We start from the raw sequence: 57,342 nt of genomic DNA on the forward strand, positions 1-57,342 counted from the left end.
TAAGATAGATGAAGCCGAGTCCGAAAAGCCGACGACTACCTCTCTCAAACCGCACCCGCCGACCCGGTCAGGCGGGCTGACCGTTAGCTTGCGCCGTTTGTTCAGCTATACCCACCGAGAGACCCTGGAGCTACGTCGCGACCCGATACGCGCCACGCTGGCGCTGCTGGGTAGTCTGATCCTAATGTTTATCATGGGATATGGCATCAATATGGATGTCGAACATTTGACCTATGCCGTGCTCGACCGTGACCAGACCACGACCAGCCAAGCGTATACTCTCAATCTAACGGGATCGCGTTATTTCACCGAAAAGCCTCCTCTGACCGACTACAGCGATGTACAGCAGCGTCTACGCAGCGGCGACATCAGCCTGGCGGTGGAAATTCCGCCAGGGTTTGGCCGTGATCTCAAGCGTGGCAATGTGCCCAAAGTTGCTTACTGGGTCGATGGTTCCATGCCGGTCAGGGCCGATACTATCAAGGGGTATGTCGAGGGGATTCATGCGGACACCTTGGCTCGCTTGAGCGAAGGGGCTGGAGCTTTTTCTCCTCCCGTCGAGATTGCCATTCGCTACCGCTACAATCCCGACGTTAGAAGTCTGCCAGCCATGGCCCCGGCGATGATCCCACTGCTGCTCATGTTGATACCTGCGATGCTGACTGCCTTGGGAGTCGTACGTGAGAAGGAGCTCGGCTCTATTATCAATCTCTACGTTACGCCGGTTTCTCGGTTGGAATTTCTGCTCGGCAAACAGTTGCCCTACATCATGCTGGCGATGATCAATTTCGTCACCCTGGTGGCGTTCGCCGTGTTGGCCTTTGGTGTGCCGGTGAAGGGTAGCCTGCTGACATTGAGCCTAGGCGCGCTGCTCTATGTCATCTGTTCCACGGGGATGGGATTGTTGATGTCATCGGTTCTGCATAGTCAGATTGCCGCTATCTTCGGTACCGCCATCGCTACACTGGTGCCTGCGATCCAGTTTTCGGGGCTACTCTCTCCAGTTTCCGCGCTGCAAGGGGGTGCGGCTGTCATTGGACATATCTATCCCACCAGCCATTTTTTGATTATCAGCCGAGGCGTGTTTTCCAAAGCGCTCAGTCTGGGAGATCTGACACCGTATTTTCTGGCCCTGCTGATCACCATCCCCGTACTGACGTTATTGAGTGTTTTGGGTCTCAGGAAACAGGAGCGCTGAGATGGCCAGGCTTGCCAATATTCTGCAACTGGGTATCAAAGAAATACGCAGCCTGTATCGCGACCCGGCTCTGATGTTACTGATCATTTACTCGTTCACTTTGGGGATCTACCTGAGTGCCACTGGCGAGCCGGAGGCGCCATTCCGAGCTAGCGTGGCCATTGTCGACGAGGATCGGTCTCAGGCATCCTTACGTATTGTTAATGCCTTTCAGCTTCCCTATTTTTTGCCGCCTGAATTTATCGATATTGGCCAGATGGATCGTGGCATGGATGCGGGGCGTTATACCTTTACACTTAATATTCCTCCTAACTTTCAGCGTGATCTGCTGGCCGCTCGACAGCCGACCATTCAGTTGAATGTCGACGCTACCCAGATCAGTCAGGCATTTACGGGAGCTGGGCATATTCAGCGGATTATCAGTGATGAGGTGGCCGATTTCATCGGAGCATACCAGCACCCATCGCCGGGCCGCATTGAGGCAGTAGTTCGTGCTGAATTCAACGCTAATCTCAACCGAAGTTGGTTCGGCGCCATTAATGAAGCTATCAATCAAATCACCATGTTGTCGATTATCCTGACAGGAGCAGCATTGATCCGTGAACGAGAGCACGGCACCATTGAGCATTTGTTGGTCATGCCGGTCACCTCGTTCGAGATCATGTTGGCCAAGGTCTGGTCGATGGGGTTGATCGTGCTGTTGGCTTCGGTCTTCGCACTACGCATCATCGTCGAGGGTTGGCTGCAAGTACCTCTTCGCGGCTCGCAGACGCTCTATCTTTTCGGCGCCACGCTACTGCTATTTGCGACCACATCAATGGGGATTTTTCTCGGCACGTTGGCGCGCTCAATGCCGCAACTGGGCCTGTTAATCATTCTGGTACTGATTCCCCTGCAGATTCTGTCGGGTGGGATGACCCCGCGTGAAAGCATGCCTGAGCTTGTGCAGCGCATCATGTTTGTCGCCCCGACCACTCACTTTGTCGAACTTGCTCAGGCCATTCTCTTTCGTGGCGCCGGATTGGGAATTGTCTGGCCGCATTTGTTGGCGCTGGTCATCATTGGCAGCGCGTTTTTTTTGGCCGCCCTGTTAAGGCTCAGAAAAGCACAAGAATGATCCAGCTTATATGCGATCCGTCGCTGGCCTGTCAGCTATCTCTACTACTTCCCCGATGGGAGGAAAATCTTGGGCGGTTAGCGTCTCGCGCTCCAGCAGCATGGCGGCACCGGTCTCCAGTACCTTACGGCGCCTAGTCAGTATCTGGGTGGCTTTATCAAAAGCGTCGTCGACCAGCCTGCGTATGGCAGTATCGATTTCACGAGCAGTTTCCTCAGAGTAGGTCTTGGGCTTTGCAAGCCCAAATTTGTCGCCTAGAAAAGCTTGTCGGTCTTCCTCGTAAATGACTTGACCGCCTTCCTCACTCATTCCGAACCGGGTGACCATGCTACGGGCAATATCGGTCACCTTGGCCAAGTCATCAGCCGCTCCAGTTGAGATTTCATTGAAAATCATGCGTTCGGCGGCTCGGCCGCCCATCAGCACTGCCATGCGACTCTTTAGGTCGGCAACCGTTTGCAGGAAACGCTCCTCTGTTGGGCGCTGGATTGTATAGCCCAAGGCGCCCACCCCACGTGGAATGATAGAGATTTTGTGTACAGGGTCCATTCCAGGCAACGAAGCGGCGACGAGCGCATGGCCCATTTCGTGATGCGCTACTACGCGTCGCTCATGTTCATTAAGCACACGGCTTTTCTTCTCCAGTCCAGCAACGATGCGCTCCACGGCGAGTGTAAAATCGCTTAATGTCACCGCATCGGCATCACGGCGCGTGGCTAGCAGAGCCGCTTCATTGACCAAGTTGGCTAGATCAGCACCGGTAAACCCTGGGGTCAAGGCGGCTATCTGCTCGGCATCGACATCAGACGCCAGCTTGTTAAGGTGTTTTAGATGTACATTGAGAATGGCAATACGTCCCCGACGCTCGGGGCGATCAACCAAAACCTGACGGTCGAAGCGTCCTGCACGCAGCAGGGCGGGATCAAGGATTTCGGGTCGGTTAGTCGCGGCCAGAAGTACAATCCCGGATGATGTATCAAAGCCATCTAGCTCAGTTAGTAGCTGGTTGAGGGTCTGTTCCTTTTCGTCATGACCGCCACCGAGCATACCAAGCCCTCGGGCGCCGCCGAGTGCATCCAGTTCATCAATAAAAATGATACATGGCGTGGCTTTTGCAGCTTGCTCAAAGAGGTCTCGAACTCGGGCTGCCCCCACGCCGACGAACATCTCTACGAACTCGGACCCTGAAATCGAAAAGAAGGGAACGCCAGCTTCGCCAGCCACGGCACGGGCCAGCAGCGTCTTGCCAGTGCCAGGAGGGCCGACCAGCAGAATGCCCTTTGGCACGTGGGCGCCTAGTCGTCCGTAACGCTGTGGGTCACGCAAAAAGGCCACTACTTCCTTGAGTTCATCCTTGGCTTCGTCAATGCCAGCCACGTCGGCGAAGGTCACCTTGGTTTCGGTTTCAACATAAACACGGGCTTTCGATTTGCCCAGTGTCATCATGCTGCCGAGGCCTCCCTGACTTGATACCATACGGCGCAGGAAAAATCCCCAGATAGCGAATACGAGCAGGAACGGCAAGAGCCAAGAAAGCAGAGAGGTCAGCCATGACTCACTAGGCGCACCATTGAAAGTGACATCGTATTGGGCTAGGTCATTGGCCAAGGTCGGGTCGATGCGATAGGTGGTGAAGCCAGTAGTACCGTCGGAGAGTGGCGTATTGTAGGTGCCTTTGATCCGCTCTGAACTAACATCAAGCGTGTTGATGATGCCTTGCTCAAGATGATGACGAAACTCGGAATAGGGAATCGGTTCATAGGAACGCCCCTCCGCAATGAAATCCTGAGCCAATAGGACAAAAATATAGCCGAAAATAAAAAAGAGGATATATGCTTGGTAACGTTTGTCCATGCTAACCTCAATGCGGCTTCCTAGAAGGCCTTATTGGAGGAGGATTCGCCCTCGTTACTGGTCGCGCAGTTTTTGCAGCGGGTTGTGTAGGGCAATGCCTTGAGACGATCTGGTGCGATGGGCTTGCCGCATTCCTCGCAGAAGTCTCCGACCTGGGCAGCGATGCGTGCCAAGGCGCGTTCGGCCTGGGCCAGTTCTAGCCTGGCTTCTTCCTCCAGCCGCGCGACAACTTCGTCGTTTTGAACCTCTAGCGCCTGATCATCAAGATCTTTATTCAGAGCGCCACTGCTTCGATGCTGGTGTTCTTCATAGTGATGGATGCGGGCTTTGAGCTCTAACCGTAGGTTGTCTAGCCAGGCCTTTCTATCTTGAGTAGACATGATGTACCCGTTAATGTTGGTTAGTACGTGGCTCTATTGAGCGGTATATGGCATCTAATACACTTGGTACAGCTCGCGTTATGCTCAAACCTGTTTTAATCGGGCCGACGGTGGCGTTACACCATCACGGCTTTCTGAGTAAGGTCCAACAGCATGAGCGCTAGAACTTGTAGCTGTGACTAAAGATCTTCCAGCTTTTCCGCGTCTCGTATCATGCGCATGATTTCGTGTTGTTCTAAAGCGAGGAGGCCATTCAATAATTCCTCGGTGGACGAGACTTCAGCCCGTGTCGATAAATAGCGATAGAGATCAATAATACGATCATGTACTGCTAGCAAAGAGCGCAGGACATCGTCAGTGCTCATGTTGGCAAAGTCTAAATTACCCAGTGTTTCAAGCTTGAAAGGGTACTTGTCAAAGTATTCTGCACACCACGTTTGGAGCGTGGCTTTCTCTGCATCTTCCTCGCTCAATGCTATGACCCTGCTAAGTTCTTGTTCATGTTGGGAAAGATAGTCAAGTAACATGCGCAGCTTTTCTTGCCGGGCATCCATGGCGGCGCGCTTCAGTGTATCGGCCAGATTGGCATGCAATTTCCGGGTCAGCTCCAATATGTCTTTAATGGTTTCAACCGTCATGCCCTTGTCCTATCTCAGGTTGGCTCTTGTTGGAAGTGATGCGTTACTGAGCAGAATCTTTAGATCTCACACCAAATGCGCTCTCTTAGGTCATCGCTGAGCTTTGATACCTTACGCGCGCGTTTTAACGTCGCTTCTGTCATATCACCAGTGATTTCATGATAGCAGGACACCATAGACGAAGGTGTTAGCAGACCCTCAAGGCCCAACATGCAGCTTGTCAGCTTGTTGCAGGAACTCGTCACGGTTGAAAAGAAGTCTAGTTCGTGACGCGTTGCGTCATTCAGTGTCTCTAGCCAAATTCGCTGCAACTTGATCGCTGTATTAGTGGATTCCATCCACGGTTGAGACCACAAAACGAGCAAGTTTTCTGTGAGAGGTGCTTTCAAAGGCTGTTTTGTAAGATCTGACGTTACCATTTTATTGTCCTCTTTGAAGGTAAGGCCGTATAGATGGCTTTAATGTTGTTGTAATATTTTATGTTTTTACCAGCCAGCCGACACTGACGTTTTATGGTGTCTATACAAAAAGTTAGCTAGAACTCCAATAATAACTTTCAAATAGTATAGACGACATGGGTGCACAAAAATTTGACCGTTGTCAGCTTTATGGCTTGAAATTTTTTATGGATAGTATGCTTGATTTCAAGGAGAGAGCTGCTGCTAAGGATGGGGTGCCTTGTTGTTTTGAAAATGATAACCTAAATGATTAGATTTTTAGTTATCATGATAGTGATAAAGTATTAATAGTTGATTAGTTAAAAAACAGGTAAGATTTTAATGAGTGTTAATTTTTTAATGTTGATATAGAAAATTGACCGGTATCATAGAAAACGAGCTTTACCTCACACTAGGATGCCCTTTGAAAAGCTGCCCATTGTTGGGCTTTTTTTGATGATTAGAGGGCTTTAATGATGGATAACTTGACAGCACTTACTTATCTACCGCAAGACCAGTTGAGCTTAGCTTATTTGCACGAGGTACGTGAGCTGAATCGCTACCGGGGCTTGGCACTGAGTTTTCTGCCCTTTGATCCACCTATTAGTCGCCTGATGGATGCGATTGGTATGGAGTGTGTGCACAGACTCTGCAGTTTGCAGGAAGTGGCTAGTCAGATGGAGCTTGGCGCTTGCGCAAATGCTAACCAGCAAAAGGAGCCTCCTTTTTTTAATAAAGTTAATAAGCACCTCTTCGTTGTTGATGAAAATATGGGGAAATACCTACTAGCAAATGCCGAAAAATCCGCTGAAGCGACGTGTACGTTCTTTGGTTGGCTGCTGGAAACAAATGCGACGCCTGAGCTACATCAGCCATTATTCGACTTTGTGACACAGAAAACGAAAGAGTGCCATGTGCTTCGGGAGTGTCGTGAGCAGTGGGGAGTAGGCTCTTCTAAGTTAAGTCTTGCGATGTGATTAAAGCGCCGCTTTGTACACAACATATGTCAGCGGAGGAGCATATTTCTACTGACGCAGAGTGAGCCACGTTGAGAGGTTTTTTTTTGCGCTAGATCAATACTGTTATGAGTAAGTGCTTTTATTTGCTTGGAGAGCTTCTCTTCAAGAGAGCTTACACTATAACTATTCATACTCTACTAATAGTCGCTGTGGTCGAGGCATGGGTTTGTGCAAAAAATAGCGCACAAAAGCTAGGTAAGGGACGTTAGTTAAATTGTAGTTTACGTGCTTAGGGAAGTCGCATGAAGGTCATGGTGCTTGAGAAACAGGGTGGGCCTTTGCAGTGTCATGAAAGGGTAATTCCTACGCCGGGGCCGGGGCAGGTACTGCTTAAAGTAGAGGCGTGCGCCGTGTGTCGTACTGACTTGCACCTACTCGATGGAGAATTGCCAGACATCCATTATCCGATTATTCCTGGCCACGAAATTATTGGTCATGTTGTCGAGTGTGGCCCTGGTGTGTCGCTGGAGAAGGGAGTACGACTGGGTATTCCCTGGCTAGGGTATAGCTGCGGTGAATGCCGTTACTGTTTACATGGGCAGGAGAACCTTTGTGATCAGGCGCGCTTTACTGGCTACCAGATTGATGGTGGCTTTGCTGAATACACGCTGGCGGACCATCGCTTCTGCTTTTCAATCGGCCCCGACTATAGCGCTGTAGAAGCAGCTCCACTGATGTGTGCTGGTCTGATCGGCTATCGTTCTCTAGTCATGTGTGGCGATGACCTGCAGCGTCTCGGTATTTATGGCTTTGGCGCGGCGGCGCATATCGTGGCGCAGGTCGCAAAACGGCAGGGCGTGGAAGTGTACGCCTTTACTCGCCCGGGCGATAAAGCGTCTCAACGATTTGCGCAACACTTGGGCGCGATGTGGGTAGGTAGCTCTGAACAGTTGCCGGAGGTACCCCTGGATGCCGCTATCATTTTTGCACCCGTGGGGAAGCTGGTACCCCTTGCACTTCGTGCCGTGCGCAAAGGGGGAGTCGTTGTCTGTGGCGGTATACACATGACTGACATTCCCTCTTTCCCTTATGCGCTACTCTGGGGAGAGCGCCAATTACGCTCGGTAGCTAACCTGACCCGCCAGGACGGTAAGGCGTTTTTATCGCTGGCCTCCCAAGCGGCCCTTCAAACCAGTACAACCTGCTATCCGCTCCACGCTGCTAATGAAGCGCTTAAGGATCTCAGGGAAGGCAAAGTAACCGGCGCTGCAGTATTGGTGATGGAGACATCACCAGCATCTGAGATGTTCGATGTCGATTCGTAAGTTGGGTACTTTGTTTTCCCACACCACGATCACTTTGCTTGCTGCCATGACCGTGATGAAGTCGATACCGTGACGGTGGTGATCTGTGACAGTGATTGCTTATTCCTCTTGGATACGTCTGCCAGGGAGTCAGGATGGAAACGCCTACTGCCGATACCAGTTTGTTATTAGATAACTCGTCTTTGGGGGTTCATGCTAGGCATATTGATGAGGTCCTTGCGGACTTGAAGACTTCATCGTCGGGTCTGACAGCAGGCGAAGCGACCAGGCGCTTGGCTAAGTACGGACGCAACCAGTTACCGGTAGTGGCTGGCCGCCACCCACTGTTTCGTTTTCTTGCGCATTTTCATAATGCATTAATCTATTTTCTGTTAGCGGCAGCGCTTGCTGCATCACTGCTAGGGCATTTTGTCGATGCATCGGTCATTGCTGCGGTGGTCTTAGTCAACGCCGTGGTCGGTTTTATTCAGGAAGGTAAGGCGGAAAAGGCGCTGAGCGCGATCCACAATCTTATCGCCCCGCACGCTTATCTGGTAAGAGAAGGAAGGCGAGTCAAGGTGCCTGTCGAAGAGATTGTACCTGGGGATATCGTGTCGCTTGAGCCAGGGGAACGGGTCCCTGCTGACCTGCGGCTTATTCGTACGAGTGCTTTACGTATCGAAGAAGCCATTCTGACTGGTGAGTCGGTAGCAGCAGAAAAGCAGGTAATACCAGCATCAAAGGAAGCTGCGCTGGGTGACCGGCACTCAATGGCCTATTCGGGTACGCTGGTGGCTGCTGGGCAAGGGCTAGGTGTCGTGGTCGCAACGGGGGGTGCTACGGAAATCGGGCGCATCAGTGCTTTGTTGCGAGAGGTGCAGCCATTGACCACACCGCTGCTGCGCCAGATTAATCATTTTGGAAAGCAGTTTACTTGGATCACCCTGGCGGTGGCGGCCGTACTCTTTGCCTTTGCGGTATTAGTACGTGGCTATGCATGGCCGGACGCACTGATAGCTGTCGTTGCTCTGGCGGTGGGGGCTATTCCTGAAGGCTTACCAGCAGTCATCACCATTACATTGGCTATTGGTGTACAGCGCATGGCGCGTCGTCATGCAGCGATCCGGCAGCTACCGGCGGTAGAAACACTCGGCGCTACGTCGGTCATCTGTTCCGATAAGACCGGCACCTTGACGCGTAACGAAATGACAGTGCGACGGCTGGAAGTCCCTCATGGGCAGTACACGGTGACAGGTTCGGGCTATGTGCCGGAAGGTCGGCTGGAAGCCGCTTCTACCGATGATGCTGCTGCGGATAAACAGCGGCTAGAGAGTAGTTGTTTAGTGCTATCGGGAGCGCTGTGCAACGATGCCCAATTGAACCAGGAAAATGGTGCTTGGCATGTGATGGGCGATCCGATGGAAGGGGCGCTGGTGGCGTTGGCGATAAAAGCTGGTTTGGAGCCGGAGCTAACCCGCCATGAATGGCCGCGACTTGATGAGATCCCCTTTGATGCCAAGCATCGTTTTATGGCCACGCTTCATCGCCATTCAGCAGGCGATGGTCGGATTTTTGTCAAGGGCGCCCCCGATGAACTGCTGACGAGATGTATCGCCCAAATAGATGGTGAAGGGACGGCGCCGTTAGACCGAGATACCTGGGGCGCCAAGGTCGCGAATGCAGCCGCCCAGGGAGAAAGAGTGCTCGGCTTTGCGGTTAAAACAGTAGCCTCCGATATTGATAAGCTGGCTTTTTCCGACCTGGATGGGCTTGTCTTCATTGGCCTGATAGGGTTTATCGACCCCCCGCGCCAAGAGGCAGTGGCCGCCATTAAAGAGTGCCACTCTGCAGGTATTGCGGTGAAAATGATTACCGGTGATCACGCTGAGACGGCTGCGGCGATTGCTCGGCAGCTAGGATTTGGAGAGGAACCATACGTCCTGACGGGGCGTGATCTTGATGACATTTCAGACACTGACCTGCCTGCTATCGTGACCGAAACCAGTGTGTTTGCTCGAACCAACCCTGAACACAAACTGCGTATCGTGCGTGCCTTGCAGTCGACGGGGGCGATCGTGGCCATGACCGGCGATGGCGTCAATGATGCACCGTCGTTGAAGCAGGCAAATGTCGGTGTTGGCATGGGGCATAAAGGGACTGATGCAGCGAAGGAGGCCTCCCAGATGGTCTTGCTGGATGATAACTTCGCCTCCATCGTCGCTGCAGTGAATGAAGGGCGAGTAGTCTATGACAATATCCGCAAAGTAACCGCGTGGACACTGCCTACTAATGGCGGCGAGGTATTGGCGGTGATTGCCGCTATCTTGTTTAACTTCTCAATGCCGATGTCTGCGGTGCAGATTTTGTGGATCAATCTTGTTACGGCGGGCACCCTTGGCCTTGCTCTAGCGTTCGAACCGGCAGAGCCCAACGTCATGCAGCGCCGCCCTAGGCCTGCCAACCAAGGGCTGCTGACACCTTTTTTGATCTGGCGGGTAGCGCTTGTGTCGTTCCTGTTTCTGGCAGCGGTGTTGGGCGTATTTTTTTACTCACTAGGGCGAGGGGATGAGCTTGCGATGGCTCGCACCTTAGTGGTCAATTTGATCGTCGTATTGGAAATTTTCTATCTATTTAACGTGCGCTATCTACACTACACTTCATTTAGCTGGCAGGGGCTAATAGGCACCCCCGCTGTGCTGTCTGCTGTCACTGTGGTGATCGTTGCTCAGGCATTGTTTACCTACTGGCCTGTTATGCATGCCCTTTTCGATACGCGTCCGTTAGCATTTTTGGATGGCGTATTAGTCATCAGCATCGGCATGGTGATGATGGCTATATTGGAAGTCGAGAAAATTGTGATGCGCCGAACAGGCTGGCTAAATCAATAAACAGAGGTAGAGGAGTGTGTCTAGGATTAAGCAAGTACGTGCTCGGCTGCTAACGCTTGATCCGTTTCCTGTATGGCTGTTTGTTGGCTTTGTGCTGTTCTGGATATGGCTGGCCATAGCACCTTATTACCGCTCAGATTGGCTGCTTGAAAATATTCTGGTGTTTGCCGCGGTGCCCGTATTGGGTTGGTTGTGGTATCAGGGTGGTGTCTCGCGTCTGGCATGGTTAAGCATTTTTCTATTTTTAATATTTCATGAAGTTGGTGCTCATTATACCTATTCTGAAGTGCCCTATGACCACTGGTTGAGAACACTGTTTGGGTTTTCTCTGGACCAACGGTTTAGCTTTGAGCGTAATCAGTACGACCGCTGGGTACATTTCCTTTATGGACTGCTACTTTTTCCACTGATGAAAGATCTTGTGAAAAGACACCTACTATATGAGGCAGTTTTATGGCGCCTACTACCGGTGGTGCTGATTTTATCCCATTCGGCGTTTTATGAGATTGCTGAGTGGCTGGCTGTTGTACTCTTCCCAGGGGAATTGGGGGAGTCATACCTAGGTGCCCAGGGAGATATTTGGGATGCGCAGAAGGATATGGCGTTAGCACTTTTAGGAGCTTTCATAGCCAGTGCGCTGAGTGTGTCAGTGCGCTATTTAGTAGCTAGAATTAGCTCGGCCGCCAATAAATAGGCAGTTTTAATAGTGGGTAGAAGCTATTCTAAAATACATCAATGCACCACTGAAAGGAGTGGTAGCATTGTGCTTTACTACTGCTAACAGTTGCATGGGGTGATAGATAAAAAATATTAACTTTAGTATTCTCTTGTTGATTTAGTCATATGAAAATCTTGCAGTTTATTAAGTTGTTTTATAGCGTTTATTTGAGGCGCTATGCAGTAAGTGTATAAGTTTTTTAGGGGTTGGATATGGGGTTTGTATGATTACGTCTTAAGACTTATTTGGTTGCTTAAGTCGCTAAAAGTTGTTGCCTATCGTTTTGCGTGTTTTATTTATTTCTCTAATCGTGGAGGGTTTATTCCACTATATATTAGTGGGCGACGCTCAGCTTCGTTAGCTAGCCAGGCTCAAAGAACACAAAATGAATAGCGTCTTCATCAAGCTAGCCATACAGAGCTATGCTTTTCTGACATAGCTGCCGGGGGCGTTTTCGAGAGGTGGGTAGTTTTGTGAACCAACGTGAGGTGCCTCGACAAGGGGGCCTGATCTTGCTGCCAACCATGATTGCCATGCACCCCACCAGGAGCCTGGCTTAATTGCTGTACGCTCCAGCCACGTGTCTGGATCAATATAGGAGTCACCTTCAAAGGCGGTGGCTATTCGATAATGCCGATGCGATTGTTCAGGGGGACTAATAATACCCGCGTTATGACCACCGCTAGTGAGCAAAAAAGTAATCTCCGGTGCATCTGCAAGAAGGTGCAATCTATAAGTGGATCGCCATGGTGCGACATGGTCCCACTCTGTGCCAACACAGAAAATAGGTATTTGTATATCGCTAAGCGCCACCGGGCGGCCTTCTACCCGCAAGCGTCCTTCGGCTAAGTCATTATTTAAAAATAGGGTACGCAAATATTCAGAATGCATACGGTAGGGCATGCGCGTTGCATCGGTGTTCCAGGCGAGAAGGTCGTTAATGGGTTGCCTTGTGCCTAACAAATACTCGTTCACGGCCCGGGACCAGATTAAATCGTTGGAGCGCAGTATCTGGAATACCCCTGACATTTGTTTCGTATCGAGAATGCCCTGAGCCCACATTAAGTCTTCAAGGAAAGCGAGCTGCTTTTCATCAATAAAAAGCATTAGTTCACCAGCTTCTCGGAAGTCCGTTTGTGCGGCGAAGAGTGTCATTGAGGCCAAGCGGTTGGCTCCATTTCTGGCCATCGCAGAAGCGGTAATGGCCAACAGGGTGCCGCCCAGGCAGTAGCCTACCGCATGTATTTTCTGACTAGGAAATAAGTTTTCGATGACATCGAGACTCGCCAGAATGCCTTGTTGCCGATAGTCATCCATTCCAATATCGCGATCTTCGGCCGTTGGGTTGCGCCAGGAAATTATAAAAACCGTATGGCCATGATCGACTAAGTACTTAACAAGCGAGTTATGGGGGGACAAATCCAGGATGTAATACTTCATGATCCATGCAGGCACAATGAGTATAGGCATCACATGTACTTCTTCTGTAGTAGGGGTGTACTGGATTAGCTCGATCAGATGATTGCGAAAGATAACCTTGCCCGGTGTAATTGCTACATTTTCACCAACGACATACATTTCAGAACCCGCTGACCTTTTGCCGAGATAGTGGTTTTGGATATCTTCACAGTAGTGCTGCAGCCCTTGTATTAAGTTGGCTCCAGCGCTCTCAACAGTTTTTTGGAGCACCGCGGGATTAGTCAGTAAAAAATTGGAGGGCGAGAACACATCAAGCCACTGGCGGGCACCGAATTCTACTGCCTGCTCGTGATGCAGGGATAAGCCGCGTAGTCCGGTGGTGGCGTTATGCCACCACTGCTGTTGAAGAAGGAAGCCCTGATAAAGCAGATTATAGGGGAAGTAACGCCAGGCAGGGTCACGAAAACGACGATCCTGGGGCAGGGGATCAATACAAGCTGTGGCATTGGGGTCGAAGGCCGAATGGCTGGCCCAAGACAGCAAGCGTAGCTGTTTCTTCATTGCTTTTTGTACTAGATGAGCTTGAGTTCCAGGAGAAGTCTGGAGGCTTGATAGCCAGTCCAAGTAAGTCAGCATGGCCGATGTAGGAGAAATGCCGAGTGTTAGCCCTGCCAGTGATGCTCGTACCAGCCTGTCCAAATGTTGGTATTGTGTCTCACGGTGATTTTCAACCCAGTTGTCCAAATGGCTGCACTTAAGCAGCCTGTTTGTTACGCTCGATTTCCTGCACTTTCCCTGGGTTAAGCGACACTGAACCAGTGACCTCCCAGTTTCGGGTGCTGCCCGACCAGCGTTTCGGATAGCGACGCTTAGCGCTTTCATAAACCGCTTTACGACGTTCAAGGCGTTTTCGATCAACGCCACGATGCCGGTCAGCTGGCGTGACATATTGGATGCCACTGTGAAGGTGCTGTTCGTTGTAAGCCCGCTCGAACACCAACATCCATTCTCGTACCGCGCTCAGCGATGCAAAGCCCTTGGTGGGCCATGCTGGGCAATATTTGACGGTACGGAACAGCGCTTCCGAGTAAGGGTTGTCGTTGCTTACTCTCGGTCGACTGTAAGACATCAACATCCCTAGTTCGGTTAACCTCGCTTTGAGCGTATAGGACGTCATCGGCGCGCCATTATCCGAGTGCAACACCGGCGGCTGATGCCAGCATTTCTCACGCAATAATGCACGCTCCATCAGCTGTTTAGCCAAGTCGCCCGATTCCGTCTCATGAACTTCCCAGGCAATGATTTTGCGGCTGTAGATATCCATGATCAGGTAGAGATACCAGTGCTGGCCTCGTACAACGGAGGCGCAATAGCTAATATCCCAGCTCCAAATCTGGTTCGGCCCCGTCGCCGTAAAACTGGTCGGCGCGGGTACTGTGCGGCGTGCTTTCGTACGGCCACGATGGTGCTGCTGGTGATGCTTTTTCAAGACCCGATAAAACGACGATTCGGAGGCCAGATAGACGCCGTTATCTGCCAGTAAGGGCACGATTTGAGACGGCGGCAAGCTCTGATACTCGGGACGATGACACGTGTTCAAAATGGTCTGCTCTTCCTCATGCGTCAGCTGATGCGGCTGTCTGCCTTGTGCCGCCTGTGGACGCTGATCCTCAACAACAGTGCCACACTCAGATCGCCAACGCTTTAGTGTGCGCTCGCTTACATCGATAATATCGGCTGCTTGATAGCGGGAAGCGCCACCCACCACCGCTTCGTCAAATAGCGCGATAAGCCTTGCACGTTCGTCGAGCGGCGTTAGTCGTCCTCGCCGCTGTCGGGATCTTCGCTGTACAAGGCGTCGAGCTTTTTTGAGAGCACCAGTAACGACGTCGTCTCTGCCACTACCTTGTCTTTGCGTCGCACTTCCGCTTTGAGTTGCTTGATGGTCTTACGGTCTTCTTTACGTTGCTTTTGCGCCGCTTTTTCCTGATCTTCTTGCCGACCAGCGCCTTCGAGGCAAGCCGCTTTCCACTGCTGAATTTGCTCGGGATAAAGGCCTTTTTCGCGACAGTAAGCGCCAAGCTCTGCCTCTGACAGGGTGGCGGTTTCGATGACCACGGCGAGCTTGGCGTCGGGCGACCATTCGCTGTCGCCTGGGGTGTAACCTGGCACAGGCACTCCTTTTACTCGACACTGTTTTAACCAACTATACAGCGTCGCGTCAGAGATGCCTTCCTCTGCCGCTACCGATGCCACACTGTGATTATGGGGTGGCAACAACTTTTTTAGGACGGCTGCTTTACGCTCTGCAGAATAACGTGGCACAAGGACTCCATGCGGCTCCCTCTGGATTAGATTTAGGCGATATCACCAACCGGACAACAAGGCTGACAGAGGGGGCTCATCATAAAGCATTGTTATTAACCCTAGAAACTGAGCGTTAATTTATCTAACAATAACACTTACTTACCTTTACTGGTTCACTTTACTCGAGTGCCAAGTGACGCTGATGCCACTGTACTTTAAGCTGTCCGTATATATAACAAAAGCAATATCGAAAAATTATTGTGATATGAGTTCTATTGATAGGTTTAATATGAGTTCAAATTAGCTGCTACACAATAATTTTACTACCATTTTATAGGTGAGTTGGCGTGAAGCTGGTTTTAATTGCTCTGGATCAAGTTTTTTGCGTATTAGTGCTTTTTGATTACATGTGTCACCTTCTAAATAAAAATGTTTGCGCTATAAATATACCATGGCTTGTAATGTAGCCATTGAGAAAAAGAAGAATAAAAATGCAATTTAGCCTTTTTCTTAAGTAAAAGAAATACATAGGAGTAGTGTCATGGAAAAAGCAATCAGCAAGCCTGTAATGGCGGAAAAAGATACGGACTCACTTTCCAGTAAGCGCTCTTTAAGCCCGCTGGAAGAGTTTGATCGTATGATAGAGGGTTTCTTCGAGCGCAGCTGGATGAAGCCCTTTTTCAAGGAAGACTTAATAAAAGAACGGCTAGGTTTTTTCGGTCAACATAACCCTAAAGTTGACATCATTGATCGAGACACAGAAATCGAAGTGCGCGCTGAGATGCCAGGGGTTGACCGGAAAGAAATAGACCTGGAAATAACCGAACACGCCGTGATGTTGAAAGGCCAGCGTTCTGGAGAAACCCAGGAAAAACAGGATGAGTATTACCATTCAGAAATTTGGCAAGGTGCCTTTTCTCGGACGATTGCCTTGCCAGTAGAAGTGGATACTAAACATGCTGAAGCTAAATTTAAAGACGGCATATTGACAATCACCATGCCAAAAGCCAAACAGGCTTTACGGCGCAAGCTTGAAATCAAGTAGGTAGAGTGAGTATTTCTACGTAATAAGAAGATTTGCTTGCAAAACTGAAGGAGTACTAAGGATGCCAAAGTCAGATAGTCAAATTCAGAAAGATGTGCTTGCCGAACTCGAGTATGAACCCACTGTTCGTGCTTCGAATATTGGGGTAGAGGTTAACGACGGCATTGTGACATTAGCAGGCCATGTAGATAGTTATGCAGAGAAGTGGCATGCAGAAATGGCAGCGCAGCGAGTTAGCGGTGTTAAAGGCGTTGCCGTTGAAATGGATGTAAAATTGCCTGGGAATAACAAGCGCACTGATGCGGATATTGCTCGTGCGGTTAAAAATACGCTGGAGTGGAATGTATACATTCCAAATGACCCATTAAAGGTAATGGTTGAAGACGGTTGGGTGACGCTAACCGGCGAAGTCCCCTGGGAGTATCAACGGCGTTTGGCTGCTAGTTCCATACGCTACTTGACAGGGGTTACGGGTGTGAGTAACCAAATCGTTCTCAAACCTAAGCCTACCGCTGCTGCTGTCAAGGCCGATATTGAGGCCTCACTTAAACGTAGAGCTATCCAGGATGCCAATGCGATCAAAGTCGAGGTGCACGATCACGACGTAATACTAAGTGGCAAGGCACACAGCATCGCGGAAAAAGACTTAATACACCATTCTGCATGGAGTTCGCCCGGCGTATGGAAGGTAATAGATGATATAAGGGTTTGAAGGCGATAAGTAATAAAATTTCAAAACGTAGAATGGTCATCGAATCGCTAGAAGGGTTCGATGACTCTATCTTCTGACTGCCGTTTTTTGTTGAATTGATGTTCTCTATCACTATATCCGCTCGTTTGAGACGCTGGGTGAACCGGTCCCAGTCTAACTGCCACCAGGCGAGACACCTCCCGCCCCCTATGTGGATTTATCCCGGAGTTATTTATCGACGAGATGGCTACGTAAGAAGGATTTTGTCGTGGCGCTTGCCGTAGCCCCACTTCATAATCGACCCAGCTATCGTATGGTAGCGTCGGTGAAGACCTAAATAATTTATTAGCTAGCAGATAGTGCCTTCAACCATAGGGCCGGGGGAATGAAGGGTGATGACCACCTTCCTATCGCCAATATCCACCGCCTCGAACTGACCTTGGGTAATGTGCCAGCTAAGACGCTGACAGGCGTGGGCTATCGTCTGCGTTGAGAGACCGTCATCAACTATAAGCTTTAAATTTATCATTATTAATTAATGAAAAATATTTACGGCTAATGCTTTTTTATTAATTAAGTTAAGCGTAATGATGTTTTTCTTGCTATTTTCATTTATAAAAAATACCTTATATAAATTATGGTTTGTAAATTTTTTTATTTATTTAATGTCCATGATGATTTTTATTTATTTAATTTACGTTAACTTTTTATTACTGGCTGAAAAGCTAACATATATCATAGTAACTGAGCTTTGTTCCGCTCTAAGATAATTTTTTTAAATCCTCCCGGCCTTGAGATGTTTTATACCCTTAGAGGGCTTTGCCAATGGTTAGCTTAGCAGTACTTAGTCCCCTGCCTCAGGATCAAATAACCTTAGCTTACTCGCAAGAGACACGTGAGTTGTATCGCTATCGTGGGTTGGCACTTTGCTTTCTGCCCTTTGATCCCCCCGTTAGCCGTTTGATGAGCGCCATTGGTATGGAGTGCGAACATAGGATTTTTAACTTGCAGGAAGTGGCAAGGCAGATGGAGTTAGTTCTTCCTTCAACTATTAGCCAGCTAAGAGAAATGTCCTTTTTAAATAAAAATAGCAGGCATTTTTTCGTGTTGGATGAAACTATGGGTAGGCAGGTTCTTCTTGACGCTGAAGAGGCGGCTGAAACGTCGCATACATTCTTTAGCAGGCTATCGGAAACCAACGCGATTCCTGAGTTACAGCAACTGTTATCTACCTTTGTAGCTCAGAAATATAGTGAGTATCACGTCGTAAAAGAGTGTCGTGAGCAATGGAAGAACGCTCTGTATGCGCTGGGTTGTGCTTCATAAGCTGTGCCTTATAAAACAGATAGCTGTTTATTTGCCACTACACTCATGGTGGGAGTGCGTGTCTATGATCATGCCAATACGGAACAACCCTGGTTTTCAAGATTATTTTGGTGATGATGCCGACTCAATGTTGAAGTTCCTTTGGGATTTTTTTCCTGCATCAATGATAATTATTCGTTTTGAAGAGCCGGGTAATTTTGTCGTCGAGGCAGTCAACCCCACTCAGCAAGCTATGTTAAGCAGCAAAAAGATATACGTGGGGGAGCATCTATCCCATATATTTCCTGAATCGTTATGTGATGAGCTCATTGCAAATTGTGGTCACTGTGTAGCAGACGGAGTGCCGGTTCGTTACGAAATGGCTGGTGGATACATTGATGGGGAATATCATCAGACCGACTGCCAGATCCTACTCAAACCTATTAGTACTCTTCAAGGAGTAATTACTCATTTGCTCTGCATCGTCAATAACCCAAACAATTACAGCCGTTCGAAGGTGGCTCATTATTCCGAACTAGAAATAGAGCGTCGGGTGATGGAGCGTACCGATGAATTGACGGCCGTTAATCAGCAATTAAGCTACTTAGCGACTCATGATTGGCTCACTGAAGCGTTTAACCGCCGTCATCTTCTTGAGTTAGCGACGACTGAGTTCAAGCGAGTTTACCGTTATGGGTTATCACTCGGCCTGTTAATGCTGGATATTGATCACTTTAAGTCAATCAACGATGAAAAGGGCCACGCCGCTGGAGATCAGGCGTTGCAAACGGTGACTCGCGCAATACGAGCGACGGTTCGTAACTGCGATTTGGTCGGGCGCTATGGCGGTGATGAGTTCATCATCGTGTTGCCCGAAACCGATCTCCATGGAGCCCGCGTAATTGCCGAGCGGTTGAGCAGTACACTGCAGGGAGCTGAGCTATTTATCAGCATTGGCCTCGCCACGCTAGAGCGTAATGACCAAACGATTGATGATGTGATCAACCGCGCGGATCATTTATTATTGAGCGCTAAGCGAAATGGTCGTAACCGAATAGAAAGCGCTTCCCTTACCCTTATATCTTGATGGCTGGCGTTTAGTGGCTACTATATTTAGCTTCCTTGATTAACGCCTACCTCATGTCTTCAATATACGCTTGCGTCCAGCTAGCTATCGCGGTACTACAGTTATCTCTTAGCTTTGGATAGCTCGATGAACAAAATGCTGCTGCGATGGCTGCTCACTCTCGTAGTGCTTTTAGCGCTGCTGCTAGTAGGGCCTGTATGGATATTGGCAAGTAATCAAGTGGTAACAGAAGGGCATTGGTCATCGTTGGATCGCACCTCTGCTGGGATCGCCCCAGACCCAGCAGCGATCTCCGAAGCCGTGGTGCAGGTCTATTCTGCCCGCGCCTATAATTGGCGTGGGGCGTTTGGCGAACATATCTGGATTGCGACGAAAGCAGAGAATGCTGATAGCTACCGGCTGCACCAAGTGTTGAGCTGGCGTCGCCCTACGGTAGTCTCTTCTATTGATACCCCTGATCGTGCCTGGTTTGGTAACCCGCCCACGCTGCTGGCTGATTACCGCGGTGGCGCGGCTGCACAATTAATACCCAAGATTGAATCCGCTGCTGCTGACTACCCTCAAGCCGACCTTTATCGCGTATGGCCCGGGCCTAACAGCAACAGTTTTATCGCTTGGGTGATTCGTGAAGTACCAGACTTTGAGGTGACGCTGCCCGTTACCGCTATCGGCAAAGATTATATTTTCAACGGTGTTTTGGCGCCTGCGCCAAGTGGCACGGGGTACCAGCTCTCATTAGGCGGGGTGGCCGGTATTATGCTGGCGCAAGAAGAGGGCATTGAAATTAATGTTCTCGGCTTGAGTTTTGGTATTGATGTGATGCGTCCTGCTTTGAAGCTGCCAGGTATAGGGCGCCTTGGGATGCCCGCACGAGTAGCGAGCGGTGAGCTTTAATTTTCTGCAACCTGCGCTTATCCCATTACAGGGGCCTTGACGTTTAAACAGATAGCTTCTTAATGAGCATTTAGCTTTTCTGCTGCTGCTCGGTAAAACGCTGCATTATATCCAGCGTTTCATCGCTCACGTGGTGCTCCATGCCTTCAGCGTCAATACGAGCAGTAGCATCTTTGACCCCCAGCGCGCGTAAAAAATGCAATACGATATCGTGTCGCGCGCGTGAGGTTTCCGCCATTTTCTGGCCTGCCTCGGTCAGAAACAGAGAGCGGTAGGGCTTGCTAGTCACCAGCTCAAGCTCATTTAGGCGCCTGATCATTTTAGATACGGTTGCCTGACTAACCGCCATGCGGTTGGCAATGTCCGCCGCACGCGCTTCGCCACGATGCGTCAGTAAATCCCCAATCAGCTCAACGTAGTCTTCAATCAGCTCGGTTTCATGGGCATTACGCACCGTTGCATACTGCTGAGCATGCTGCTCCACGGGCGGAAGGGCATCACCATGAATGCTTGGGGCGGTTAATGAAGCGTTCGGATTAGAATCAGTCATTGGCAAATTATATCGGAAGCAGTGGCAATAATCATTGGATCGTACTTGGGATAGTAGCCTATTTTTACGCAACATTGTTAGCCAAGGCTAAACTATTTGCACAGTGCTTTATTTTTGAGCTACAGTCTACTTATCAGTAATGCGAAAGGGATGAATAATGAATAAGCGCAATCTTTGTATAGCTTTGAGCCTGTCGCTGTGGTTAAACGCAGCAATGGTGAATGCTCAGGGTGAGGATGTTGCGCCATCGCCTTTGAATGTTGCCGTAACGTTTTCCGTGCTTGGCGATATTGTTACCCGCGTGGCGGGGGAGAATGCCAACGTATCAGTATTAACCCCGGTTGGTGCGGAAGTGCATGAGTGGGAACTGACCCCAAGTAATTTTGCGGCCTTAGAAACAGCAAACATCGTTTTCTATAACGGTTACCAGTTGGAGCAGTGGATGCCCCAGGTGGAAGCAACCCTTGTAGATGGCACGCCGCTAGTGGCGGTAGCTGAAGCTTCTGAGTACCCCACTCAAACCATTATTACCGGCGATATGGAAGGCGATGTCGATCCCCATCTCTGGATGGATCCGCGGGCTGTTGCTACCTACGTTCAGGTAATTGCTAACGAGCTAGAGCATGTACTTCCTCAGCGGGCTGAAGAGTTCCAGCAGCGTGCTGAGGCGTTGAAAAAAGAGCTGCATACGCTGCACGTTGAACTTCAAGAGCGCTTAGAAGCGATACCTGACGAACGGCGGGTATTGTTAAGTAGCGAAGCTGCCTTTTTATATTTCTCAGATGCTTACCATTTTGAACATGACGGCATCTGGGGCACCAACGCTGAGACCGAGGGCTCGCCCCGTCAGCTTATGCGAGTGGTGGATATGATCAATGAGCGCCAACCCGCCGCGCTGTTTTGGGAAAGCACTATTTCTGACCGCCATGTGACCAGTTTGGCGCGGGATACAGGCGTTAAAGTGGCTGGGCCTTTATATGTGGACTCATTGAGTGAGCCAAGTGGTGAAGCTGGCGACTATTTCACCATGATGCGTCACAACGTTGAGTTGTTGCGTCAGACCTTGGCAACCGAGTAAATAGCGATGGCAACTACCTCCCCTGTGGCGATTGAGATCAAAGGCCTCTACGCGGCCTACCAGCGTCAGCCGGTGCTTGAAAATATTAACCTGCGTTTTCCGGCAGGCCAATGGACCGCTATTGTAGGCCCGAACGGGGCAGGGAAATCGACACTTTTTCATGTGCTTACCGGTAGCATGAAGGCACTGCGTGGCAGTGTTCAGGCGTTTGGTGAGCCGATTTCGACGCACCGTAAAGCGGGACATATTGCTTATATGGCTCAGCGCGAAGCGATTGAATGGGATTTTCCTGTCTCGGTCTGGGAAACTGTGATGGGTGGCCGCTATGGGCATATGCGTCATGACCCCTTGTGGCGGCGTCTGTTGCCTTCACGTTGGTATGATTGCCGCCATGGCGAGGCTGTAAAGAGCGCGCTAGAAGCGGTGGATATGCTGGCGTTGGCGAAACGCCCGATTGGCGCGCTATCCGGTGGGCAGAAAAAGCGTGTTTTACTTGCCCGTACGCTTGCTCAGCAGGCCAATATTTTACTGCTTGATGAGCCACTGGCGGGTGTAGACCCACCTAGTGAGCGGTTGATTTTAGACGTGCTGGCCGGTGAGCGAGAGGCTGGACGTACGGTAATTATGGTCACTCACGATATGCCAGGGGCACGGCGCCACGTCGACCATGTGGTGTTGATCAATCGTTTTATTCGTGGGGTAGGCTCGCCTGATGAGATGCTCAGCGATGCCAAGTTGGCTGAGCTTGCAGTGAGCTCCACCGAGCAGTCGGCGAATGATGTGCAGGTCGATAAAGCATCTTCCTTAACGGCAGCGCAGGGGTAACTAACGTGGCAGAACTAATGGCAACACTTGGCCTGTTTGGCGATGCGTTGGTGAGCGGGCTCATTGCCGCCATCATGGTTATTGTCAATTTATTTCCCGCTAGCATTTCAGATGCTTTCCAGTACGCCTTTATGCAGCGCGCCTTATTAACCTCGGTGTTGGTGGGGGCTATCTGCGGTATTTTATCCTGCTACGTGGTGCTTAAGCGCTGGTCACTTCTAGGCGACGCGATCTCCCATGCGGTGCTGCCGGGGGTGGCCATTGCCTATCTGTTAGGCTGGCCCTTCTTTATTGGCGCGTTTATTACTGGCGCGCTGACCTCAGTGGGCATTGGTGCGATTGAGCGCCACACGCGAATCAAATCCGATGCGGCCATGGGATTAATGTTTACCGGTGCTTTTGCACTGGGCATTGTGATTATCAGCAAAATCGCCTCCAGCACCCACCTGATGCATATCCTGTTTGGCAATGTGCTGGGTGTTCAGCAATCGGCACTATTGCTGACCTTAGTGGCCAGCGTGATTGCCTTGCTGGTGGTGTGGCTCGCTTATCGGCCGTTGCTGCTCTACGCGTTTGACCCCCAGCAGGCTCAGGCGCTGGGTTTCAATACCAGCGTGATTCACTACGGTTTGATCTTGCTGCTGACGCTTACCATCGTGGCGAGTTTAGAAACGGTGGGCATTATTTTAGTGGTCGCGATGCTTATTACTCCAGGCGCCACGGCGCACTTACTCACGGACCGCTTTAAAACCATGATGCTGATTTCAGTGGGCGTGGGCGTTAGCTCAGCGGTCATTGGGCTGTGGCTTTCTGTGGTGTTGGACGTTGCTTCTGGCGGCACCATTGTATTGGTCGCTACCAGTTGGTTTTTTATGGCGCTGCTTTTTTCGCCCAAGCAGGGTGTATTGATGCGCCAATGGCGTCGCTGGCGCATGGGCCAGCCTTAGGGAACAGTGTCAATTACTTACAAAAAGTAGGGCGTTGCGAAACTTATGGCTGCGCCTGATCGGCCGATTCGGAAAGTGATTTAATCTGGTTTTTTACCCCTACGGCATCCTCTACATCGAGCTGAAAAGCGATACCCGTGCCAGGTGTCTCATCAAATTCGCCCACTTGGGCAATCGCCTCAAGAATATGGCGGCTGCGGTGCTCCTCCGCCAGGAACAGCAGCATATCCCGTTGTGCGGTAATCTCCATGCCAAAAATTCCGTGGGCTTTATTTAACCCTTCGCCTCGGGCGTTATTGATCACGGTGGCGCCCGTAGCACCTGCATGGCGTGCGGCTTCAATAATGGCATCGGTTAGTTCGTCTTCCACCATGGCGACAATGAGTTTAAAACGCATCGTGATCTCCTTTTCCTACTAGTTTGCTTTTTAATGGCGTTGAGGTCTTGGCTGTGCTTCGTCGTGTGGCCCGCCATTGAGCAATTTGGGCATAACCCATTACGGTAATAATAGGAAATAAACAGGCAAGAGCGATCATGCCAAAGCCGTCCATTACCGGGCTACGTCCAGGAATTTCTGTTGCAAGTCCTAATCCTAACGCGGCAATAATCGGCACCGTTATGGTAGAAGTAGTGACGCCACCTGAGTCGAATGCCAACGGAATAATGGATCGCGGCGAACGCAAAGTTTGAACAATGACCAGCAAGTAAGCGGCGAATACGAACCACTGCAACGGCCAGCCCATTACAATACGCCAAGTACCCAGCGTGATCCCAAAAGCCATACCAAGTGCAACCGCAATGCGCAGCATCAATGGGTCAATCGTGCCGCCTGAAATCTCACCTGCCTTCAACGAAACCGCAATGAGCGATGGTTCGGCAATTGTCGTACTGGCGCCAATAGCAAAGGCGAAAATATATACCCAGTAATAGTCACTCCAATGACGCTGGGCCCCTTCGGCTAAGCTTGGCAAAAATTCATGGTTAGTGAGCTGGGTGGCCATTAACTCACCCATTGGAAACAGTGCTTGCTCTAAGCCGACTAAAAAAAACGACAGCCCCACCCAAACCATAAGAAAACCGACCAAAACCTGCGGCAGGCGCTTTACAGGCTTACGAATGACCAAGAATTGGAAGCCGAAAACGATTGTAGCGATAGGCAGGATATCCAGCAGTGTTCCCCAAAAAGTGACGATAAGCGTCATGGAGCGACTCCTGGTATCAGATGGATGCCGACAATGCCAAATACCAGCACAAAAATAATCGGCATCACTGATGCCAATGCAATCAGGCCAAAACCGTCGAGCATCGGGCTGCGGCCTTTTATCGAAGACGCGAGTCCTACACCCAATGCTGTCACCAGCGGCACCGTGATGGTCGAGGTTGTCACTCCGCCTGAGTCATAAGCGATGCCAATCATCTCGGCGGGGGCAAGCAGGGTTAACAACAGTACTAGCACGTAGCCGGCAATAATCATTAAATGCAGCGGCCAGCCTTTAAAAATGCGTACCACGCCTATTACTACCGCTACGCCGACAGAAGCAGCCACTACCATACGCAGCGCAAAGGCAAAGCTGTTTTGTGCACTAATGCTGTTATCAATAATACCGCCTTGGGCAACAACTTCAGCCGCACGGGCAGCGATGGCGATCAAGGCAGGCTCGGCAACGGTAGAGCCAAGCCCCAATGCAAAAGCAAACACTAGCAGCCAAGTTATTGAGCCTTTTTTTACAAATGCTCGCGCTAGGTTCTCGCCCAGGGGAAATAGTCCCAGCTCAAGTCCTTTAATAAAGAGAGTTAGGCCTACGACAACAAACACCAGGCCTAGGGCCAGATCTATCAAAGCGAGGGAGTCGGGCAGTGGCTGACGAATAACCACGAGTTGGAAAAACGCCATCACCAACACCACCGGCGCAAGGTCGCGCAGGCTATCTTTAAGTTGGTGAGCGAGCGATACCACAAGATCCATTAAATCTTCCGCGAGTCAGGGGATAGCAGTGCTGAAGCACTATCTCATTAATGTCAGAGTGTAGAAGGAAAGAGTATTCAAAAAGTTGATCCTGCGCATGAAGATCAGCTAATAGAGCCAATGTCCAAATTTAGAGAAGTACAAAGGCGATTTTTAACTCACTATCGCATTCGTTGCGGACTTTTAGAAGCTGCCAAACAGGGTTCCTAAGGTAATCACGCTAAGCAGCGCCATGATCGGCAATGCAATGGTTACCATAGCAACGTTGCCATAAGACTGACGATGGGTCAGGCCACAAATCGCCAGCAGTGTGATAACCGCGCCTGAGTGGGGAAGCGTATCCATGCCCCCTGCAGCCAGCGTTGCTACGCGGTGCATGAGTTCAGGGCTAATACCTGCTTGTTGGGCCATGGCTAAATATTCGCTGCCTAGGGTCTCTAGAGCAATTGAGAGCCCGCCGGAAGAGGAGCCAGTGATCCCCGCCAGCACGCTCATTGCCATGGCTTCTGAAATTAAAGGGTTGCCAGGTGAAGCCGTAAGGACTGCATCGCGGATAATCGCAAAGCCTGCCAAGCTGGCAATGACGGCACCGTAGCCTACCTCTGAAGCAGTGTTAAAAATCGGTAGCAGCGAGCCCAAACAGCCTTTATTGACACTCTCTTTAAGATCCAGCCAATGCTTCCAGCGGGTAATAATCAGCCATGCAGATGCGCTGAGCAGGGCGATCAGAATAGCCCAAAGCCCGCTCTGTCCCGATGGCGATACATTTTCAAACTCCTCGCTGATAAAGCTTAAATCAAGAGCGGGAAACACACCGTAAGTGAACAGCGCATTCAAACCAATCACCATAATAATGGGTATCAGTGCCAGCCATAGCGGAAGGTGGGTGGTAGGCGCTTGTGCTTCTTCATTGGCATCTGCTTCGCGCTCAGTATGTTGGCCGTACCCTTCGCCATTAGAGGCCGCTTTTTTAACCCGTGACTGAAGATAGAAAGTCCCCAGCCCAAGCATAATCAGCCCGGCGATAATACCGAGACCAGGTGCTGCAAAGCTGTTGGTTTCATAATAAGGAATGGGAATTGCGTTCTGTATCGAAGGTGTCCCCGGCAGGGCTGTCATGGTGAAGGTGAAAGAGCCAAGCGCAATAGACGCCGGAATTAGCCGTTTGGGCACATCGGCGCTACGAAAAAGTTCACGGCTGATCGGATAAATGGCAAAAGCAACGACAAACAGCGATACGCCGCCATAGGTGAGCACCGCACAGGCCATGACGACCGTGAGCACGACATGGTGAGTGCCGAGCTTTTTGACAATCCCGTTGGCAATCGATTGGGCAGCGCCGGAATCGGCCATTAACTGCCCAAACAGGGCGCCCAACAGAAACAGTGGGAAGAACTGGATCACGTAGTTGCCCAGCGCGCTCATAAAGGTATCGGTGTAGATCGGCAATAAAAAGGCGGCATCGCCAGACAACAGCACCGCCAAACACGCCATAAGAGGAGCCAGCAGCAGCACTGAAATGCCGCGATAGGCGAGGAACATTAATAAAATCAGTGAAGTGACAATCGCAACTATGCTCATGCGAGCTCCTAAGCAAAACGTAAAGTAGCCAGCGCTAAAATTAAGCCAGAGAGCGATGGTAGGTAGCATGGTGCAATGCAGCAATGGTGTCGCGACTAAAGTAGCAATGCTTGACGCGCGAACCGTAGCCTTAGGTTTGCCTGTTTAATCTGCTAAAATCCGCTCCCTTCGCCGTTAGTGACCTTTCAATTGCTCTAGGAAACTTCATGAATGCAGTAATTCTTGCAGTGCTTGTGATGGTGGCGCTATCGCTGGCGCGTGTCTCGGTTGTATTTGCTTTAGTGGTGGGTGCTTTAGTCGGCGGTTTAGTGGGTGGGTTGTCACTAGAACAAACGCTGGACGCCTTTAATACAGGCGTTGGCGGCGGGGCCCAGGTAGCACTGGCCTACGCCACCTTGGGGGCCTTTGCGGTGGCGATCTCCCGCTCTGGCCTACCGGATATGCTGGCTAATCGGTTGATTACGTTATTGGGTAAAGAAGAGGCCAGCGTTGCGCAACAGACGCGGGTCAAAATGCTGTTGCTAACGGCAGTGCTGTTGGTGGCTATTTCTTCTCAGAACGCGATCCCGGTGCATATTGCCTTTATACCGGTGCTGATTCCACCGCTGCTAACCGTGATGAATCGCTTAAAGCTGGATCGACGCGCAGTAGCATGTGCGCTTACGTTTGGTTTAACGGCGCCGTATATGCTGCTTCCGGTAGGGTTTGGGGCGATTTTTCTAAATGATATTCTTTTGGCCAACTTAAATAGCGCTGGGGAACCGCTAGGTTTAGAGATTACCCGTGGCATGGTGCCGCTGGCCATGGCGGTGCCGGTAGGGGGCATGGCGCTGGGGCTAATCGTTGCGCTATTTTGGAGTTACCGCCGCCCGCGTGAGTATCAAGCCGAAGATATCGCTAACGCCAACGTTGCCGCAGGTCATACGCCCGCCAAACCGCATATGCTGGGGCTTGTTATGTCGGGGGTGGCGATTGTCGCAGCACTTGGCCTCCAGCTTTACAGTGGCTCAATGATACTGGGGGGCTTGGTAGGGATTGGCCTGCTTTCAATGGGCGGGATCTTTAAGTGGCGTGAAGCTGACGATCTGTTTACCAGTGGTATGCGCATGATGGCGCTGATCGGTTTTATCATGATTTCCGCGGCGGGCTTCGCCGAAGTCATGAAAACCACCGGTGAAATTGATGCGCTGGTCTCGGGAGCTTTTTCACTATTTGGCGATAACCGCGGCTTAGCGGCTCTGGTGATGCTGCTGGTAGGGCTATTTATTACGCTGGGTATCGGCTCATCGTTCTCCACGATACCGATCATTGCCGCGATTTTTGTGCCCTTGGCGGTACAGTTTGGCTTTTCCCCTATGGCCACGGTGGTGCTGGTGGGTACGGCCGCGGCGTTGGGTGATGCTGGCTCGCCTGCCTCTGACTCTACCCTGGGGCCCACTTCAGGCCTTAACGTTGATCGTCAGCACGATCATATGTGGGACAGCGTGGTGCCGACGTTTCTGCACTACAACATTCCGTTAGTGGGCTTTGGCTGGCTCGCGGCAATGATGCTCTAAAAGCCCCTATCTCCAAACTAAAAAGGGACAACTTGGTTGTCCCTTTTTAGTTGCTTAATCTCTATCACTATTTAGGCAGGTGGCTTTCAAGCGCGCTTAACAGCCCACGCAGAAGCGAAAGCTCTTTGCGGCTGGGCTGGGCGCGGGCGAAGAGGGCTTGAAGCTGCTCTTCAGTGCGGGCATGTGGCTGGGTTAAAAAGCCACTCTCCTGCATTAAGCGGCCTAGATGCGCTTGAAAGTGTAAGAACTGTTCGCGGCTGGGCGGCGTTGCCTCCAGTGGGCGCTGATAAGCAAAGCCGCTCTCCTCACCTTTACGCCAGGCGCGGTGCACTTCGTAAGCCAGTATCTGTACCGCCTGGGATAAATTCAGAATACCGTAATCATGATTGGCGGGAATGCTGACTTGGTGCGTGCAGCAGCGGATCTCATCGTTAGTCAGCCCGGAACGTTCTCGTCCAAACACCAATGCCACTGGTGCCGTTTGTGCATTCTGAATAACGGCTGCCGCCATCTCATCGGGTTCGTCAAAGTGGGGCAAGGGTAGGCTGCGTAAGCGTGCGCTGGCACCCACCACCTGAACGCAGTCGTTAACCGCTTCCTCCAGTGTTGTGACTACCCGTGCATTATCCAGAACATCAGTGGCCCCTGCGGAAAGGCGAGTGGCTTCTTCATCGGGAAACATGCGCGGATTCACCAGCACCAGCTCGGTTAAGCCCATGGTTTTCATGGCCCGTACCGCAGCGCCGATATTGCCTGGGTGGAAGGTCTGAACGAGTACGATACGAATATGCTGCAACATGCGCTGATTTCGCTCTATAGCCTTATAAAAATCGCGCTGATAGTACCACGTTAGCTGTGCGCAATGGGGCTGGAGGCAATGAGTCGAACGACCCACAAAAACGCAACAACCCCGCACAAGGCGGGGTTGTTGGTGACTACTTTAACGGCTAGTAGTCTTGAGCAGAGGGCTCAGGGGTGCATTACATCATGCCGCCCATGCCACCCATTCCGCCCATGCCACCCATATCAGGGGCAGAGTCTTTCTCTTCCGGGTCTTCAGCGATCATGCACTCGGTGGTGATCATCAGACCAGCCACAGAACCAGCAGACTGCAGTGCAGTGCGGGTTACTTTAGCCGGATCTAGAACGCCCATTTCGAACAGATCGCCAAATTCACCGGTTTGTGCGTTGTAACCGAAGTTGCCGGTTTCATCTTTCACACGGTTGATAACCACGGCGGGCTCTTCACCAGCGTTAGCCACGATTTGACGCAGCGGTGCCTGCATAGCGCGTAGCGCCATGTTGATACCGTGGTTCTGGTCTTCGTTCTCGCCAGTGAGGCCTTGTACTTTCGCCATAACGCGAACCAGTGCAGTACCGCCACCAGGTACCACGCCTTCTTCAACGGCTGCACGCGTAGAGTGCAGAGCGTCTTCAACGCGGGCTTTCTTCTCTTTCATTTCCACTTCGGTGGCAGCACCGACGCGGATAACGGCAACACCGCCTGCCAGTTTGGCAACGCGCTCTTGCAGCTTCTCTTTATCGTAGTCAGAAGAGGTGTCTTCGATTTGCGCGCGGATCTGGTTAACACGTGCTTCGATATCGCCTTCTGCACCAGCGCCATCGATGATAGTGGTGTTCTCTTTAGACATGGTCATGCGCTTAGCGGTACCCAGGTGATCCAGGTTCGCTTGCTCAAGCGTCAGGCCGACTTCTTCAGAGATAACCGTGCCATTAGTCAGGATAGCGATATCCTGCAGCATGGATTTGCGACGGTCGCCGAAGCCAGGTGCTTTGGCAGCGGCTACTTTAACGATGCCGCGCATGTTGTTAACAACCAGCGTTGCCAGTGCTTCGCCTTCGATATCTTCAGCGATGATGGCTAGCGGCTTGCCTTGCTTAGCAACAGCTTCGAGAACCGGCAGCAGCTCACGGATGTTGGAGATCTTTTTATCCACTAACAGGATGTAAGGATCTTCAAGTTCAACCGTCATGGTGTCCTGGTTGGTAACGAAGTAAGGAGACAGGTAGCCGCGATCAAACTGCATACCTTCCACGACTTCCAGCTCGTCTTCAAAGCCACGGCCTTCATCAACGGTGATGACGCCTTCTTTGCCGACCTTTTCCATCGCTTCGGCGATAATTTCACCGATGCGCTTGTCACCGTTAGCAGAGATGGTGCCAACCTGTGCAATCGACTTGGTGTCGGTGCAAGGGACAGACATCGCCTTGATTTCTTTAACGGCAGCATTAACGGCTTGGTCGATGCCGCGCTTAAGATCCATCGGGTTCATGCCGGCAGTAACGCCTTTCAAACCCTCAGCGATAATGGCCTGGGCCAGAACGGTAGCGGTGGTAGTACCGTCACCAGCGGCGTCAGAAGTCTGTGAAGCGACTTCTTTAACCATCTGCGCGCCCATGTTTTCGAACTTGTCTTTCAGTTCGATCTCTTTGGCGACAGAAACACCGTCTTTAGTAACAGTCGGGGAACCGAAAGATTTTTCCAGTACCACGTTACGGCCTTTAGGGCCGAGGGTTACTTTTACCGCGTTGGCAAGAACGTCAACACCGCGCGCCATACGCTTACGGGCATCATCTGAAAACTTAACTTGTTTAGCTGACATATCTGCTACTTCCTAAATTGAATGCAAAAACGTGAAAGTAAATAATCGAGGCGCTCATCAATCAAATGTGAGCCGCAACGACTGTTAGCCTTCAACAACCGCAAGAATATCGGCTTCGCTCATGATCAAGACTTCTTCGCCGTCGACTTTTTGTTTCTCAACGCCGTAGCCATCTTTAAAGATCACGTTATCGCCAACTTTAACGTCGAGAGGACGGACATCGCCATTTTCGAGAATGCGGCCATTACCGACAGCAAGAATTTCGCCACGCGTCGGCTTTTCTGCTGCATTGCCCGGAAGCACGATGCCGCCAGCGGTTTTCTGCTCTTCTTCAACGCGACGGACGATGACACGATCGTGCAAAGGACGGATATTCATTCACGTTCTCCTGAGTAGGGTTGAAGCCCTGATGAGGGCGGTTAGTCTAAAAGTGTTCTCGAGGGAGTAACCCGCGAGAAGTGAAGACCTGACGGTCTTCCTTGTTAATGGCAGCTACCGTCTAGATCGCTGCCGAATTTGTGTGCTGGGTGAAAAATGGGGGCTGCGGTTGGCCTTTCAAGGGGGCGAGTAAGAAAAAATTGATTTTTTAGCGATTTTCTTCCAATCCGCGCCTTAGTCGCGGCGTGGAGGCTCATCTCGGCTAATAAAGTCACCCTCGATCGGGCCCTCCTGTTGGGAGGTATTGGGGTTGTGGTGCTCATGTGCTCGGGCCGAGGAAGCGTTAGGATCTTGCTGCTGACTAGCAATCTTTTTCAGACCTAGCCAAGTAAGTGCTTTAAACATCAATTGGCGTGCGCTAGGTATCAGGCACGCAAGGCCCAGCGCATCGGATAAAAAGCCTGGCGCCATTAATAAGGCACCACCAAAAATAAGCGCGGCGCCAGTCAATAGCTCACTAGAAGGGATTTCGCCGACCTGCATACGCTGACGCGCACGAGCAAAGGTTGATATGCCTTCTTTACGAATAAGATGTAACCCGGCAAAGCCTGTGCCAAGCACTAGGAGTAGGGTAGTGAATAGCCCTATTTGGCTACCAATCGAAAAAAGCACTACAAAATCAAGTAGGGTAAACAGTGATATAAAAACAAGAATGGGCATGACTAACTCCAGAAAGCGCTAGAAATAGCGACTCGATAACCGTCGTAATTGCGTAATATGGTGACATAAATATAAATAGCAAGCAGCTAACATTGCGCACTCCAGCGGCGATGTAGCTCGATTAATGCCCGTAATTCTTCTATGCTGCAATGCACAATTAAGCTGGTTGTATTTCTCGTAAGGAGTCAATAATGGTACTTGCCGATAAAGTAATCGCCGTCACCGGTGGGGCGCGTGGGTTGGGTTATGCCATGGCATTGCGCCTGGGGAAGCAGGGCGCACGCATGGCGCTGTTGGATATGAGCGCTGAAGCGCTTGATCAAGCGGTATCAGCACTTGCTACAGAAGGTGTCGATGCTCAAGCCTTTGTGGTGAATGTTGCAGAAGAGGCTTCTGTGACTCAAGCATTTGCCGATATTGCTCAGCGTATGGGGCCGATCAGCGGTTGCGTTAATAACGCGGGGATTACTCAGGATGCACTCCTGGTAAAGGCCAAAGAGGGGCAAGTGGAAAAACGCATGTCGTTGGAGGCATGGCAAAATGTCATTAACGTCAATTTAACTGGCGTTTTTCTGTGTGGTCGCGAGGCTGCCACGCAGATGATTGAAGCAGGGCATGAAGGTGTGATTGTTAATATCTCCAGCATTTCCCGTGCAGGAAATATGGGCCAAAGCAACTATGCCGCCGCCAAAGCAGGCGTGCATGCGCTGACGGTTACCTGGAGCAAAGAGTTAGCGCGCTATGGTATTCGCACCGGCACCGTGGCCCCAGGGTTTGTGGCTACCGAAATGACCGCCTCGATGCGTCCCGATATGCTGGAACGTATCTCATCAAGCGTGCCGCTAAAACGCCTGGGTGAGCCGGATAACATTGCTCAAAGCGTTGCGTTTATCCTTGAAAACGACTACTTCACCGGGCGTATGATTGAGTGCGATGGTGGGTTGCGGCTGTAGCATTTACTTGCTGTAACCAGAATGGGCGGCCAAGCATGGCCGCCCATTAGTCGCTCTTAAAAGATCGTGATTAAAAGGTCGTACCTAAAAATAATCGCGACTAATCTCTCGCTGAAAATACATCTCCAAGCGCAGTGTCATGGCCCAGCGTGGGTCATAGCTAACATCGCGTTGAAAATGCAGTTCCGGAATCACATCGGCAAATAAAATCCCTTTATGGATGTCCCGGCGATAGCGTGTTTGCAGGTAGTAGTTAGTCATGCGAGGATTTGAAGCGCTTTCGCCGATGGCAATCGCCGAGTAGCGCAGTGCGCTGCGGCGGTTAATGCGGTGATTGATTTCGGCAATTTCACTGTATTCCAGCTTATCTTCCTCTTCACGCCACTGAACCGTAGAAATAAACCGCAAATGGCGGCGTTCGCTCAATTGGCGGCCGATATCCCAGCGCGTTCGTGCCGAATAGCCTTCATTGTTAAACCAGGAAACACGGTTGTTCGACTCAAGCTGCCAAGGCCCTTCACCAAGCTGCCATAGCCGTTCGCTGGTAAAGCGAACATAAGGATCCAGAGGGAGACGCAGACGAATACCAGCGCCAACGCGGTTGCTCCAATTTTCGCGCTTGTCACGACTTTCTAGCCAATCCAGGCCTAACGTAGAGCTACGACGGTCGCGCTGGTCATTGGCAAGACGCCCTGATCCTTGCTCTTCAAGAGTACCTTGCGACTCTTCAGGATCACTCTCAATCACCAGGCGTAAGCGTTCTTCCGAGGTAGGTAGATCGATACGGTAACGAAGTGAAGTATCGCCGCGCGTACCATCCCCCTCCATCCAATCGATTTCTTGGCCAAAACGAAGATAAGACTCGTTTTTGGTCTGCATATGGTCGTCGGTGCCAAAGAAACCATCAATTCGGCGCGATGTGTTATCTACCCAATTGCCTACGCTTTCACGAAACGGTTCAACGTGCTCTTCCGCCCAGACAGGTAGGTCACTGTCATCCTCTTCGGCATAAGCGCTAGCCGCAACCGTGGTCATTATGCCGAGCCAGCAGAAGGTTAGGATTTTATGCATCGAATGGTCTCAATCAAAAGTGCTCGCTGTTCAATATCAGCTTTGCAAAGGTAAGGGGTTAACGTGCTTTATGAGTCTCGATCTCTTTTGCCCATTCAAGTACGCGCTTACGTTGGCCACGGCTATTGAGTCGGTCTGTATCAACGCTAGCTGGAATAAGCTGACGATTGGGCGATGCGTCTAGATCAAGATTAAAAGACCTCGAGGCGCCAGTGGGCATATCTTCAGAGCCATAAATGGCAATAACACGAATTTCGAGTTGTATATTCTGCTCATGAAGCAGGCTGTCATCAATTTCCCAATATTGCTTAACCTGATTGACAATGTCGCCAAACGACTGAATATTAAGGTAATCCCCCGATGCTAACGGGCCTTGATGGGTGCGATAGCTGGCTTCCTGTTTTTCGCTGCCGTGTTGCTGGTACTCCACCACATCTAGAGAGTAACTCTTTTTTTGCGTATGCAGCACCGCTACAAGGTGTTGAACATAGATTGCTTCGCTGCTCATATTGCTGATTAAGCAAATAGCATCCACACCAATCCCCTTGCCACGGTTAATGATTACACGAGGGCGACGTTGGCGGACATAGCCGTTATAAAGCAATTGGGCATAGAAAACCCAGACGAAGAGGGTGCAAATACTGGCTATTGCCGAGATGGCTTGGGCATTATCGTTGAGCCATTCCATTATTAGAGATCCTTCTCATGGTTATTGGAGGTAGTCATTGGCGATAGTATTGGTGTCAATTACTCGCAGTAAGCCATTTCACATTGAGGCATAAACGAGTATCCAGTTAGTCGTTTTAACAGAGCCTAGCGGAAAAGTGGAGCTAAGTCAGCCTGTTAAAAGTACGTAATTCGGCAAATGCTAAGCACGAAAAAAATGGCATTGAGCCATTAATGATTTAAAGCGAGGGATAAAACGCAAAAAAAGCCTTAATATCACCTAAGCTAGGCAGGTATTAAGACATTTTGAAAGGGGGGGGTAACGTTAACTGCTTCAAAACTAACAAGTAATTGGTGCGGATGGGGAGACTCGAACTCCCACACCTTACGGCACTAGAACCTAAATCTAGCGTGTCTACCAATTCCACCACATCCGCTAAGACGAGGAGTATATTATCAACTTCGTGATAGAAGTCAACCATGAGTTTAATATTAATATCTCTATTGGGGAGAAGGCATGAATGTAAAACAATGGCTACAGCGTGGCGGCCATTGGCTAAAGCAGGCCATGCCTGGCTATTGCGCCTTTTGTTTGGCACCCGCCTTGGCGGGGCGGGGGTGGTGCACCGCCTGTTTGGTCGGGCTGCCGTGGAACCTGCATGCCTGTCGCCAGTGCGGTGACCCTGTTTACCACGGAGCGCAGCTGTGTGGTCACTGCTTAATTGACCCACCGGCATTCTCGACCACCCAAGCGGGGCTTTTGTATCAGGGGCCGATTAAAGAGCTGGTACATGATTTTAAATTTCACGCCTCTCCTCGAGCGGGCACGTTGTTAGCGGAGTTAATGGTATTAACGCCGCCGCCTACCCAAGCAGACGCACTGTTGTCGGTACCTATGCACCCAGCGCATGCTCGCACGCGAGGATTTAATCAATCGCAGTGGTTAGCCGAGAGGCTCAGCCGCCAGTTTGATGTGCCATTGGTGTCTGCCAAGCGAGTGAAGGATTCCCCCTCCCAGCGCACGTTAAACCGTCGTCAACGGGCTGCTAATTTGGTGGGCGCCTTTGTGTTTGAGACGCCGCCACCAGCGCATGTATTGATCATTGATGATGTTGTAACGACGGGCTCGACGGGGCATGCACTGGCGCGCGCGGCGCTAGAGGCGGGCGCAGAACGTGTGGATATTTGGGCGACCGCGCGGACACCCCTGGGCAAGGATTGATAGAATAGCGCTTTAGCGTATTCAAAAGCCTTTTTGCCAACCCAGGAGTGACCGATGTCACACCCGTTTAGCTCACTTTCGCCCGACCTAGTGATGTCTGCAGTAGAGTCGCTGGATGTTTGGCCCGCCGGTGAGCCCTTTGCGCTGAATAGCTATGAAAACCGTGTGCTGTTGTTTCGCGATGACGACGGCAAAAACTGGATTGTTAAATTTTATCGGCCTGATCGCTGGTCAGACGCGGCGATTCAGGAAGAGCACAATTTTTTACAGGAGCTCGCTAGTCAGCAGGTGCCGGTAGTTGCGCCTTGGCGTGATAGGGCGGGTGTCTCGTTACACTATTTTAAAGCGTATCGATTTGCACTGTTTCCCCACTGCCCAGGCCAGGCACCAGAATTAGATAATCCATCGCACTTATTTGCCATGGGGCAGGTGTTAGGGCGGTTGCATAAAGTGTCGGCCAAAAAAACGTTTCAGCACCGTCCTCGGCTAGAAATGGCGAGTGGTATTTTAGATGCTCAGCAGCGAGTGCTGGCCAGTAATTGGATGAACCGTCATCAGCGCCGGGCTTACGATAATGTAATTGAAAAGGTGCATCAGCAGCTTGTAAAACATACGGTCCCCGCCAGCAGCATGATTCGCTGCCATGGCGATTGCCATTTGGGCAATGTGCTGGGGCGTGATGAGGACTTTACGCTGGTCGATTTTGACGACTGCATCATGGCGCCTGCTATGCAGGATATTTGGATGCTACTGCCCACGGATGACCCACAGGGGTGGCGATCGTATCTAAGTGAAATTACCGAAGGGTATGAGGAAGCCTGCTCGTTTCCTACTGATCAGTTGGCGTTGATAGAACCACTGAGAAGTTATCGTTTAATTAGGCACTCAGCATGGCTGGTCTCTCGCTGGGATGATCCTGCTTTTCCCCGTGCTTTTCCCTGGCTGGCGGATAGTGGCTATTGGGATCAGCATATCCGCCAATTAGAGCAGCAGTGCCTGCAGTTAGACAATCCCCGCTGGCTGGCGTAAATAGGGACGATTTAATCTGGTACGGCCTCTTCGCGGGGTACGGGGTTAGCGACGCCTTCTCCGTCCACTTGGCGGCGTTGCTCGTTCAATTCTTCAGAGGGGTTGTCCTGCTCTTTAATCTCTAGGGACTCATTTAGCGTGAGAACGAACGTTTGCCCAGGAGAAAGCGTGCACGGAGTGCCTTCGCACGCGATGCCGTATTGACCATCTTCGGCATACGCGCTGGCGCTGAATTCACCTGTAAAAATATCACTGTCCGCATCGTGTGTTTCAATGCAGGTGGCATCTTTCGTGGTAACACGAATGCGCTCATCGACTAATTGGGCATTGCCCACGATGACACAATATTCAGGCAGCGAGTGCGAAGCTTTCTCAGCTTGAGTGGGGTGAAGCAATATGTCGTTAAGACGAGCTTGGTTTGACTCAAAGGTAAGCTCTTCAACAACCTCAACGCCAACAGTCGCTTCATTGGGCAGTGAAAGTGTCGCTTCTGCGGCGAAAGAAGGTAGCGGCGTGGAGAAATAAAAGGGGGCCGCAATGGCGGCTAACCAAAAGGACGTTGGCTTAAATGACATGGCGAACTCTCAATGGTGGTGCCTGAAATAAAGGCAATCAATAATAATGATTTATCATAGCACAGGCCCCTAGGTTGCAAAGTGAGCACCGCGGCGCTCTGCCGCAGTTAGAGAAGCCAACAGCAGGCGAGATGCGGTAAAATAATGGAATTAATTAATATTTGTTGTGCGTTTTTTATGAAAAAGTATACTTTTTGTACAACTTGGGTAGAGAAAGGCGGTGGTTAACGTCCCTCTAGTGGTAGTTTTACTTTTTTCATGCGCAAAGGGTTAGAGACCTAGGTGACCGTTTGGACGCGATTGCGCACGGTTTTGATACAGTTTTTGAAGAGGCTTAATATGTCCGATGATATCGCCGAGCACTATCGCCAGATAATTTCAGCACTTGGCGAAGACCCGAACCGTGAAGGGCTACGAGATACGCCGAAACGTGCAGCCAAGGCTATGCAGTTTTTGAATGCAGGCTACTCTCAGTCGTTGGACGAGATCGTTAATGGTGCGGTGTTTGAATCGCAAACGGATGAAATGGTGTTGGTGAAAGACATTGAACTCTACTCAATGTGTGAACACCACCTGCTGCCATTTATCGGTAAATGCCACATTGCCTATCTGCCAAACGGTAAAGTATTAGGACTGTCTAAGTTTGCCCGTATTGTCGATATGTTTGCGCGCCGTATGCAGATCCAAGAGAATTTAACCCGTGAGATTGCAGATGCCGTTCAGGAAGTGACTCAGGCAACGGGCGTTGCTGTGGTCATTGAGGCGCGTCACCTCTGTATGATGATGCGTGGCGTAGAGAAGCAAAACTCCAGCATGACATCTTCGGTAATGCTGGGTGGTTTTCGTAGCAACCAGGCGACCCGGCAAGAGTTTTTAATGCTGATTAACTGATTCAACTGTTGTTAATTAGCGAGTCAAGCACGCGGTAAACTTGGTCTAAAGGGGTGTTTCGTCTTAGCATGAAGAGGTTAATGAGCCTATAAGGCCATCATTTTGGCCAGGAGTCTGTCATGGAAGCGCTTAAAGAAACACAGCTGTATTGCCCCTTTGCTTATATAGACGGCAGTTGGGTCGCGGCGGATAGCGGCGAACAGATCACCGTATTGAACCCGGCAACCGGCGAAGCGATTGGCGATATTCCCCGCTTGGGAAAAGTTGAGACCGAGCGGGCGATAGACGCGGCGGATGCTGCACTACCGGCATGGCGTGCCCTTACCGCTCAGGAGCGAGCGGATTTGTTGTTGAAATGGCACGATCTGATGATGGAGCATCAGCAGGATCTTGCCATGCTGATGACCTACGAACAGGGTAAGCCGCTCAAAGAAGCGGCGGGTGAAATTGCCTATGCGGCCAGTTTTCTGCGCTGGTTTGCCGAAGAAGCGCGACGCGTTTACGGCGAAACCATTCCTGCCGCTAAAGCTAACCAGCGCATTGTGGTAACTAAGCAGCCCGTCGGTGTTGTGGGGGCCATTACGCCCTGGAATTTCCCTGCGGCGATGATTACTCGCAAGGCAGGGGCTGCACTGGCAGCAGGCTGCACGATCGTGGTTAAACCTGCTAGCCAGACGCCTTTTTCAGCCACTGCGCTCGCGCTATTGGCCGAGCGTGCCGGCATTCCCCGCGGTGTGTTCAATGTGGTGCCCGGCAGTGCCAGCGATATTGCCCAAGCCATGACCCAGTCGCCCAAAGTGCGCAAGATTACCTTCACTGGCTCGACCGAAGTAGGCCGCAAGCTGATGGCGCAAGCGGCGGAACACGTACAGAAAATCTCGCTAGAGTTGGGCGGTAATGCGCCGTTTATCGTGTTTGAAGATGCCGATTTAGACGCCGCTGTAGAAGGCGCCATGGCCGCTAAATTCCGTAACGCCGGGCAAACCTGTGTTTGCACTAATCGCTTCCTGGTTCAGTCCAGCGTGATTAATGCCTTTTGCGAAAAGTTAGCGGTTGCCATGAACAGCGAGCTGCATGTCGGCGATGGCACCAAGCCGAATATTAATATCGGTCCGCTCATTGATGGCAATGCGGTTAAAAAAGTCAGTGAACATGTGCAGGACGCCATCGATAATGGTGCAGAGCTGTTGTTGGGCGGGCATCCGCACCCGTTGGGCGGTAACTTCTTTACGCCGACGCTGATCAGTTTTGCGACCGACAAGATGAAAGTGGCTCATGAAGAGACCTTCGGTCCGCTCGCGGCTGTCTTCCCGTTTGACGATGAAGAGACCGCGATTGAAATGGCCAACGATACCCAGTATGGCTTGGCTTCTTACTTCTATTCGCGTGATCTCTCCCGCGTATGGCGCGTGGCCGAAGCACTTGAGTACGGTATGGTCGGGATTAATACCGGCGCCATTTCTAACGCTGCTGCGCCGTTTGGGGGTGTCAAAGCCTCAGGCTTAGGCCGTGAAGGCGGCCATCAGGGCTTGGAAGAGTACCTTGAAACCAAGTATCTATGTATTGATCTTGGCTGAGCCCTGAGCCCTAAGTGTTCTTTTTTTTAAGTAAGACTGGGTAAAAAAGCCCCCATCAGCGCGCTGCTGATGGGGGCTAGTTTTTGACGGTATCAGCTTGATGCCGAAAGTGTGGCTAAGCGTTGTGGCTACTCTTAGTGGCGGAAGTGGCGCATGCCGGTAAACACCATGGCAATGCCTGCTTCGTTGGCGGCGTCGATCACTTCCTGGTCGCGCATGGAACCCCCCGGTTGAATCACGGCGGTAATGCCTGCGGCTGCCGCGGCATCAATGCCATCGCGGAACGGGAAGAAGGCGTCAGACGCCATCACTGATCCGGGCACCGAAAGACCTTCGTCGGCGGCCTTAATGCCGGCAATTTTAGCCGAGTAAACGCGGCTCATTTGGCCCGCGCCAACGCCCACGGTTTGGCCCTCTTTGGCATACACAATGGCGTTGGATTTGACGAACTTGGCCACTCGCCAGGCAAAGGCCAGATCACGCAGCTCCTGTTCGCTAGGGGCGCGCTGGCTGACCACGGTCAGGTTGTCACGGGTGACCATTCCGTCGTCACGTTCCTGCACCAGTAACCCGCCGTTGACACGCTTAAAGTCCAGCGCAGGCTGCTGCTCGCCGGGCCAGTGAGCGCTGACGTCCAGCAAGCGTACGTTTTGCTTATTCGCCACGATGGCAGCGGCTTCATCGCTGACCCCTGGGGCAATAATTACCTCGACAAACTGGCGATCAATGATCGCCTGGGCTGTTTCGGCGTCCAGCGGTGTATTGAAAGCGATAATGCCGCCAAACGCACTGGTAGGATCGGTGGCAAAGGCTTTGTCGTAAGCGGCTAAGGCGGTTGCGCCAATGGCGACGCCGCAGGGGTTTGCGTGTTTAACAATCACGCAGGCTGTCTCGTTAAAGGCTTTTACACACTCAAACGCAGCGTCAGTATCGGCGACATTGTTATACGAAAGCGGCTTGCCTTGGAGCATTTTAGCCGTAGCGACACTGGGCTCGCTCGCCTGGGGGTCAACGTAAAAGGCTGCCTGCTGATGCGGGTTTTCGCCGTAGCGCATGTCCTGCTTTTTATCGAGCTGCAGGTTAAAAGTGCGTGGGAAGGTCTTATCGCTAGCATTCACTTGGCGACCCAGGTAGTCAGCAATCGCGCCGTCGTAGCCAGCGGTGTGTTCAAACGCTTTTACCGCTAAATCAAAACGCGTGGCGCGACTCACCTGGCCATCCTGTGCGGCCAGCTCACCAAGTACCCGCGCATAGTCACTGCTATTGACCACGATAGTGGTGTAGGCGTGGTTTTTGGCGCAGGCGCGTACCATGGTTGGGCCGCCGATATCGATATTTTCAATCGCATCTTCCAGCGTGCAATCAGGCTTGGCTACCGTCGCGGCAAATGGGTAGAGGTTGACGACCACCATGTCGATCGGGGTAATGTCGTTCTCAGCCATGACCGCATCATCCTGACCACGGCGCGCCAGGATGCCGCCGTGGATTTTCGGATGCAGCGTTTTTACCCGGCCATCCATAATTTCGGGGAAACCGGTGTGTTCAGACACTTCTTTCACTGCGATAGCATTTTCCTGCAGTAGGCGGAAGGTGCCACCCGTGGAGAGCAGTTCAACACCATGTTTAGTCAGGCCACGGGCAAATTCTACAATGCCGGTTTTATCAGAAACGCTCAAAAGAGCGCGGCGGACGGGGGTGGCGCTACTGTCAGTCAAGGAAGAACTATCAGCCATGAGAGGATTATCAGCCATAAGAATGCTCGTATGCAGAGTCGAGAATAGAAAATAACAACGCCCCAGGGTTATGGGGCGTCACCTTCGATAAGTCCGTATTGCTTGAGTTTTTTACGCAGGGTGCCGCGGTTCAAGCCGAGCACATCCGCGGCACGGGTCTGGTTGCCGTCGGTGTGCTCCAAAACGCAGGCGAGTAATGGTGCCTCTACTTCGGCCATCACCATGGCATAAAGGTCGCTGGCTTGGCTGCCATCTAAATGCTCAAAGTAGCGGCGCATTGCCGTTTCAACAGCCTCTCTAAGCGGCTGTGGCGGTGAGCTAGCAGCCGCCGGATCCGCAAGCGTGCCCGTTAAATGGGAGTAGCCTTCGCTGGCACGGGTGTCGCTAGAAGAGTAGGTGTCGCTAGAGAGAAGATCGCGTTCGGTCATGCAGCATGGCTTCCTTTGGCTAGCAAACGTATGGCAGCACCGGGGGCCATCACGTCGTTGATCCAATCAAATTGCGTTTCAGGTGACGCTAACGCATTGAACTGCTGCTTAAGCGCGCGCTGCTGAGGCTGCGTAAAGCGTGGGTCGTCGCTGAGGTACCAGCCGACATGCTTGCGCGCAATACGCACACCCATCGTCGTGCCATAAAACTCATGCAACGCCTCGACATGCCCGTGTAGCACGTGGCGGCGCTCCACAAGGGTGGGTAGCGCCAACCGTTCCCCATGCTGAAGATAGTGGTTAATCTGTTGAAATATCCACGGGTTGCCCTGAGCACCACGGCCTACCATTACTGCATCAGCGCCGGTATAAGCGAGTACCTCGGCGGCTTTTTCCGGACTTGTTATGTCGCCGTTGGCTATCACCGGTATCGAGAGGTGAGATTTTATCTCAGCAATCGTGTCGTACTCTGCCTGTCCAGTATAGCGCTGCTGGCGGTGACGGCCATGTACGGCGAGTGCTTGAATGCCTGCGGACTCAGCTAAGCGGGCAATTCGCAAGGCGTTGTTTGATTCGGCGCACCAGCCGGTGCGAATTTTCAGCGTTACTGGAATATCGACCGCTGAAACTACTGCGTCAAGAATCTCGGCAACCAAGGCTTCATCGCGAAGGAGCGCCGACCCAGCGGCTTTGTTGCAGACTTTTTTCGCGGGGCAACCCATGTTGATATCGATGATCTGAGCGCCAAGTTCGGCATTCAACCGCGCCGCCTGGGCGAGCATCTCGGCATCGCCACCGGCGATTTGTACCACGCGGGGGTCGGGCTCTCCGCGATGGTCCATCCGTAGCTGCGATTTACGCGTGTGCCATAAGCTGGGGTCTGACGTCACCATTTCACCCACCACCCAGCCAGCCCCCAGCCGCCGACATAACTGGCGGAAAGGCCGGTCGGTGACGCCGGCCATGGGCGCGAGAATTACCCGGTTGGGTAATGCATACGTCCCAATGGTGACGGGCTCATTGGAGGCTAGTGCATTGGCTACAGTCATGGCGTTAGGCTTTATGTGTGCTGGGCTAGCGGCGAGTAGGCGATTCAAGGGGGCGTATGATACGCCTACTCGGTGATGGGGTGAAGGCCGTTTGCCGCTTTAACGCGGACGCTGGCCGTTAAGTCGCACCCATCCTTCGCGAATCACTGGCTCCTCCATGGCGATTCCCTGTGCGGCATAGGCTTCATAAACCTCATTTGCCTGGTTCGCCAAGATGCCGGATAGCGCAATGCGGCCGCTAGGGGCCACGTGCCCGGCAATCATTGGAGCAAGCTCGACTAGCGGGCCCGCTAAAATATTGGCGGTCACAACAGGGTAGTCGCCGCCATCACTTAACTGCTCAGGGTAGTAGAGCGTTAAATCCGGCTCGGCAATCCCGTTACGCTCGGCGTTGTCACGGCTGGCTTGGAGTGCCTGCGGGTCAATATCGGTGGCATCAGCATGGCTAGCGCCGAGTTTGAGTGCGGCGATAGCAAGAATGCCGGAGCCACAGCCCACATCCAGCACGGTCTGCTGGGCTAAGTGCCCAGCCACGGCCAGTTCATCCAACCACTCCAAACACAGCGCTGTGGTCGGGTGCGTGCCCGTTCCAAAGGCCAGGCCGGGGTCGAGAATCAAGTTAACGGCGTCGGCATGGGGAGGTTCGTGCCAGCTTGGTACGATCCACAGCCGCTGGCCCATCTGCAGCGGTGTGAAGTCATCCATCCATTCCCGCTCCCAGTCCCGGTCAGCCAGTAGCTCATATTCGATGGTGGGGCAGGGCTCCTCAGGCATCTGTTCGGACCATGCCGCCTCAATACGTTCCAACATGCTTTCGACGCCCTCTAGGTCATCGTAAAGGCCGGTCAGAATGGTGTCTTCCCAGAGCGGTGTGGTGCCACGTTCTGGCTCAAATACCGGATCATCGTGGGCATCCTGAAGGCCAATCGCTGTCGCGCCTTCATCAAGCAGCAGTTCTTCGAGAAACTCTGCTTGTTCAGGGGCGACATGGGCTTTGAGTTGGAGCCAGGGCATGGAGAGTCTCCGCAGGGCGAATTAAAGACAAATACAGTAAAGACAGATTCAGTAAAAACAAAGAAGGTAAAGACAAAGACGTTAAAGACAGAGACGGGGTGGACATGGCCACCCCGCTGGGCATCACTCTTAGCGCTGGAAAGCGTTTGAAGTGCTATTAGCTGCTGAGTTTCTTTTCCAGATAGTGAATGTTGACACCACCTTGACGGAAGTAGCTATCGCGAACCAAATCTTTTTGTAGATCGATATTGGTTTTAATACCTTCCACCAGCAGTTCATCAAGGGCATTGCGCATGCGCGTAAGCGCTATTTCGCGGTCGGCGCCCCAGGTGATCAGTTTGCCGATCAGTGAGTCATAGTGAGGCGGCACGGTGTAGCCGGTGTAGAGGTGGGAGTCCATACGGACACCCAGGCCACCCGGCGCGTGAAACAGCGTTACCTTGCCAGGGGAGGGCATAAAGGTGCGCGAGTCTTCAGCGTTAATCCGGCACTCGAAGGAATGACCGTTGAGCTTTACATCTTCCTGGCGAATCGACAGCGGCAGACCCGAGGCAATGCGCAGCTGCTCTTTAACGATATCGACGCCGGTGACCATCTCGGTAACAGGGTGCTCTACCTGAACGCGGGTATTCATCTCGATGAAGAAATACTCGCCGTCTTCGTACAAGAATTCAAAGGTGCCTGCGCCACGGTAATTGATCTTAATACATGCTTGGCGACACGCTTCTAGCACTTGGGCGCGAGCTTCCGGATCAAGACCTGGTGCAGGCGCTTCTTCAAGCACTTTCTGGTGACGGCGTTGGAGTGAGCAGTCGCGGTCATAAAGATGAATCGCGTTGCCCTGACCATCCGCAAGCACCTGAACTTCGACGTGGCGCGGTTTTTCGAGGAATTTCTCCATGTAAACCGTGCCGTCACCAAAGGCGGCATGGGCTTCAGTGCGAGTAACGGTGATTGCCGAAAGCAGGTGGCCTTCGGTGTGTACCACACGCATGCCGCGACCACCGCCACCGGAGGCTGCCTTGATGATGACCGGGTAGCCGATGCGACGCGCAGTGGCTAAATTGGTCGCATCATCGTCACCCAAGGGGCCGTCTGAGCCTGGCACCGTGGGAACGCCCGCTTCTTTCATCGACTGGATAGCACTGACTTTATCGCCCATCAGGCGAATCGTCTCTGCGCGGGGGCCAATAAAGGTAAATCCCGAGCGCTCAACCTGTTCGGCAAAGTTGGCGTTTTCAGACAAAAAGCCGTAACCGGGGTGAATAGCGGTCGAGTCAGTGACTTCGGCCGCACTGATCAGGGCCGGAATATTTAAGTAAGACTGCGCTGACGATGCCGGTCCAATACACACGGCTTCATCCGCCAGGCGAACATGCATGAGTTCACGATCAGCTTTGGAATGTACCGCAACGGTTTTAATGCCCAGTTCTTTACAGGCCCGTAGGATACGGAGGGCAATCTCGCCGCGGTTGGCGATAAGTACCTTGTCCAGCATGGGAGAGTCCACCCGTGTTGAAAATGAAGGATTAAGCGATGACGATCATGGGTTGATCGAATTCGACCGGCTCACCATCTTCTACCAGGATGGCTTCCACCACGCCGTCGCGGTCAGCTTCAATCTGGTTCATCATTTTCATGGCTTCAATAATACAAATGGTATCGCCTTGCTTGACGCTATCACCGACTTCTACAAACGACTTGGCGCCCGGCGCGGGGCTGCGATAGAAGGTGCCTACCATCGGGGAGTTAACGGCTTCACCACGGTAGCTTGTGCCTTGAGGCTCAGCTTCAGCAGCCGGTGCTGATGTAGGAGCGGGAGCTGCTGCATAGCCAGGCTGCTGTTGTGCGTATTGCGGCATGGGCTGTGGCTGCCACGAGGCGCCATTAGGGTGGCGGCTGATACGAACGGACTCTTCGCCTTCCTGAATTTCAATCTCGCTAATATTGGACTCTTCGAGCAGCTCGATCAGTTTCTTAACTTTGCGGATATCCATGGCATAGCCCCATCAATGTCATAAAAGAAGATTATGAGAAATAATCACACAGTAACCGTGGCCTATAGGCGAGTTGCTGCGCGGCGCTGCGCGGCTCATCTATAGGCGCAGTAAACCAAATTTAAAAATGAAGAGAACGCTGCATGTTAGCGAACGTTACCCCGTTCTCACCCCTAAAAAAGGAAGTTTTTAGCTAATATGGGAGCGGAGTTTGCCGAAAAAGTGCCAGGATGTCCAGCGACAGCCTAAGCCAGTGCTTAAACTGACGCTGAATGTAGATTTAAACAACTGTTTGACGATATTCGCGTCAAAACGCTGCTTAAGTGCCTTAGTGGGCAAGGCTCGTAGGGTGGTGGCTCAACTATTGGCAAGCCACTGGCTAACGGATTCAAGATGTTCATGCAGTTGGTCGGCGGTGACTTCGCCTTGAATGCGCGCATCACGAATTTCTTCGCCTTGACTGAAAAACAGCAGGCTTGGCGGGCCGAAAAGATTGAACTGTTCCAGCAGCTCACGACTTTGTGGATCGGTCTGCGTCACGTCTGCGGCAATTAATGTGTAACCCTCCAATGCCGCTGAAACACGTGGGTCAGGATAAACATCGCGCTCCAGTAGCTTGCATGAAATGCACCAGTCAGCGGTAAAGTGAACAAACGCCGGCTGATTAGTACTTTTCGCTTGAGCGATGGCCGCCTCAAGCGCGGTAAGGTTATCGACCTCAACAAACTCAAGCTGTTCCACTTGAGACTCGCCGGGCCCAATCGAGGTGGCCGCAAGAGGGCGCAGTGGGTTGCTGCCACCTTGCGCGGCACCAATCACCAGCAGGACGCCCCACGCCAGCAGCAAAACCCCCAGCGTTTGACGTGCCCGTGGCCACCCTTGCGGTTGATTGAAGTTCAGAGCCCCAAGCGCCAGCGCCGTGCCGATCGCGAGTGTTGCCCATAGAAGTAGCGCTATGGGTGCAGCAACTAAACGCTCGATCATCCAAATTGCCACACCCAGTAGCAACAGGCCAAAGGCAATCTTTACGCCATTCATCCAGGCGCCCGAACGGGGTAACAGTGTGGCGCCAAAGGTGCCGACTAAAAGAAGCGGTACGCCCATGCCCATTCCCAGGGCAAAGAGTACCGTACCCCCCATGGCTGCATCACCGGTTGAGGAGATAAACACCAGTGCCCCGGCTAATGGAGCGGTGACGCAGGGTGACACCACTAGTACGGAGAGCGCACCTGCTAACGCTAAACCCGCTGGTCCACTACGCTGAGCGCGAGCCTGCCAGGCGTCAATACGGGTGGCTAAGCGGGGCGAGAGATTCAGCGTGAAGGCCCCGAACATGGCCAGCGCAAAGAGCGTGAAGAGTACGGCGAAAGTGATAAGCACCGGTGCCGACTGTAAGCGCGCCTGAAGATTAAGGCCGGCGCCGAACAGCCCCATCAAGATCCCGACCAGCGCGTAGGTCAGCGCCATCCCCAGCACATAGCTTAACGAGAGAGCAAAGGCGCGTGGGCGGGTGGGGTTCTGGCCGACGACGATTGAGGAGAGAATCGGGATCATCGGGAGTACGCAGGGGGTAAAGGTAAGCCCCAAGCCGGCAATAAAAAACAGCCCTAACGCTAACGGTAAGCTTGCATCGCTAATCAAAGCGCTAAAGCGGCTATCTTCACTTTGAGGCCCCGCGAAGTTACTCTGTGAAGTAGAGGTAGCGGTAGCGATTTCACTAGCGGCGCTATCTCCTTCTTGCCAGTTTGCAAATTGATTGGGCGGCTCAGTCTCACTCGCTTGTAGGCTCAAGCGTTCCGGTGGATAGCATAGCCCTGCATCCGCGCAGCCTTGAAAGGTTAACTCAACGTTTAGCGGGCCTGCGTAGGGAGCGCTCAGCGGTACTTCAAACACCACCTGGTCGCGGAAGATGTAAACATCGCCCATGAATTCATCGTTGGTGAACGTGCCTTCGGGGATGTTGGGTTCGCCAAGCGTTATACCCTCGGTCTGACTGGAGACAGCAAACTGATGCCGATAAAGATAGTACTCATCGGTGATATCGGTACCGATAAAAAGCGTTTCTCCATCGTGCCAAGCGGTAGGCTGAAAGGCTTCCATTACCGGTAAAAATTCATCTTGGTTGCTAGACGATGAAAACCATTGGGCGTGTGCGCTCAAGGGTAACCAGCCGAGAAAAAAAACCAGTAAGGGAAGTAGGCTCAGGCGTTTAAGAGATAACACGGTGCGTCCTTAATTAATGGCATCGCAAGCTAGGACAAATAGCATACCGCAACCTTGAATCTCTCGCGTATACGCTGCGGTGACGTGACGCGGTCGCTAATGGTGCGTTAATCCTAACAACCTAAAAGGTCGCCCGAAGGCGACCTTTTCACATACACAGAAGCAACTTTACAAAACGATTACGCTTTCTGGTAAGCGATAACGGATTTTTCAATCGCTTTGCGCGCAGCGTCAGCGCCTTCCCAGGACTCGACTTTTACCCATTTGCCTTTTTCGAGATCTTTGTAGTTCTCGAAGAAGTGTGCAATTTGCTGGCGCAGCAGCTCAGGTAGGTCAGTGACTTCCTGAATGTCATCGTAGAGCGAACTAAGCTTGGCGTGGGGCACACAAATCAGCTTGGCATCTTCGCCGGCTTCGTCGGTCATGTTTAAAATGCCTACCGGACGAGCACGAATAATGCTGCCGGGTTGAACCGGGTGCGGGGTCACGACCAGCGCATCCAGGGCGTCGCCGTCATCGGCTAGGGTGTGGGGAATAAAGCCATAGTTGGCAGGGTAGAACATGGGGGTGGCCATAAAGCGGTCAACGAGTAGTGCGCCCATGTCCTTATCAATTTCGTATTTGATTGGATCGTGGTTGGCTGGAATTTCGATCACCACATAAACGTCGTTGGGGAGATCCTTTCCAGCAGGGATATTATCGAAGTTCATCGTTGATTCCTTGGTAGTACTGTGGCTTGAGTCGTGCAGAGGTTAGGTAATCGTTACAGAGTCGTTGATGGCGAAGAATTATACGAACATGACTACGCGATTACCAATGCGACATAGGTGGGCCGGTGTGGTTTAGCCGTTGCCCTATTATGAGGGAAATCAAAAAGCAGCGCATATAAAAGCGCACTAATACGATAGAGACGTTTGTTGGGCATCGTTTCTGCTCCGCTGCGTGTATCATAGGCAGAGTTTATTGACAGTGAAGTCCCTCGATCGAGTCGGCAGCCTAGGAGGATGACTTGTCGCACGCCCAGTTGCTCATCAGTTATGGTCAAGCATTTGTCGCGCCGGACCGGCGCCTGCACCGCAGTTCAATGTCGGTTCGCTTTCCTGAAGCGCCGCTGCTGCGCGCCAAAGGTGGCTGTGCCGTTATTAGTGACTCCATCTCACGCAATACCATGGCCAAGCAGGCCGGTGATTTAAGCGTGCGCGGCTTTCTGGCCGATTACTTCTCCACCCCTGATCATTGGGATGTCAAAACCTCGGCCACCCGCGTGCTGCGTGCCCTTAATAGCTGGTGCTACAGCCAAAGCCAGCATGTGAAAGAGGGCAGCTTTGTTTCCTCCATGTCGGCGATGGTCTTCCGTGGGCGCGAAGCACATCTGTTTCATATGGGCGACACGCTGGTGTTCCGTTTGCGCGGGGCCGAGTTTGAGCAGTTGAGCCGAGACCATGTCACCGACTTAGGAGGGTACCGTTATCCTTCCCGGGCGCTGGGTATGGATGGCAGTGTTGATATCGATTACACCCATATAGCGCTCAAACAGGGCGATCTGTTCTTGTTCACCACCCAGGGTGTGCGCGGTACTCTGCTACCTTCCGACTATGTACGCTTGATCCGCCAAGATGCCAGTGATCTGGATGCCGCCTGCGAACGGCTTGCCGATGAGGCGAAGCAGCGCGCCCAGGATCGTGGCTACGGTGGCGATCAGTTCTGCTTCCAGTTGGTGCGAATCGATGAGTTGCCTGACGAAGTAACGGAGCATCCAGGACAGCTCTACGGCGACTTGCCGATTCCGCCAGAACTGGCGCCGGGTGAGCGTTTAGATGGCCTTGAAGTTCTCGCTGTGCTGTCACGCACAGCGCAGTCGCGGGTTTATCGTGTTCGTGATGTGCATAGCGAGCGTGAAATGGTCATGAAAGCACCCAGCCCGGAGCTTTCGTTGCGCAACGCCTATCTGGAGCACTTCCTGCTTCAGCAGTGGGTGGTCGAGCGCGTCAATTCGCCGTTTGTGGTCAAGGTGATGGAGCCGTCGCGGCCGCGCCGTTATCTCTATTACCTGATGCAGCATATTGAAGGTGAAACGCTGCGACAGTGGGCCGAACGCCATCCTCAAGCCAGCTTAACGCAGCGCTTAGATATTGCTAATCAGCTGGGTAAGGCGGTGCAGGCGCTGCATCACCGGGAAATTATTCATCAGCAGATCAACCCCGATAATATCCTGATCGACCCGCACGGCAAGCTGGTGCTGACTGATTTTAGTGCCTGCCATATGCGCGACGGCGAAGGGCACCGCCACTCGGGTGAGTTGCTCCGCCAAATTGGCTTCAACGAGCACACCGCCCCTGAGTATGCGTTGGCCGACAGCATTGGTCGGCGCAGTGATCAGTACTCGCTGGCATCCACGACCTACTGGTTATTGACCGGTGCTTTGCCCTATACCTTGACGCCCAATCGCCTGCGCAGCCATACCGATCTTGAAGAATTAACCTACCGCAGCGCGCGCACAACCAATCCTGAGATATCCCAAGACTTAGACGATGCGCTACGCCGCGCTTTGGATCCGCAGCGGGCTCTGCGCTTTAGGCGTCTATCGGAGTTCTTGCATGCCCTTAGGGTGCCGCTGGGGCGATTGCCGAACCGGGAAGAGAGCCGCCAGGAGCCGCGGCGTTTCTGGCAGGGGGTAGCAGGTATATTGCTATTGCTGCTCGTGCTTTCCTGGCTGTTACGCTAAACCTACACAGCGAGTTGCGAATAAAACGGGGTTATGTCATTGCGAGGAGTGAAACGACGCGGCAATCTCAACGCCGCGGCGGCAGCTAACCCCGAGATTGCTTCACTGCGTTCGCAATGACATCAGGAGAGGTCATTGCGAGGAGTGAAACGACGCGGCAATCTCAACGCCGCGGCAGCAGCTAACCCCGAGATTGCTTCACTGCGTTCGCAATGACATAAGGAGAGGTCATTGCGAGGAGTGAAGCGACGCGGCAATCTCAACGCGCCGCGGCGGTACCTAACCCCGAGATTGCTTCACTGCGTTCGCAATGACATTGCTACAGCAAATATTTATAGCGTAAAAGTAGGCAGTTTACGTTCTGCTTTTGCCAGTTTCAGCTTGGCCACTTTCGGCAAGCCATTCTCAAACGGGGGGAAATCCTCGCCCTGGATCAATGGTGAGAGGTAATCCCGGCACGTCTGGGTAATCGCAAAGCCGTTGTCGCTGATAAAGTCGCGGGGCATAAATTTCTCTTTATTGGCCACCTGTGACAGCGGGGCAGAGATGACATCCCACTGGTAAGGTGACTGAGAAATACGACGAATAGCGGGCATCATGGCATTTTTGCCTGCTAGCGCCAGCGTCACCGCTTCGCGACCCACCGCATAGGCCTGTTCAACGTCGGTTTTAGACGCTAGGTGGCGCGCTGCGCGCTGTAGATAATCGGCCACTGCCCAGTGATACTTGTAGCCCAAATCCTGCTTGATCATACCGGCAAGTGTTGGCGCTACGCCGCCCAACTGGCGATGGCCAAAGGCATCGGTATTGCCTGCGTCAGCCAGGAAAGTGCCATCTTCGTAGCGGGCGCCTTCAGAAACCACGATCACGCAGTAGCCATATTGTTTAACGCTTTCTTCAACCCGCGCCATGGCCGCTTTACGGTTAAACGGGATTTCCGGGAAGATAATCATGTGCGGCGGCTCGCCTTCGGCTTCGCCCGCTAAACCACCGGCTGCGGCGATCCAGCCCGCGTGGCGGCCCATGACTTCAAGTACAAATACCTTGGTGGAGGTGGCGCACATGGAAGCAATATCCAGCGACGCTTCCAGCGTAGAGGTCGCAATGTACTTAGCGACACTGCCAAAGCCTGGGCTGTTATCGGTAATCGGCAGGTCGTTATCCACGGTTTTAGGCACGTGAATCGCGGTAAGCGGATAGCCCAGCTTCTCGGAAAGCTGAGAGACCTTTAAGCAGGTATCGGCACTATCACCGCCACCGTTATAGAAGAAGTAGCGAATATCGTGAGCTTTAAAGACTTCGATCAAGCGCTCGTACTGGGCGCGGTGAGTATCAATATCTTTTAGCTTATAGCGGCAAGAGCCGAAAGCACCACCTGGCGTGTGGCGCAGGGCTGCAATCGCTTCGTCACTCTCTTGGGTAACGTCGATTAGGTCTTCTGTTAAAGCCCCGATAATGCCGTTATGACCGGCATACACCTTGCCAATCTGATCGGGTGCTTGACGACAGGCTTCGATAACGCCACAGGCACTGGCGTTGATCACGGCGGTGACGCCACCGGATTGGGCGTAAAAGGCATTATGCTGGGCCATGGAAACGTCTCATCTCCTGAAAATGGGGAAAAATTAATCGATATCGTTTTATCACCGCCAAACACGCGCTAACCGGCATTGTCGGTGGTAAATCACATTGCAGTAATGCGGCAAAGTTTAGCGTAAAGCCTGATTTTCTGCATTAGCGGCTCTCTGCATTGCTGCCTCTATGCATGAGTAATGCATCAACGGCTAGGCGGCGGATGCCAAGTTCTAATCTGTGCTATCCATCTCTTGCTCTCGCTGGGCAAGCTGCCAGCCGCCCAAATCTTTATAGCGATTCACCATGGAGCAAAATAGCTCAGCAGTTCGCTCAGTATCGTAACGGGCGGAGTGGGCAGCTTTATTATCAAACTCAATGCCAGCAGCACGGCAGGCGCGGGCAAGCACGGTTTGCCCATATATCAAGCCAGCCAGAGTGGCGGTATCAAAGCTAGAAAACGGGTGAAATGGATTGCGCTTAATGCCGCAGCGATTCACCGCCGCGTTCAAGAATCCCTGATCGAACGCCGCATTATGACCGACTAAAATCGCGCGAGTGCAATCGTGAGCTTTGATTGACTTCCGTATAGGACGAAAAATTTCATTGAGTGCTTCAGCTTCGCTAAGCGCGACTTGGCTGCGCAACGGGTCATCCAGGTTAATGCCGGTAAAATCGAGTGCCGACTGCTCAACATTCGCCCCTTCAAAGGGGTGAATGTGGTAAGCATAGGTGGCATCAGGCAGCAGGTTGCCTTCCGGATCCATGGTTAGCGTAACGGCAGCAATCTCAAGTACGGCATCACCTTGGGCATTAAATCCCCCGGTTTCTAAATCAACGACCACCGGCAGGTAACTGCGAAAACGTTGGGCCATTAATTCGCGGGCAATTGCCTCGCTCATGCAGCTCTCCTTATGTTCAAGCGAGTAATAGTCTTCAAGCGAGTAATCATTCGACATTAGCGGCAAGCCGCCGCTTTGAATGGAGTGATTCTAGCAGCTTTAGCCCCCAGGCGTCGTTGACGGTATTCGCTGAGCATTGAGAACGCTATACTCAACGTCTGTCTCAAAGATCTATCTCAACGGTCGGTCGCAAAGAGCTCTCGCATCAGCCAAGTGTTAATGGCTAGCGTGGTTTTGTTTTTATCAATTTCTTATGGTCAATGAGGAGCAAAGAATGTCCGATGTCAAAAAGGTTGTGCTGGCATATTCAGGCGGCCTGGACACATCCGTCATCGTTAAGTGGTTGCAAGAAACTTACAACTGCGAGGTAGTGACCTTTACTGCCGACATCGGTCAGGGCGAAGAGGTCGAACCAGCTCGTACCAAGGCGCAAGCCCTTGGTGTAAAAGAAATTTACATCGAAGACCTGCGCGAAGAGTTTGTGCGTGACTACGTTTATCCCATGTTCCGCGCTAACACGATTTATGAAGGTGAGTACCTGCTGGGTACCTCTATCGCTCGGCCCCTGATCGCCAAGCGCTTGATCGAAATTGCCAATGAAACCGGCGCCGACGCTATTTCTCACGGTGCTACGGGTAAAGGTAACGACCAGGTTCGCTTTGAGCTCGGCGGCTATGCCCTTAAGCCCGGCGTGAAAGTCATTGCCCCGTGGCGTGAGTGGGACTTAACCTCTCGCGAAAAGCTGATGGCCTATTGCGAAGAGCACAACATTCCGGTCGATTTTGCCAATAAAAAGAAAAAATCGCCGTACTCAATGGATGCCAACTTACTGCATATCTCTTATGAGGGCGGTATTTTGGAAGATCCTTGGGCCGAAGCCGAAGACGACATGTGGCGTTGGAGCGTGTCTCCTGAAGCCGCACCCGATACCCCTACCTACGTTGAACTGACGTATGAAAAGGGTGACATCGTGGCCATCGACGGCGAGCCGTTAAAAGCCCACGAAGTGCTTGAAAAGCTCAATAAACTAGGAGGCGACAACGGTATCGGCCGCTTGGATATCGTTGAAAACCGCTACGTGGGCATGAAATCACGTGGCTGCTATGAAACACCTGGCGGCACTATTATGCTGCGCGCTCACCGCGCGATTGAGTCGCTAACCCTAGACCGCGAAGAAGCCCACCTGAAAGATCAGCTGATGCCGAAATACGCGGAAGTGATCTACAACGGTTACTGGTGGAGCCCAGAGCGTCGCATGCTGCAAGCGGCCATTGACGAGACCCAAAAGAATGTATCGGGTGTCGTACGTATGAAGCTCTATAAAGGCAATGCTACCGTGGTTGGCCGCAAGTCTGATGAATCGCTATTTGATGAGTCAATTGCGACATTTGAAGATGATGCGGGCGCTTACAACCAGAAAGATGCCGAAGGCTTTATTAAGCTGAATGCTCTTCGCCTGCGTATTGCCGCTGGCAAAGGCCGTAAGCAAAGCTAGTAAAACCTAGTTAATTATAAAAGCGTATATCTTGTCAGGGCGGCAGCTAATAGCTGCCGCCCGGCATGTTAAGGAGCCACTATGTTAAAAAAATTATTATCTGGCCTCTTTGGTAGTGATCGTCAGTCTGCGCCAGGCGCTACCACCAAAGCGGCTGATGCCGTGGAGTACAATGGTTATGAGATCGTATCTCAGCCGGACGATCAAAGCGGCCAATACCGTGTAAGTGGTTGGATTCGTAAGGCCGATGCCAGCGGTGAAACCCTTGAACACCGTTTTGAGCGTTCCGATATGCTGCCTGGACGCGAAGCGTGTGATGCTATGATGGTCACTAAAGCGCAGCGCTATATTGATGAAGTAGGGGAGGCAATGTTCGAGCCTGACCCACGTCGTGCTGGCGACAGCGCATAGTAAAACCGAGAAAGAAGTAAAACCGAGATAAAAGTAACGCCGACACAAACGTTCGTAAAGGAGAGGCGTATGCGAGTAGTACACCAAGCCTCGCCCTGGCGCTCCTTATTCAACGAGCATGGACATTTAAACACCATGGCGCTCGACGCGCCGCTCCAGCATCTTTTCTCAAAAACCTCTTCACCTCAGTCTTCCATTGCCGACGCTTATGCGTGGCAACCCTCCTTGGTTGAAACGCTGGCACATTACGATTTACCCGCTTGGCGTATCAGCCAGATCATTAGTGATCACAATGCTTGGCTATACCGGCGCGCTATTGCCCAGTCGCTTGAAGAGATGCAAGCGCAAGGGTGGGGCACACCACCGGTCGATTACTGTGTGTTGATGTTAGGTTCGGCGGCTCGCTACGAGAGCCTGCTCGGCCCTGATCAGGACAATGCGCTGATTATCGATGATTACCCTGACCATAGGCATGTTGAGATTGACGGCTACTTCCAAGCCCTGGGCGAGCGGTTTACTCAACGTCTGGATGAAGCCGGCATTCCCCTTTGCCGAGGCCATGTGATGGCTCGCTGGCCAATGTGGCGCAAGCGGATAAGTGAATGGCAAGCACAGCTGGAAATCTGGAGCGCCGATCGACGGGTGAAGCGTGTTCAGCAGACTAATATTTTGCTCGATTTTTCTCCCATCGCTGGCAATCAAGCACTTGCCGCGCAACTGGGGGATAGCATCGCCGCGATACTCCCTAACGCATCGCTTTATATGGATGAAATGGCGGCGCTACTGAATGAGTTGCCGGTAGCTTTGAACCGCTTTGGGCAACTTGCCTCGAGCCCACACCTTGAGGCTCCTCACGAGCAAGCCATTAATCTGAAACTTCAGGGCCTATTGCCTTTGATTAGCGCTGCGCGTTTGTTCTGCCTGCGTTACGGGCTGCGCCACATAGCCACCCGCGAACGGTTGATCGCGCTCAGTCATATGAGAGATGGTCATACGGAAGATGGTCATAAGGTGGATGCGCTAACGTCGGCTGAATCGGCGTTGCTTATAGCCGCTTTTGAGCGTCTACAGCAACTCTTATTAGATCAGCAGCGTTACAACAGAGCCCGTGGCCAAGCCGCAGACGCCTGGGTGGATCTTCGCCGCCTGCGTGAAGACGAGCGCCTGCTATTAAAGTTTGATCTGCAGCAGATTAGAGCGTTTGTTCAGCGCGCCAAAAGTGGTTAGCGGAAAGTTCTTGGCGGAAAGTTCTTAGCTGAATAGGATCAAGCGTGGGTGTCATCCGGCGCCGCGGGTAGCTCCAGTGTTAAACAGGCACCGCCAAGCGTTTTGGCATCCTCAAC

53 protein-coding genes and 1 tRNA gene (1 of these 54 only partly in view) are annotated in these 57,342 nt (G+C 51.9%); 24 read left to right on the forward strand and 30 right to left on the reverse strand.

Annotation, left to right across the window (positions count from 1 at the left end; genetic code table 11):
- Together CXF87_RS14870 and CXF87_RS14875 are read left to right on the forward strand one after the other, a co-directional pair.
- Positions 1–1,198 (forward strand): ABC transporter permease (locus tag CXF87_RS14870; protein ID WP_198556113.1); only part of this gene is annotated, 1,198 nt, incomplete at its 5' end.
- 1 nt (position 1,199) lies between these two features.
- Positions 1,200–2,315, forward strand: a complete 1,116-nt coding sequence (locus CXF87_RS14875) for an ABC transporter permease (RefSeq protein ID WP_101147147.1) — start codon at positions 1,200–1,202, stop codon at positions 2,313–2,315.
- A 6-nt stretch (positions 2,316–2,321) separates the two neighbouring features.
- Here CXF87_RS14875 and ftsH read toward each other — a convergent pair whose 3' ends face one another.
- The 3 genes from ftsH to CXF87_RS14890 form a co-directional block, all read right to left on the reverse strand.
- Positions 2,322–4,169, reverse strand: a complete 1,848-nt coding sequence (gene ftsH / locus CXF87_RS14880; protein ID WP_101147148.1) for an ATP-dependent zinc metalloprotease FtsH — start codon at positions 4,167–4,169, stop codon at positions 2,322–2,324.
- A gap of 20 nt (positions 4,170–4,189) precedes the next feature.
- On the reverse strand, positions 4,190–4,549 hold the full coding sequence (locus CXF87_RS14885) for a TraR/DksA family transcriptional regulator (protein WP_101147149.1): 360 nt from the start codon (positions 4,547–4,549) through the stop codon (positions 4,190–4,192).
- A 179-nt stretch (positions 4,550–4,728) separates the two neighbouring features.
- The gene (locus tag CXF87_RS14890) at positions 4,729–5,187 is read right to left on the reverse strand and encodes a hypothetical protein (protein ID WP_101147150.1); all 459 of its coding nucleotides are present in this window, start codon (positions 5,185–5,187) and stop codon (positions 4,729–4,731) included.
- Between the two features lie 910 nt (positions 5,188–6,097).
- Between CXF87_RS14890 and CXF87_RS14900 the strand changes: the two genes are divergently transcribed.
- The 4 genes from CXF87_RS14900 (at position 6,098) to CXF87_RS14915 (ending at position 11,469) form a co-directional block, all read left to right on the forward strand.
- Complete coding sequence (locus CXF87_RS14900; protein WP_008956630.1) at positions 6,098–6,601, forward strand: hypothetical protein; 504 nt, start codon at positions 6,098–6,100, stop codon at positions 6,599–6,601.
- A 284-nt stretch (positions 6,602–6,885) separates the two neighbouring features.
- Positions 6,886–7,908, forward strand: a complete 1,023-nt coding sequence (locus CXF87_RS14905) for a zinc-dependent alcohol dehydrogenase family protein (RefSeq protein ID WP_101147151.1) — start codon at positions 6,886–6,888, stop codon at positions 7,906–7,908.
- A gap of 134 nt (positions 7,909–8,042) precedes the next feature.
- Positions 8,043–10,775, forward strand: coding sequence for an HAD-IC family P-type ATPase (locus CXF87_RS14910; RefSeq protein WP_101147152.1), 2,733 nt, complete (start codon positions 8,043–8,045; stop codon positions 10,773–10,775).
- A 16-nt stretch (positions 10,776–10,791) separates the two neighbouring features.
- Entirely contained in the window at positions 10,792–11,469 is a 678-nt protein-coding gene (locus CXF87_RS14915) for a DUF2238 domain-containing protein (RefSeq protein WP_101147153.1), read from the forward strand.
- Positions 11,470–11,913: 444 nt separating this feature from the next.
- Here the strand turns inward: CXF87_RS14915 and CXF87_RS14920 are convergent, their stop codons facing one another.
- Both CXF87_RS14920 and CXF87_RS14925 read right to left on the reverse strand, forming a co-directional pair.
- On the reverse strand, positions 11,914–13,656 hold the full coding sequence (locus CXF87_RS14920; protein WP_101147154.1) for a PHA/PHB synthase family protein: 1,743 nt from the start codon (positions 13,654–13,656) through the stop codon (positions 11,914–11,916).
- A 10-nt stretch (positions 13,657–13,666) separates the two neighbouring features.
- A protein-coding gene (locus CXF87_RS14925; RefSeq protein ID WP_232774936.1) for an IS3 family transposase occupies positions 13,667–15,237 on the reverse strand; the annotation gives its coding sequence in 2 pieces (ribosomal slippage) (positions 13,667–14,784 and positions 14,784–15,237; 1,572 coding nt in all).
- Between the two features lie 523 nt (positions 15,238–15,760).
- Here CXF87_RS14925 and CXF87_RS14930 point away from each other — a divergent pair.
- Both CXF87_RS14930 and CXF87_RS14935 read left to right on the forward strand, forming a co-directional pair.
- On the forward strand, positions 15,761–16,264 hold the full coding sequence (locus CXF87_RS14930) for an Hsp20/alpha crystallin family protein (RefSeq protein WP_101147155.1): 504 nt from the start codon (positions 15,761–15,763) through the stop codon (positions 16,262–16,264).
- Positions 16,265–16,325: 61 nt separating this feature from the next.
- The gene (locus CXF87_RS14935; protein WP_101147156.1) at positions 16,326–16,976 is read left to right on the forward strand and encodes a BON domain-containing protein; all 651 of its coding nucleotides are present in this window, start codon (positions 16,326–16,328) and stop codon (positions 16,974–16,976) included.
- Positions 16,977–17,304: 328 nt separating this feature from the next.
- Here CXF87_RS14935 and CXF87_RS22345 read toward each other — a convergent pair whose 3' ends face one another.
- Positions 17,305–17,484, reverse strand: coding sequence for a DUF1326 domain-containing protein (locus tag CXF87_RS22345; protein ID WP_332870661.1), 180 nt, complete (start codon positions 17,482–17,484; stop codon positions 17,305–17,307).
- A 296-nt stretch (positions 17,485–17,780) separates the two neighbouring features.
- Between CXF87_RS22345 and CXF87_RS14945 the strand changes: the two genes are divergently transcribed.
- The 3 genes from CXF87_RS14945 to CXF87_RS14955 all read left to right on the forward strand — a co-directional run bounded on the left by CXF87_RS14945 (position 17,781) and on the right by CXF87_RS14955 (position 20,241).
- Positions 17,781–18,281 carry a hypothetical protein gene (locus tag CXF87_RS14945; protein ID WP_101147158.1) on the forward strand — a complete coding sequence of 167 codons (501 nt, stop codon included), beginning with the start codon at positions 17,781–17,783 and terminating at the stop codon, positions 18,279–18,281.
- Positions 18,282–18,345: 64 nt separating this feature from the next.
- Entirely contained in the window at positions 18,346–19,347 is a 1,002-nt protein-coding gene (locus CXF87_RS14950) for a GGDEF domain-containing protein (RefSeq protein ID WP_157826557.1), read from the forward strand.
- A 126-nt stretch (positions 19,348–19,473) separates the two neighbouring features.
- Positions 19,474–20,241, forward strand: coding sequence for a DUF3750 domain-containing protein (locus tag CXF87_RS14955; protein ID WP_101147160.1), 768 nt, complete (start codon positions 19,474–19,476; stop codon positions 20,239–20,241).
- Positions 20,242–20,311: 70 nt separating this feature from the next.
- On the opposite strand, the gene mntR is transcribed toward CXF87_RS14955, so the two are convergent.
- Positions 20,312–20,791 (reverse strand): manganese-binding transcriptional regulator MntR, encoded by a 480-nt coding sequence (mntR, locus tag CXF87_RS14960; RefSeq protein ID WP_008956454.1) that lies wholly within the window; start codon positions 20,789–20,791, stop codon positions 20,312–20,314.
- Positions 20,792–20,948: 157 nt separating this feature from the next.
- On the opposite strand from mntR, the gene CXF87_RS14965 reads away from it, so the two are divergent.
- The 3 genes from CXF87_RS14965 to CXF87_RS14975 are packed head-to-tail and all read left to right on the forward strand — an operon-like array spanning position 20,949 to position 23,641.
- Positions 20,949–21,869, forward strand: a complete 921-nt coding sequence (locus CXF87_RS14965) for a metal ABC transporter substrate-binding protein (protein ID WP_101147161.1) — start codon at positions 20,949–20,951, stop codon at positions 21,867–21,869.
- Between the two features lie 6 nt (positions 21,870–21,875).
- Positions 21,876–22,694, forward strand: coding sequence for a metal ABC transporter ATP-binding protein (locus CXF87_RS14970; protein ID WP_008956452.1), 819 nt, complete (start codon positions 21,876–21,878; stop codon positions 22,692–22,694).
- A gap of 17 nt (positions 22,695–22,711) precedes the next feature.
- Complete coding sequence (locus CXF87_RS14975; protein WP_008956451.1) at positions 22,712–23,641, forward strand: metal ABC transporter permease; 930 nt, start codon at positions 22,712–22,714, stop codon at positions 23,639–23,641.
- A 43-nt stretch (positions 23,642–23,684) separates the two neighbouring features.
- Here CXF87_RS14975 and CXF87_RS14980 read toward each other — a convergent pair whose 3' ends face one another.
- From CXF87_RS14980 to CXF87_RS14995, 4 genes are all read right to left on the reverse strand, one after another.
- Positions 23,685–24,038: a P-II family nitrogen regulator gene (locus tag CXF87_RS14980; protein WP_008956450.1), complete on the reverse strand. Its 354-nt coding sequence runs from the start codon at positions 24,036–24,038 to the stop codon at positions 23,685–23,687.
- Positions 24,028–24,843, reverse strand: coding sequence for a Na,Li,K/H(+) antiporter subunit UmpB (gene umpB, locus CXF87_RS14985; RefSeq protein WP_101147162.1), 816 nt, complete (start codon positions 24,841–24,843; stop codon positions 24,028–24,030). Before umpB ends, CXF87_RS14980 begins: the two co-directional genes overlap by 11 nt.
- On the reverse strand, positions 24,840–25,607 hold the full coding sequence (locus CXF87_RS14990) for a DUF1538 domain-containing protein (RefSeq protein WP_101147163.1): 768 nt from the start codon (positions 25,605–25,607) through the stop codon (positions 24,840–24,842). The genes umpB and CXF87_RS14990 overlap by 4 nt, the downstream gene beginning before the upstream one ends.
- Positions 25,608–25,790: 183 nt before the next feature.
- Positions 25,791–27,188: a GntP family permease gene (locus CXF87_RS14995; protein ID WP_101147164.1), complete on the reverse strand. Its 1,398-nt coding sequence runs from the start codon at positions 27,186–27,188 to the stop codon at positions 25,791–25,793.
- A 206-nt stretch (positions 27,189–27,394) separates the two neighbouring features.
- Between CXF87_RS14995 and CXF87_RS15000 the strand changes: the two genes are divergently transcribed.
- Positions 27,395–28,744 (forward strand): Na+/H+ antiporter family protein, encoded by a 1,350-nt coding sequence (locus tag CXF87_RS15000; protein ID WP_101147165.1) that lies wholly within the window; start codon positions 27,395–27,397, stop codon positions 28,742–28,744.
- A 67-nt stretch (positions 28,745–28,811) separates the two neighbouring features.
- Here the strand turns inward: CXF87_RS15000 and CXF87_RS15005 are convergent, their stop codons facing one another.
- The 4 genes from CXF87_RS15005 to CXF87_RS15020 all read right to left on the reverse strand — a co-directional run bounded on the left by CXF87_RS15005 (position 28,812) and on the right by CXF87_RS15020 (position 32,466).
- A complete protein-coding gene (locus tag CXF87_RS15005; protein WP_101147166.1) occupies positions 28,812–29,543 on the reverse strand; it encodes an RNA methyltransferase in 732 nt (243 codons plus the stop codon).
- A 181-nt stretch (positions 29,544–29,724) separates the two neighbouring features.
- Positions 29,725–31,368, reverse strand: a complete 1,644-nt coding sequence (gene groL, locus CXF87_RS15010; RefSeq protein ID WP_101147167.1) for a chaperonin GroEL — start codon at positions 31,366–31,368, stop codon at positions 29,725–29,727.
- Between the two features lie 84 nt (positions 31,369–31,452).
- On the reverse strand, positions 31,453–31,746 hold the full coding sequence (locus tag CXF87_RS15015; protein ID WP_008956441.1) for a co-chaperone GroES: 294 nt from the start codon (positions 31,744–31,746) through the stop codon (positions 31,453–31,455).
- A gap of 234 nt (positions 31,747–31,980) precedes the next feature.
- A complete protein-coding gene (locus tag CXF87_RS15020; protein ID WP_008956440.1) occupies positions 31,981–32,466 on the reverse strand; it encodes an FxsA family protein in 486 nt (161 codons plus the stop codon).
- A 191-nt stretch (positions 32,467–32,657) separates the two neighbouring features.
- Here CXF87_RS15020 and CXF87_RS15025 point away from each other — a divergent pair, with 191 nt between their 5' ends.
- Complete coding sequence (locus CXF87_RS15025) at positions 32,658–33,419, forward strand: SDR family oxidoreductase (RefSeq protein ID WP_008956439.1); 762 nt, start codon at positions 32,658–32,660, stop codon at positions 33,417–33,419.
- 84 nt (positions 33,420–33,503) lie between these two features.
- Here CXF87_RS15025 and CXF87_RS15030 read toward each other — a convergent pair whose 3' ends face one another.
- The 3 genes from CXF87_RS15030 to CXF87_RS15040 all read right to left on the reverse strand — a co-directional run bounded on the left by CXF87_RS15030 (position 33,504) and on the right by CXF87_RS15040 (position 35,593).
- The gene (locus CXF87_RS15030; RefSeq protein ID WP_008956438.1) at positions 33,504–34,490 is read right to left on the reverse strand and encodes a hypothetical protein; all 987 of its coding nucleotides are present in this window, start codon (positions 34,488–34,490) and stop codon (positions 33,504–33,506) included.
- 58 nt (positions 34,491–34,548) lie between these two features.
- Entirely contained in the window at positions 34,549–35,178 is a 630-nt protein-coding gene (locus tag CXF87_RS15035) for a hypothetical protein (RefSeq protein ID WP_008956437.1), read from the reverse strand.
- Between the two features lie 330 nt (positions 35,179–35,508).
- Positions 35,509–35,593: transfer RNA gene (locus CXF87_RS15040), tRNA-Leu, on the reverse strand.
- Positions 35,594–35,673: 80 nt separating this feature from the next.
- On the opposite strand from CXF87_RS15040, the gene CXF87_RS15045 reads away from it, so the two are divergent.
- Positions 35,674–36,378, forward strand: a complete 705-nt coding sequence (locus tag CXF87_RS15045; RefSeq protein ID WP_101147168.1) for a ComF family protein — start codon at positions 35,674–35,676, stop codon at positions 36,376–36,378.
- A gap of 54 nt (positions 36,379–36,432) precedes the next feature.
- Positions 36,433–37,407 (forward strand): serine/threonine protein kinase, encoded by a 975-nt coding sequence (locus CXF87_RS15050; protein ID WP_101147169.1) that lies wholly within the window; start codon positions 36,433–36,435, stop codon positions 37,405–37,407.
- An 11-nt stretch (positions 37,408–37,418) separates the two neighbouring features.
- Here CXF87_RS15050 and CXF87_RS15055 read toward each other — a convergent pair whose 3' ends face one another.
- Positions 37,419–37,982, reverse strand: a complete 564-nt coding sequence (locus CXF87_RS15055) for a hypothetical protein (protein ID WP_101147170.1) — start codon at positions 37,980–37,982, stop codon at positions 37,419–37,421.
- A 339-nt stretch (positions 37,983–38,321) separates the two neighbouring features.
- Between CXF87_RS15055 and folE the strand changes: the two genes are divergently transcribed.
- Both folE and CXF87_RS15065 read left to right on the forward strand, forming a co-directional pair.
- Entirely contained in the window at positions 38,322–38,873 is a 552-nt protein-coding gene (gene folE, locus CXF87_RS15060) for a GTP cyclohydrolase I FolE (protein ID WP_008956433.1), read from the forward strand.
- A 119-nt stretch (positions 38,874–38,992) separates the two neighbouring features.
- Positions 38,993–40,450 carry an NAD-dependent succinate-semialdehyde dehydrogenase gene (locus tag CXF87_RS15065; RefSeq protein WP_101147171.1) on the forward strand — a complete coding sequence of 486 codons (1,458 nt, stop codon included), beginning with the start codon at positions 38,993–38,995 and terminating at the stop codon, positions 40,448–40,450.
- 134 nt (positions 40,451–40,584) lie between these two features.
- Here the strand turns inward: CXF87_RS15065 and purH are convergent, their stop codons facing one another.
- The 8 genes from purH to ppa form a co-directional block, all read right to left on the reverse strand.
- Complete coding sequence (gene purH / locus CXF87_RS15070; RefSeq protein ID WP_198556114.1) at positions 40,585–42,201, reverse strand: bifunctional phosphoribosylaminoimidazolecarboxamide formyltransferase/IMP cyclohydrolase; 1,617 nt, start codon at positions 42,199–42,201, stop codon at positions 40,585–40,587.
- 50 nt (positions 42,202–42,251) lie between these two features.
- Positions 42,252–42,611, reverse strand: a complete 360-nt coding sequence (gene fis / locus CXF87_RS15075) for a DNA-binding transcriptional regulator Fis (RefSeq protein ID WP_008956430.1) — start codon at positions 42,609–42,611, stop codon at positions 42,252–42,254.
- Complete coding sequence (dusB, locus tag CXF87_RS15080) at positions 42,608–43,660, reverse strand: tRNA dihydrouridine synthase DusB (protein WP_101147172.1); 1,053 nt, start codon at positions 43,658–43,660, stop codon at positions 42,608–42,610. The genes fis and dusB overlap by 4 nt, the downstream gene beginning before the upstream one ends.
- A 99-nt stretch (positions 43,661–43,759) precedes the next feature.
- Positions 43,760–44,674, reverse strand: a complete 915-nt coding sequence (gene prmA / locus CXF87_RS15085) for a 50S ribosomal protein L11 methyltransferase (RefSeq protein ID WP_101147173.1) — start codon at positions 44,672–44,674, stop codon at positions 43,760–43,762.
- Between the two features lie 157 nt (positions 44,675–44,831).
- Positions 44,832–46,172: an acetyl-CoA carboxylase biotin carboxylase subunit gene (gene accC, locus CXF87_RS15090; protein ID WP_008956427.1), complete on the reverse strand. Its 1,341-nt coding sequence runs from the start codon at positions 46,170–46,172 to the stop codon at positions 44,832–44,834.
- Between the two features lie 31 nt (positions 46,173–46,203).
- Positions 46,204–46,671, reverse strand: coding sequence for an acetyl-CoA carboxylase biotin carboxyl carrier protein (gene accB / locus CXF87_RS15095; protein ID WP_008956426.1), 468 nt, complete (start codon positions 46,669–46,671; stop codon positions 46,204–46,206).
- A gap of 357 nt (positions 46,672–47,028) precedes the next feature.
- Positions 47,029–48,894, reverse strand: coding sequence for a protein-disulfide reductase DsbD (dsbD, locus tag CXF87_RS15100; RefSeq protein WP_101147174.1), 1,866 nt, complete (start codon positions 48,892–48,894; stop codon positions 47,029–47,031).
- Between the two features lie 179 nt (positions 48,895–49,073).
- Entirely contained in the window at positions 49,074–49,604 is a 531-nt protein-coding gene (ppa, locus tag CXF87_RS15105) for an inorganic diphosphatase (protein WP_008956424.1), read from the reverse strand.
- A gap of 299 nt (positions 49,605–49,903) precedes the next feature.
- On the opposite strand from ppa, the gene CXF87_RS15110 reads away from it, so the two are divergent.
- A complete protein-coding gene (locus tag CXF87_RS15110) occupies positions 49,904–51,619 on the forward strand; it encodes a bifunctional protein-serine/threonine kinase/phosphatase (protein WP_008956423.1) in 1,716 nt (571 codons plus the stop codon).
- A gap of 332 nt (positions 51,620–51,951) precedes the next feature.
- On the opposite strand, the gene CXF87_RS15115 is transcribed toward CXF87_RS15110, so the two are convergent.
- Positions 51,952–53,211 carry a 6-phosphofructokinase gene (locus CXF87_RS15115; RefSeq protein ID WP_008957299.1) on the reverse strand — a complete coding sequence of 420 codons (1,260 nt, stop codon included), beginning with the start codon at positions 53,209–53,211 and terminating at the stop codon, positions 51,952–51,954.
- 213 nt (positions 53,212–53,424) lie between these two features.
- A complete protein-coding gene (gene rnt / locus CXF87_RS15120; RefSeq protein WP_008957300.1) occupies positions 53,425–54,093 on the reverse strand; it encodes a ribonuclease T in 669 nt (222 codons plus the stop codon).
- A 274-nt stretch (positions 54,094–54,367) separates the two neighbouring features.
- Here rnt and CXF87_RS15125 point away from each other — a divergent pair, with 274 nt between their 5' ends.
- The 3 genes from CXF87_RS15125 (at position 54,368) to CXF87_RS15135 (ending at position 57,226) form a co-directional block, all read left to right on the forward strand.
- Positions 54,368–55,588, forward strand: a complete 1,221-nt coding sequence (locus CXF87_RS15125; protein WP_101147175.1) for an argininosuccinate synthase — start codon at positions 54,368–54,370, stop codon at positions 55,586–55,588.
- Positions 55,589–55,669: 81 nt separating this feature from the next.
- Entirely contained in the window at positions 55,670–55,999 is a 330-nt protein-coding gene (locus tag CXF87_RS15130) for an HlyU family transcriptional regulator (protein ID WP_101147176.1), read from the forward strand.
- 69 nt (positions 56,000–56,068) lie between these two features.
- Positions 56,069–57,226, forward strand: a complete 1,158-nt coding sequence (locus tag CXF87_RS15135; RefSeq protein ID WP_101147177.1) for a DUF294 nucleotidyltransferase-like domain-containing protein — start codon at positions 56,069–56,071, stop codon at positions 57,224–57,226.
- 38 nt (positions 57,227–57,264) lie between these two features.
- Here CXF87_RS15135 and CXF87_RS15140 read toward each other — a convergent pair whose 3' ends face one another.
- Positions 57,265–57,342 carry the 3' end of a sensor histidine kinase gene (locus CXF87_RS15140; RefSeq protein WP_101147280.1) on the reverse strand. The gene runs 2,676 nt beyond the window's last position, so the window shows 78 of its 2,754 coding nt (coding positions 2,677–2,754); its start codon lies beyond the right edge, outside the window — the gene reads right to left on this strand; the stop codon is at positions 57,265–57,267.

Origin of the sequence: Halomonas sp. MES3-P3E (genome assembly GCF_002836035.1) — a bacterium.
Lineage (GTDB): Bacteria > Pseudomonadota > Gammaproteobacteria > Pseudomonadales > Halomonadaceae > Vreelandella > Vreelandella arctica.

Excerpts from the sequence above, each read along its gene's own strand:
- CXF87_RS14875 (WP_101147147.1), top strand. The coding sequence starts at position 1,200 with ATGGCCAGGCTTGCCAATATTCTGCAACTGGGTATCAAAGAAATACGC.
- ftsH (WP_101147148.1), bottom strand. The coding sequence starts at position 4,169 with ATGGACAAACGTTACCAAGCATATATCCTCTTTTTTATTTTCGGCTAT.
- CXF87_RS14885 (WP_101147149.1), bottom strand. The coding sequence starts at position 4,549 with ATGTCTACTCAAGATAGAAAGGCCTGGCTAGACAACCTACGGTTAGAG.
- CXF87_RS14890 (WP_101147150.1), bottom strand. The coding sequence starts at position 5,187 with ATGACGGTTGAAACCATTAAAGACATATTGGAGCTGACCCGGAAATTG.
- CXF87_RS14900 (WP_008956630.1), top strand. The coding sequence starts at position 6,098 with ATGATGGATAACTTGACAGCACTTACTTATCTACCGCAAGACCAGTTG.
- CXF87_RS14905 (WP_101147151.1), top strand. The coding sequence starts at position 6,886 with ATGAAGGTCATGGTGCTTGAGAAACAGGGTGGGCCTTTGCAGTGTCAT.
- CXF87_RS14910 (WP_101147152.1), top strand. The coding sequence starts at position 8,043 with ATGGAAACGCCTACTGCCGATACCAGTTTGTTATTAGATAACTCGTCT.
- CXF87_RS14930 (WP_101147155.1), top strand. The coding sequence starts at position 15,761 with ATGGAAAAAGCAATCAGCAAGCCTGTAATGGCGGAAAAAGATACGGAC.
- CXF87_RS14935 (WP_101147156.1), top strand. The coding sequence starts at position 16,326 with ATGCCAAAGTCAGATAGTCAAATTCAGAAAGATGTGCTTGCCGAACTC.
- CXF87_RS22345 (WP_332870661.1), bottom strand. The coding sequence starts at position 17,484 with ATGATAAATTTAAAGCTTATAGTTGATGACGGTCTCTCAACGCAGACG.
- CXF87_RS14945 (WP_101147158.1), top strand. The coding sequence starts at position 17,781 with ATGGTTAGCTTAGCAGTACTTAGTCCCCTGCCTCAGGATCAAATAACC.
- CXF87_RS14950 (WP_157826557.1), top strand. The coding sequence starts at position 18,346 with ATGATCATGCCAATACGGAACAACCCTGGTTTTCAAGATTATTTTGGT.
- CXF87_RS14955 (WP_101147160.1), top strand. The coding sequence starts at position 19,474 with ATGAACAAAATGCTGCTGCGATGGCTGCTCACTCTCGTAGTGCTTTTA.
- mntR (WP_008956454.1), bottom strand. The coding sequence starts at position 20,791 with ATGACTGATTCTAATCCGAACGCTTCATTAACCGCCCCAAGCATTCAT.
- CXF87_RS14965 (WP_101147161.1), top strand. The coding sequence starts at position 20,949 with ATGAATAAGCGCAATCTTTGTATAGCTTTGAGCCTGTCGCTGTGGTTA.
- CXF87_RS14970 (WP_008956452.1), top strand. The coding sequence starts at position 21,876 with ATGGCAACTACCTCCCCTGTGGCGATTGAGATCAAAGGCCTCTACGCG.
- CXF87_RS14975 (WP_008956451.1), top strand. The coding sequence starts at position 22,712 with ATGGCAACACTTGGCCTGTTTGGCGATGCGTTGGTGAGCGGGCTCATT.
- CXF87_RS14980 (WP_008956450.1), bottom strand. The coding sequence starts at position 24,038 with ATGCGTTTTAAACTCATTGTCGCCATGGTGGAAGACGAACTAACCGAT.
- umpB (WP_101147162.1), bottom strand. The coding sequence starts at position 24,843 with ATGACGCTTATCGTCACTTTTTGGGGAACACTGCTGGATATCCTGCCT.
- CXF87_RS14990 (WP_101147163.1), bottom strand. The coding sequence starts at position 25,607 with ATGGATCTTGTGGTATCGCTCGCTCACCAACTTAAAGATAGCCTGCGC.
- CXF87_RS14995 (WP_101147164.1), bottom strand. The coding sequence starts at position 27,188 with ATGAGCATAGTTGCGATTGTCACTTCACTGATTTTATTAATGTTCCTC.
- CXF87_RS15000 (WP_101147165.1), top strand. The coding sequence starts at position 27,395 with ATGAATGCAGTAATTCTTGCAGTGCTTGTGATGGTGGCGCTATCGCTG.
- CXF87_RS15005 (WP_101147166.1), bottom strand. The coding sequence starts at position 29,543 with ATGTTGCAGCATATTCGTATCGTACTCGTTCAGACCTTCCACCCAGGC.
- groL (WP_101147167.1), bottom strand. The coding sequence starts at position 31,368 with ATGTCAGCTAAACAAGTTAAGTTTTCAGATGATGCCCGTAAGCGTATG.
- CXF87_RS15015 (WP_008956441.1), bottom strand. The coding sequence starts at position 31,746 with ATGAATATCCGTCCTTTGCACGATCGTGTCATCGTCCGTCGCGTTGAA.
- CXF87_RS15020 (WP_008956440.1), bottom strand. The coding sequence starts at position 32,466 with ATGCCCATTCTTGTTTTTATATCACTGTTTACCCTACTTGATTTTGTA.
- CXF87_RS15025 (WP_008956439.1), top strand. The coding sequence starts at position 32,658 with ATGGTACTTGCCGATAAAGTAATCGCCGTCACCGGTGGGGCGCGTGGG.
- CXF87_RS15030 (WP_008956438.1), bottom strand. The coding sequence starts at position 34,490 with ATGCATAAAATCCTAACCTTCTGCTGGCTCGGCATAATGACCACGGTT.
- CXF87_RS15035 (WP_008956437.1), bottom strand. The coding sequence starts at position 35,178 with ATGGAATGGCTCAACGATAATGCCCAAGCCATCTCGGCAATAGCCAGT.
- CXF87_RS15045 (WP_101147168.1), top strand. The coding sequence starts at position 35,674 with ATGAATGTAAAACAATGGCTACAGCGTGGCGGCCATTGGCTAAAGCAG.
- CXF87_RS15050 (WP_101147169.1), top strand. The coding sequence starts at position 36,433 with ATGTCACACCCGTTTAGCTCACTTTCGCCCGACCTAGTGATGTCTGCA.
- CXF87_RS15055 (WP_101147170.1), bottom strand. The coding sequence starts at position 37,982 with ATGTCATTTAAGCCAACGTCCTTTTGGTTAGCCGCCATTGCGGCCCCC.
- folE (WP_008956433.1), top strand. The coding sequence starts at position 38,322 with ATGTCCGATGATATCGCCGAGCACTATCGCCAGATAATTTCAGCACTT.
- CXF87_RS15065 (WP_101147171.1), top strand. The coding sequence starts at position 38,993 with ATGGAAGCGCTTAAAGAAACACAGCTGTATTGCCCCTTTGCTTATATA.
- purH (WP_198556114.1), bottom strand. The coding sequence starts at position 42,201 with ATGGCTGATAATCCTCTCATGGCTGATAGTTCTTCCTTGACTGACAGT.
- fis (WP_008956430.1), bottom strand. The coding sequence starts at position 42,611 with ATGACCGAACGCGATCTTCTCTCTAGCGACACCTACTCTTCTAGCGAC.
- dusB (WP_101147172.1), bottom strand. The coding sequence starts at position 43,660 with ATGACTGTAGCCAATGCACTAGCCTCCAATGAGCCCGTCACCATTGGG.
- prmA (WP_101147173.1), bottom strand. The coding sequence starts at position 44,674 with ATGCCCTGGCTCCAACTCAAAGCCCATGTCGCCCCTGAACAAGCAGAG.
- accC (WP_008956427.1), bottom strand. The coding sequence starts at position 46,172 with ATGCTGGACAAGGTACTTATCGCCAACCGCGGCGAGATTGCCCTCCGT.
- accB (WP_008956426.1), bottom strand. The coding sequence starts at position 46,671 with ATGGATATCCGCAAAGTTAAGAAACTGATCGAGCTGCTCGAAGAGTCC.
- ppa (WP_008956424.1), bottom strand. The coding sequence starts at position 49,604 with ATGAACTTCGATAATATCCCTGCTGGAAAGGATCTCCCCAACGACGTT.
- CXF87_RS15115 (WP_008957299.1), bottom strand. The coding sequence starts at position 53,211 with ATGGCCCAGCATAATGCCTTTTACGCCCAATCCGGTGGCGTCACCGCC.
- rnt (WP_008957300.1), bottom strand. The coding sequence starts at position 54,093 with ATGAGCGAGGCAATTGCCCGCGAATTAATGGCCCAACGTTTTCGCAGT.
- CXF87_RS15125 (WP_101147175.1), top strand. The coding sequence starts at position 54,368 with ATGTCCGATGTCAAAAAGGTTGTGCTGGCATATTCAGGCGGCCTGGAC.
- CXF87_RS15130 (WP_101147176.1), top strand. The coding sequence starts at position 55,670 with ATGTTAAAAAAATTATTATCTGGCCTCTTTGGTAGTGATCGTCAGTCT.
- CXF87_RS15135 (WP_101147177.1), top strand. The coding sequence starts at position 56,069 with ATGCGAGTAGTACACCAAGCCTCGCCCTGGCGCTCCTTATTCAACGAG.